Below are 53,423 nucleotides of genomic sequence, written 5' to 3'. Positions count from 1 at the left end.
GCGGCCGGTCCAGATGTAGTTCACGGTGAGCGCCGAGCCGTCGCCCGTGTCCGCCGCGGTCAGCGGCACGTTGCGGGGGTTCTGCACGCGCGCGCGTTCGTACTGCACGTACCAGTTCCGGTCGATGCGGTCGCCGTTGCGAAAGCGCCCGGCGCGCAGCCGCTGCGAGTGCGTCACCAGCCGGTCGTCGTCCAGTTTCTCGGCGCGTCCCAGCACGGACCAGCGCCAGCCGTCCTCGTCGGGAATGGCGGTCCACTCCGACTGCGCGAACGGGTTCTTCTGCTCGGCCTGCAGCTTGGTCACGGCGCGCCAGCCGAGGCCGGGCACGCGGTTGTGCGTATGTTCGACCGTGGCGCGCGGGCCGCCGTCGGTGGTGAAGCCTATGCCCAGCACCACCTTCTGCAGCGGCGCCTCGCGCACGGTGACCTGCACCGGTGCCGCATCGGGATCGGCTGCGGGGTCGACGTAGATAAAGGCCGAATCGAAGTAGCCGCTGCCCGTCAGGCGCAGCTGCGCCTGCACGATGCGCTCCTGGTCGTACACGGTGCCGGCCGGCAGGCGTGCCAGCCGCGGCACCAGGACCGGGTCGTAGCGCTGCACGCCCGTGACGTGCAGCGGGCCGAGGTGGAAGAGGCGGCCGGAATCCAGCCGCAGGCCCAGGCGCGCCGAGGCGGTGGCCGCGTCGACGTCGGCCAGGCTGTAGCTGATGCGGCCCGCGGGATAGCGGCGCGCCAGCAGCGCGCGCGTGGCGACCGCCTTGGCGCGGTCCCACGACGTCTGCGTGAAAGGCTGGCCGGGCGGGAGCGCCCACCCGCTGCGAATGCCATCGCGCTGGGCGACCGCTTCCGGGTCCGTGCTCGCGGCGATGTCGCCCTCGAAGTCGACGCTGACGGCACCGACCGTCGTGCGCCGGCCCGGTTCCACCGTCACGACCAGCGTGGTGCGCGCGCCGGGCTCGCGCTCGATGCGCACCTGCGGGTCGAAGTAGCCTTGCGTGGCCAGCAGCTCGCGCGCGTCCTTCTCGCCCAGCACCACCAGGCGCGCGATCTCCGCGTCGTCCAGGTCGCTCACCTCGCGGTAGCGCCTGAGCTCGAGGTTTTTCTCCAGCAAGGCCTTGAGCGGGTCGGGCGCGCGCACGACGAGGTCGAAGGCCGGCTGCGCCTTGGCCGCCGGTTCGGCGGGGAGGCCGGGAGGGACCGGGCCGTTGGCAACATCGCCGGCTTGCGCGAGGACGGCCGTTGCCGGCCACGCCAGCACCGCCGCCACCAGGAGGGTGCGGATCATGAAGCCCGCAACTATCGCCGGGCCGCGCATGGTGCGTCGTAGGCGCAAGCCGACGACGACATGCGGCGCATGGTCGAGCTGGGGCCGGTGGCTATCATGGACACATGCGAATTCTCCACACCATGCTGCGCGTCGGGGACCTCCAGAGGTCCATCGCTTTCTACACCCAGGTCCTGGGCATGAAGCTGCTGCGCACGACCGAGCGGCCGGAACAGAAATACTCGCTGGCGTTCGTGGGCTACGGCAAGAATCCCGAACACGCCGAACTGGAACTGACCTACAACCACGGCGTCGAAAAGTACGAGATGGGATCGGCCTACGGCCACATCGCCATCGGCGTGGCCGACGCCTACGCTGCCTGCGACCGCATCCGCGCGGCCGGGGGCAACGTCACCCGCGAGCCGGGCCCGGTCCAGGGTGGCACCACGGTCATCGCCTTCGTCACCGACCCGGACGGCTACAAGATCGAGCTGATCCAGCGCGACGCGGACTGAGCCGGCCGCTAGCCGGCGGCGCACACCTTCTTCACGGTCTCCCAGGTGCGCGTGGTCACGTCCTTGCCGAAGGTCTTCTCGATCAGGCGCATGAAGGCCGGATCGTTTTGCAGCGGCACGTAGGCGCTCAAGGCGATGCCGTCGGCGACGGCGAGGATCCTGGCCTGCTGCATCTCCGGCGGCAGCTTCGCTGGCGCGCCGACGCCGTCGGCCAGGAAGGTGACGACCCTCTTCGCTTGCGCCGGCAGCCTGAAGCGGCGGAAGGGATCTTCGTCGACCAGCTCCTGCAAGTCCTGCACGCGGCGCACGAAAGGCGCGAAGGACTTGCCCAGGTGCTGCTCCATCGCCGCGCCGGCCTTCTTCTCGAGCGCCTGGCGCGTGCCGCTGCCGCCGAAGACCACGTTGCCGCTGGCCAGCACCGTCTTCACGTCGGTGAAGCCGGCCGCTTCGAAGGCGAGCCTGAGCGCGGCCATCTGGCAGTTCATGGGGCTGACCCCGCGCAGGAAAGCGGCCTGGCGCGGCATGCTCGGCTAGCGCGGCCAGTGGGCGCGTCCGGCGCCGCGCCGGCTGCATCGCCCCGGCATCATGGGCGTCGCAGCGCCACCGCTTCGCTGGCCAGGCGGGTGATGCGGGCCCAGTCCTGGGTCTCCATCGCATCGGCCGGCGTGAGCCAGGAACCGCCGACGCAGGCCACGTTGGGCAGCGCCAGGAACTCGCGCGCGTTGCCTGCGGTGATGCCGCCGGTGGGGCAGAACTTCACGTCGTTGAAGGGGCCGTGCCAGGCCTTGAGCATGCCGGCGCCGCCGGAAGGCACGGCGGGGAAGAACTTCAGCGCCGTGTAGCCGTCCTCCTGCGCCATCATGATCTCGCTGCCCGTGGCCACCCCCGGCAGCAGCGCGATGCCCAGGTCGTGGCACGCCTTTCCCACCGCGTGCGTGTAGCCCGGGCTCACCGCGAAGCGCGCCCCGGCGAGGGCCGAGGCCTGGGCATCGGCGGCGCTGCGCACGGTGCCCGCGCCGACCACGGCGTCCGGGACCTCCTTGGCGATCGCCTCGATGCAGCGCAGCGCCACGGGCGTGCGCAGGGTCACCTCCAGCATGCGGATGCCGCCGGCGACCAGCGCGCGCGCCAGCGGCACGGCATGCGCCGGGTCCTGCAGCACGATGACGGGGATGACCGCCGCGTCCTGCATCACTTCCAGCGGCGTCGGCCGCCGGTCCGTCGAATTCAAAGCCATGTGCAGGCGCCCTCCTCGGCGGCCTTCGCGTTGCGCCGCATGCCGGCGAACAGTTCCCGGCCGACGCCGTGCGCATTCTGCGCGAGCTGCGCTTCGGTGATCTCGGCGGGCCGGCGCAGCGACCACTCCTTCGCGTCGACCAGCGCCTGCAGCGTCCCCGCCGGCGCGTCGAGGCGCACCAGGTCGCCGTCGAGCAGCAAGGCCAGCGGGCCGCCGGCGGCCGCCTCGGGCGAGACGTGGATGGCCGCCGGCACCTTGCCCGACGCGCCGCTCATGCGCCCGTCGGTCACCAGCGCGACGCGAAAGCCCTTGCCCTGCAGCACCGCCAGAGGCGGCGTCAGCTTGTGCAGCTCCGGCATGCCGTTGGCCTGCGGCCCTTGCCAGCGCACGACGCAGACCAAGTCGCGTTCCAGCTCGCCGGCCTTGAAGGCCGCGAGCAGCGCCTCCTGGCTGTCGAAGATGCGCGCGGGCGCCTCGATCACGTGCCGGTCCTCGGGGACCGCGGACACCTTGATGACGCTGCGCCCCAGGTTGCCCGTGAGCAGCTTGAGGCCGCCGGTGGGGCTGAAGGGCGCACGGGCCGGACGCAGGATCGCTTCGTCGCCGCTGGCGCCCGTGTCGTTCCAGGTGAGTTCGGCGTCCACCTCCGCCCGGCCGGGCGTGCGCGTGTATTCGCGCAGGCCGCCTGCGCGCACGGTGAGCACGTCCTCGTGCATGAGGCCGGCATCGAGCAGTTCGCGGATCACGTAGCCGGGGCCGCCGGCGTCCTGGAAGGCATTCACGTCCGCCGAGCCGTTGGGATAGACGCGCGCCAGCAGCGGCACCACCGAGGACAGCCGGTCGAAGTCGTCCCAGTCGATGACGATGCCCGCCGAGCGGGCCACGGCGACCCAGTGGATCAGGTGGTTGGTCGACCCGCCGGTGGCCAGCAGCGCCGCCATCGCGTTGACGATGCAGCGCTCGTCCACGATGCGGCCGATGGGGGCGTACCGGCGGCCCTTGAGGATGGCCAGCGCGGTGCGCACCGCCTCGCGCGTGAGCTCCTCGCGCAGCGTGTCCTGCGGCTGCACGAAGGCGGCGCCGGGCACGTGCAGGCCCATGGCTTCCATGAGCATCTGATTGCTGTTGGCCGTGCCGTAGAAGGTGCAGGTGCCTTGCGTGTGGTAGGCCTTCTCTTCGGCTTCCAGCAGTTCCTTGCGGCCCACCAGGCCCTGCGCCGCCTGCTCGCGCACCCTGGCCTTCTCGCTGTTGGACAGGCCGCTTGGCATCGGTCCGCCCGGCACGAACACGGTGGGCAGGTGGCCGAAGTGCAGCGCGCCGATCAGCAGGCCGGGCACGATCTTGTCGCAGATGCCCAGCATCAGCGTGGCGTCGAACACGTCGTGGCTCAGGCCCACCGCGGTCGCCATCGCGATCGTGTCGCGCGAGAACAGGCTCAGCTCCATGCCGGCCGTGCCCTGCGTCACGCCGTCGCACATGGCCGGCACGCCGGCGGCGACCTGCGCGGTGGCACCGTGCTTGCGCGCCTCGTCCTTGATCAGCGGCGGGTAGCTGCCATAAGGCGCATGCGCCGACAACATGTCGTTGTAGGCGTTCACGATCGCGATGTTGGGCGCGTGTTCGGCAACGACGCGGAACTTGTCGCTCGGCGGGATGCCGGCAAAGGCGTGCGCGACGTTGGCGCAGCCCATGCGGTCGGTGCCGCGGTCGCGGGCGGCGGCGGCATCGATGCGGCTCAGATAAGCGGACCGCGTGGGTCCGCTGCGTTGGCGGATGCGCTGCGTCACCGCTTCCAGCACGGGATGGAGTTTCATGGGTTGCAGGAATGCTACCCCGCCGCGCTGTTCTTGGGGTCGCCACGGGGTACGAACCGGTTACCAACTTCCGGTCGCGCGGCGGCTCCGCTAGAGTTGGCCCGTGCGCGACGCGTTGAAGCCGGTGCGGGACCCCACCGCCATGCTGGAGAAGGCCTTGTCCGAGTGGGGCGGGAACGAGGATCTGTGGGTCTTCGGCTATGGCTCGCTCATCTGGCGGCCGGAGTTCGACTTCGCGGAGCGGCGCGCCGCCCGCGTGCACGGCTGGCACCGCGCCCTGAAGATGTGGAGCCGCATCAACCGCGGCACGCCGGAGCGCCCGGGGCTGGTGTTCGGCCTGCTCACGGGCGGCTGCTGCCGGGGCGTCGTGTTCCGCATCCCGCGCGAACGCGGACCCGAGGTGCTCGCGCGCCTGTGGAAGCGCGAGATGACGCTGGCCGTCTACGACCCGCGCTGGCTCACGGCCGAAACCGAGCAGGGCCCGGTGCGGGCGCTGGCCTTCACGCTCTCCCGCAAGAGCCCCAGCCACACAGGCGAACTCAGCGCCGAGGAGTACCGCGCCATCTTCGCGTTCGCCTCCGGCATCTACGGCACCACGCTCGACTACGCGCACCGCACGCTGGAAGAACTGCAGCGGCACGACATCCGGGACCGCAACCTGGAGCGGCTGCTGCGGCTGATCGAGCGCGGTCCGTCCTGAAGGCGCCGGCTAGGAGGCCCTGCGCCCCAGCAGCGCCTCGGCCCGCGCGAGATCGTCGACGGTGTCGACATCCATGACGATGCCGGCGTCGTCCAGTTCCAGCTGCAGCGGCTGCGCCGCCCGCACGATGGATGCCGCGCCCTGCGCACCGGCCAGGGCCTGCAGCGCCGGGCCGTGCACGCCGGCGAAGCCCACAGGATGGCCGCGCACCCCGCGGTAGGACGGCAGCACCACGCTCGCCTGCGCCAGCGCCGCCGCGACTGCCCGCAGCGACGCCGGTGCGATCAGCGGGAGGTCCCCGGGCAGCACCAGCCAGCCACTGGCGCCCGCGGTGGCGCGCACGCCCGCTGCGATGGAGTCGCCCATGCCCGGGTGGCCCGCATCCTCCACATGGAAAGGCAGGCCGCTGGCGCGCACGGCGGCCAGGGTGTGCTCGATCACGGGCCGGCCCGCGAGCAGCGCCTGCAGCTTGGAGCCCCGCCCGCCCGAGGCGACGAAGCGCTCCCCGCGGCCGGAGGCGAGCACGAGCACGACGGGCAGTCCCATGCGGCGATTGTGGGCGAGAATCGCGCCATGAGCAGCAGCACCGCCGAGGGCATCGCCGCCCTGCGCAAAAGCTACGAGCGCGCCGAACTGGGAGAGGACGCGTCGCACGCCGACCCGCTTCGGCAATTCGACCAGTGGCTCAGCGAAGCCATCGCCTCCCAGGTGCCGGAGCCGAACGCAATGACGCTGGCCACCGTCGGCAGCGACCTGCGTCCCAGCACGCGCGTCGTGCTGGTCAAGGGCTACGACGCCCGCGGCATCGTCTGGTACACCAACTACGACAGCCGCAAGGGCCAGGAACTGGCCGGCAACCCCTGGGCCGCGCTGCAGTTCCACTGGGTGGAGCTGGAGCGGGTGGTCCGCATCGAAGGCCGCGTGGAAAAGACCAGCGGCGAGGAAAGCGACGCCTATTTCGCGAGCCGCCCGCTGGACTCGCGCATCGGCGCCTGGGCCAGCCCGCAAAGCCAGGTGATCACGGGGCGCAGCGTGCTGGTGGCCAATGCGGCCAAGTACGGCGCGCAGTACCTGCTGAACCCGCCGCGGCCGCCGCACTGGGGAGGCTACCGGCTGGTGCCGGACACCTGGCAATTCTGGCAGGGGCGCAAGAGCCGGCTGCACGACCGGCTCAGGTACCGGCTGGAACAGGGCAGCTGGGTGCGGGAGCGGCTCGCGCCGTAGGGGCTTCGGTGGGAACCCCACCGTTCCCGCCGCCTATTTCCTGGTCAGCTCGGCGAACGTCTTGCGGAACTTCGCCACCTTCGGCGCCGCCACCGCAAGGCAATAGCCTTGCGTGGGGTTCTTCTCGAAGAAGTCCTGGTGGTAGTCCTCCGCCGGGTGGTAGTTCTTCAGCGGCTGCACCTCGGTGACGATGGGCCGGCCGAACAGCTTGTCCTGGCTCATCTCGCGGATCAGGTCGTCCGCCGCCCGCTTCTGTTCGTCGTTGGTGTAGTAGATGCCGCTGCGGTACTGCGTGCCCACGTCGTTGCCCTGGCGGTTCATCTGCGTCGGGTCGTGCACGACGAAGAAGATCTGCAGCAACTGGTTGGTGCTGACCTGCTGGGGGTCGTAGGTGAGCTTCACGACCTCGACGTGCCCGGTGCGGCCCGTGCACACCTCCTCGTAGCTCGGGGCCGGCGTGTCGCCGTTGCTATAGCCCGATTCGACGTCGGTGACGCCGCGCACTTCCTTGTACACCGCCTCGGTGCACCAGAAGCAGCCGCCGCCCAGGACGATTTGCTGCAAGTCGCTCATGTGATTCTCCTGACACGCCACTTTAGCCGCAAGCGCCCCTGGCTTAGGATGCGCGCCCATGCACGTCATCGTTCGCGTCAGGGGATCCGTCCATGCTGCCGAGTGAGCTCAAGCCGGTGCTGGCCGCGCTCGTGCTGCCTCCTGCCGGGCCCTTGCTCCTGCTGCTCCTGGGGCTGCTGCTGGCCCTGTGGAAGCGCGCGGCCGGCCTGCTGCTGGCCTTCATCGGGCTGGTGCTCGCCTGGGCCTTGAGCACGAACGTCATCGCGCTCGCGCTGGCGCAGCGCCTGCTGCCCGCCGTGCAGGCCGTGCAGCCGCAGCAGCTCGCGCCCGTGCAGGCCATCATCATCCTCGGCGGCGGCGTGCTGCCATCGGCCAGCGAATACGGTGCAGCACAGCCCGGGCCGCACACGCTGGCGCGCCTGCGCTACGGTGCCTGGCTGGCCCGGCGCACCGGCAAGCCCCTGGGCTTTGCGGGCGGCATCGGCTGGGCTGCCGCCGGCACCGCGACCGAGGCGGAAGGCACGGTGGCGCGGCGCGTGCTGCAGGAGGAGTACGGGCTCACGCTGCGCTGGATGGACGACCGATCGCGCGACACGGCGGAGAACGCCGCGCGCATGGGCGAGCTGCTGCGCCGCGACCGCATCCGCCAGATCGCCTTGGTCACGGACGCCACCCACATGCAGCGCGCGGCCGCGGTCTTCCGCCAGGCCGGGCTCCAGGTCCTGCCGGCGCCAACGAATTTCCCCACCCCGCTCGAGCGGCCCCTGCTGCAGTGGTTTCCCTCCATCCACGGCGCCGACACCTGCCGCCAGTTGCTGCGGGAGTGGCTGGCGCGCGGCGCCGGCGCCGCCTGATCCGCCTGACGGATGGGCTGCCTTGACGCATCCGGCGTGGCGCCTCTACATTACTAACCGGTCAGTCATTAAAGCCGGTCATCCGCCAGCCCAACCATGCCCCCCACCCGCCTTGCCGAACGCGGCGACGACATCCAGGCCAAGCGCGAGCGCCGCAAGGAGGCGCGCCCCGGCGAGCTGCTCGACGCCGCCCTCGACCTGTTCGTGGAAAAGGGCTTTGCCGCGACCCGCTCGGAAGAAGTGGCCGCCCGCGCCGGCGTTTCCAAGGGCACGCTGTTCCTGTACTTTCCCAGCAAGGAAGAACTGTTCAAGGCGGTGGTGCGCGAGAACATGTCCGGGCGTTTCGCGGAGTGGCGCGACGAATTCGAGAGCTTCGAGGGCTCCACCGCCGACATGGTGCGCTACTGCATGCGCGTCTGGTGGGAGCGCATAGGCGCGACCCGCGCCTCGGGCATCACCAAGCTGATGATCAGCGAGGCGCGCAACTTCCCGGAGCTCGCCGCCTTCTACCAGCAGGAAGTGATCCGCCCCGGCACCGACCTCGTGCGGCGCATCCTGCAGCGCGGCATCGACCGCGGCGAGTTCCGTCCCATGGACGTCGAATACGCGGTGTTCGGCATCGTCGCGCCCATGATCTTCCTGATCATGATGAAGCACTCGCTGGGCGCGTGCGCCCCGCAGGAATACCCGCTGGATGCGCAACGCTACGTGGAGACGCAGCTCGAGCTGCTGCTCCATGGCCTGTGCGTGCGGCCAGGAGAGCAGGCATGAAGCGCTGGCACGGGGTGGCGGCCGCGGCCGTCGTGCTGCTCGTCGCCGCGGCGGGCTGGCGCGCCATGGGCGCGCGCCAGGCGCAGCAGGCCGCCCAGGCCCAGCTCGCGGCGCAGAAGGCGCAACCCATCGTCGAACTCGCCGCCACCGACGTCGTGCGCGTCGAGCAGCGCGAGCTGCGCCGCGGGCTGCCGGTGTCCGGCTCGATCAAGGCCGTGCATTCCGCGATCGTGAAGGCGCGCGTCCCCGGCGAACTGCAGGCGCTGGTGCTGCGCGAGGGCGATCCGGTCAAGGCGGGCCAGGTGGTCGCGCGCATCGACCGCATCGAGGGGCAGGCGCGCCTGAACCAGGCGCAGCAGCAGGCGGATGCGGCCAAGGCGCAGATCGACATCGCGGAGCGCCAGTTCAACAACAACAAGGCGCTGGTCGACCAGGGCTTCATCTCCAAGTCCGCGCTGGACACCTCGCAGAACAGCCTGACCGGCGCGCGGGCCACGCACCAGGCCGCCCTCGCCGCCGTGGATCTCGCGCGCAAGGGGCTGGAAGACACGGTGCTGCGCGCGCCCATCACGGGCGTGGTGGCGCAGCGCCTCGCGCAACCGGGCGAGCGCGTCGCCATCGACGGCCGCATCCTCGAGATCGTCGACCTGTCCAGCCTGGAGATGGAAGCCACCCTGAGCGCCGCCGATTCCGTGGAGCTGCGGGTCGGCCAGGAGGCGACGCTGCAGGTCGAAGGCAGCCCGCGCGCCATCGCCGCGCGCGTGGCGCGCATCAATCCGAGCGCGATGGCGGGAAGCCGCAGCGTGCTGGCCTACCTCGCGATCGCGGACACGACGGGGCTGCGCCAGGGCCTCTTCGCGCAAGGCACCGTGCGCCTGGGACAGGCCTCGGCGCTGGCGGTGCCGCTGTCCGCCCTGCGCACCGACAAGCCCTCGCCCTACGTGCAGGTGGTGGAGGACGGCAAGGTGGCGCACCGCGGCGTGCAGGCGGGCGAGCGCGGCGATGCGAACAAGGAGCAGTGGGTGGCGGTGCAGGGAGTCGCGCCCGGGGCGACGGTGATCCTCGGGCATGTCGGGCCGCTGCGCGAGGGGACCCTGGTGAAGTTCACGGCGCCCCCACCCCAGCCTTCCCCCAAGGGGGGAGCGAGCAAGTCACCCAGCCCCTAGGCGGGTCCTGCCATGTGGTTCACCCGCGTCAGCCTGAAGAATCCCGTGTTCGCCACGATGGTGATGCTCGCCATCGTGGTGCTGGGCCTGTTCTCCTACCAGCGCCTGAACATCGACCAGTTCCCCAACATCGAGTTCCCGGTGGTGGTGGTGCAGACGGAGTACCCGGGCGCCTCGCCCGAGATCGTGGAGAGCGAGGTCAGCAAGCGGGTGGAGGAGGCGGTGAACTCCGTCGCCGGCATCAACGCCCTCACCTCGCGCAGCTTCGAAGGCCAGTCGCTCGTCATCATCGAGTTCCAGCTGCACGTGGACGGCCGCAAGGCCGCCGATGACGTGCGCGAGAAGGTCGCGTCCGTGCGGCCCAGCTTCCGCACCGAGGTCAAGGAGCCGCGCGTGCTGCGCTTCGACCCGGCCAATCGCCCGATCTGGTCGCTGGCGGTGCTGCCCGACACCCGCGGCGGTGCGCGCGCCATGACGCCGGTGGAGCTGACCAACTGGGCCGACCAGGTGCTCAAGAAGCGGCTGGAGAACGTGCGCGGCGTCGGCTCGGTGGCGCTGGTGGGCGGCAGCAAGCGCGAGCTCAACATCTACCTGGACCCGCCCGCCATGGAGGCGCTGGGCATCACGGCCGACCAGGTCGTCTCGGCGGTGCGCAGCGAGAACCAGGACCTGCCCGTGGGCGCGGTCCGCTCGCTGACCCAGGAGCGGGTGGTGCAGATCGACGCGCGCATGCAGCGGCCGGAAGACTTCGGCCAGATCATCGTCGTGCGCAAGAACGGAGCGCCGGTGCGGGTGAACCAGGTCGCCCGCGTCGCCGACGGCGGCCAGGAAGTGGAGAACCTGGCCCTCTACAACGGCCAGCGCACCCTTCTGCTGCAGGTGCTCAAGGCACAGGACGAGAACACCATCGCCGTGATCGACGGCCTGCGCAAGACGCTGGAGGAGATGCAGGCGCAGCTGCCCGGCGGCGTGAAGCTGGAGCAGGTCACCGACTCCTCGCGGCCCATCCGCGTGGGCGTGGAGAACGTCCGCCACACGCTGCTCGAAGGCGCGCTGCTGACCGTGCTGATCGTCTTCCTGTTCCTGAACTCCTGGCGCTCCACGGTCATCACGGGGCTCACGCTGCCCATCGCGCTGATCGGCACCTTCCTGTTCATGTACGCCTTCGGCTTCTCCATCAACATGGTGACGCTCATGGCGCTGTCGCTGTGCGTGGGGCTGCTGATCGACGACGCGATCGTGGTGCGCGAGAACATCGTTCGGCACGTGCAGATGGGCAAGCCGCCTTACCAGGCTGCGCTCGACGGCACGCAGGAGATCGGCCTGGCCGTCCTGGCGACCACCTTCTCCATCGTCGCGGTGTTCCTGCCCATCGGCTTCATGGGCGGCATCATCGGCAAGTTCTTCCACGAGTTCGGCGTCACCATCGTGGCGGCCGTGCTGATCTCCATGTTCGTGAGCTTCACGCTGGACCCCATGCTGTCCTCGGTGTGGCACGACCCGGACGCCGAAGGGCACGGCAAGCCCAAGGCGAAGCCCACCACCTACGACCGCACCGTGGGCCGCGTCACCGGCTGGTTCGACCGCGCCACCGAGCGCCTGGCGGACACCTACCAGGCGATCCTGCGCTGGTCGCTCGCGCACAAGCTCGCGACGGTGCTGGGAGCCGTCGCGATCTTCCTCACCAGCGTCCTCATGGTGCCCCTGCTGGGCACCGAGTTCGTCCCCAAGGCCGATTTCTCGGAGACGACGGTCAGCTTCTACACGCCCGTGGGCTCCTCGCTGGAGCTCACCGAGGCCAAGGCGCGGCAGGTGGAGTCCATCATCCGGGAGTTCCCCGAGGTGCGCTACACGGTGGCCACCATCAACACCGCCGCCACGGGCAAGATCTACGCGAGCGTCTACGTGCGCATGGTGGACCGCAAGAACCGCGAGCGCAGCGTGCACCAGATGGCGGGCGTCCTGCGCGAGCGCCTGAAGCAGGTGCCCGGCATCACCGTCACGCACGCGGGCCTGCTCGACGCCGTGGGCGGCAACAAGCAGATCGAGTTCTCCCTGCAAGGCCCGGACCTCAAGGAGCTGGAGCGCCTGTCGCGGCTGGCGAGCGAGCGCATCCGCGACGTCCCGGGCCTGGTCGACCTGGATTCGAGCGTCAAGCCCGACAAGCCCACCGTCGCCATCCAGGTGCGGCGCGACGTTGCCTCGGACCTGGGCCTGTCGGTGGCGCAGATCGCAGGCGCGCTGCGCACGCTGGTGGCCGGCCAGACGGTGGGCAACTGGCGCGCTCCCGACGACGAGACCTACGACGTCAACGTGCGGCTGGCGCCCGAGGCGCGCAACGCGCCGCAGGACCTGGAGCGCCTGCCCTTCGCCGTCGGCGCGAACGCGGACGGCAGCCCGCGCATCGTGCGCCTGAACCAGGTGGCGACCGTGCGCGAGGCGACCGGCCCGAACCAGATCAACCGGCGCGACCTCATGCGCGAAGTGGCGCTCAGCGCCAACACCTATGCGCGTTCGGCGGGCGACGTCTCGGGCGACATCCGCCAGCGCCTGGACGCCATCCAGCTGCCGCCCGGCTACCGTTACCAGTTCAGCGGCTCGACCAAGAACATGACCGAGTCCTTCGGCTACGCCGTCTCGGCGCTCGCCATGGCCGTCATCTTCATCTACATGATCCTGGCCAGCCAGTTCAAGAGCTTCCTGCAGCCGCTGGCGCTCATGACCTCGCTGCCGCTGACGCTGATCGGCGTGGTGCTGGCCCTGCTGGCCTTCCGCTCCACGCTGTCGATGTTTTCCGTGATCGGCATCGTCCTGCTCATGGGCCTGGTGACCAAGAACGCCATCCTGCTGGTGGATTTCGCCATCCGCATGCGCGAGCAAGGCATGGAGCGCTCGCAGGCCTTGCTGCACGCCGCGCGGGTGCGCTTGCGGCCCATCCTGATGACGACCCTGGCCATGGTCTTCGGCATGGTGCCGCTCGCCTTCGCCCTCAGCGAGGGGTCCGAGCAGCGCGCGCCCATGGGGCAGGCCGTGATCGGCGGGGTGATCACCTCCTCCCTCCTCACCCTGGTGGTGGTGCCGGTCGTGTACTGCTACCTCGACGACCTGGCGGCCTGGCTGAAGGGCGGGCGCCGGGCTGCCCGCAAGTCGAAGGACGCCGCCGGCTCCGGCGGCGGCGGGGCAGACCCCGTGCCGGCTTCTAGAATGGACGGTTTGTCCTGACTGCCACGAGAATCCTGCCATGAACGCCGTCCCCGACCTCGAACGCGCCCGCTTCAACATGATCGAGCAACAGATCCGCCCCTGGGACGTGCTGGACCTCGACGTGCTGGCGCTGCTGTCGCAGGTCAAGCGCGAGGACTTCGTCCCCGCCGCGCACAAGGCCCTGGCCTTCACCGACATGATGATCCCCCTGGCGACGCCCACCGACGAGGCCCTGCGCCACGGCTGGTGCATGCTCGAGCCCAAGCAGGAAGCCCGCCTGCTCCAGGACGTGGCGCCGCGGGCGCAAGAGAAGGTGCTGGAGATCGGCACCGGTTCCGGCTACATGGCCGCCCTGCTGGCCAGCCGGGCGCAGCGGGTCATCAGCCTGGAACTCTCGCCGGAACTGGCCCGCCTGGCCCGCGACAACCTGCAGCGCGCGGGCATCCGCAACGTGGAGGTGCGCGAGGCGGACGGCGCCAAGGGCCTTGCTGCCGAAGGCCCGTTCGACGTGATCGTGCTTTCGGGCTCCGTGGCCGAGGTGCCGCAGGCCCTGGTGGCGCAACTGAAGGTCGGCGGCCGCCTGGCCGCCATCGTCGGCGACGACACGGTGATGCGCGCCACCTTCATCACCCGCACGGGCGACAGCGGCACCACCACCACGCAGCCCTGGGACACGGCCGCCCCGCGGCTGGCGCACTTCCCCGAGCCGTCGCGCTTCCGTTTCTGAAGGTCCGCCCCATGACGATTTCCCAGGTCCGCCCCGCCGACTGGCCCGAATGGCTGCAGAGCCAGGCCGGGCGCCCCGTGCTGCTGGATGTGCGCGAACCCTGGGAGGTGCAGACGGCCAGCGTGCCGCCCGGCGACTTCGACGTGGTCGCCATCCCCATGAACGAGATCCCGGCGCGCCTGGCCGAACTCCCCCAGGACCGGCCCGTGGCCTGCCTGTGCCACCATGGTGCGCGCAGCCTGCGGGTGGCGATGTTCCTGGCACAGCAAGGCTACGCCGATGTGGCGAATGTCGCAGGCGGCATCGACGCCTGGTCGCGCGAGCGTGATCCGGGAATTCCTCGGTACTGATGGCGCCCAGAATCGTCAAAGTAGGACTCCAGAAAAAGCAAGACGTAAAAGGACGGACCATGACGAAGTTGCGCCTGCTGCCCCTCGTGGCGGCCATCGGGCTGGCCGGCGCCGGCCCCGTCCGCGCGGAAAGCCTGCTGGAGATGTACGAGGAGGCGCGCGCGTACGACGCCACCTGGCAGTCGGCCAAGGCGCAATACGACGCCAACCTGTACCGGGCGGAACAGGCCAAGGCGGGCATCCTGCCGCAGGCGGCCCTGAGCGCGGGCGTCAGCCGCAGCAAGCTCAACGTCGACAACCCGCCGCAGGAGCGGGCCTTCGGCACCCAGAACGCCACGCTCAGCGCCTCGCAGCCCTTGTACCGCCCTGCCAACCTGGCCACCTACCGCCAGGGGCAGCGGCAGATGCAGCAGGCCGAATACCAGCTGACCGCCGCGAGCCAGGACCTGATCGTGCGCGTGAGCCAGGCGTACTTCGACGTGCTGGCGGCGCAGGACACCCTCGCCTTCGTCCGCGCGCTCAAGGAAGCCACGGCCGAACAGCTGGCCTCGGCCAAGCGCAACTTCGAGGTCGGCACGACCACGATCACCGACACCCGCGAGGCGCAGGCGCGCTTCGACCTGGTGCTGGCCCAGGAGATCCAGGCCGAGAACGACCTGCGCATCAAGCGCCTGGCCCTGGACACGCTGGTGGGCAAGCCGGCATCGCAGCCGAACACCCTGCGCTCGCTGGACAACGTGCCGCCGCCGCAGCCCGCCGACCCCGAGGCCTGGGTCGCCGCATCCGAGGACGCCAGCCCGCAGATCCTCGCGGCGAAGTCCAACGTGGAAATCGCGGAACTGGAAACGGACAAGGCGCGCGCCGGCCACAAGCCGACCGTGGACCTCACCGCCAGCTACGGCTGGCTCAACAACCGCAACGGCAGCGCCAGTTCCATCCTGGACAACACGCCCAAGCAGGGCACGGCCGGCATCGCCATGAACCTGCCGCTGTTCTCCGGCTTCGCGGTGCAGAACCGCGTGCGCGAGACCCTGGCCCTGGAGGACAAGGCCCGCACGGACCTGGAGGCCACCCGCCGCCAGGTGGCGCAAGCCGTGCGCACCGCCTACTTCGGCGTGGTGTCGGGGCAAGGCCAGGTGCGCGCGCTGGAAGCCGCGGAGGCGTCGAGCCAGAGCTCCCTGGACGCGAACCGGCTGGGCTACCAGGTCGGCGTGCGCATCAACATCGACGTGCTGAACGCGCAGACGCAGCTGTTCCAGACCAAGCGCGACCTTTCGCAGGCGCGCTACAACGTGCTGCTGGGCCACCTGCGCCTGCGGCAGGCGAACGGGACGCTGACGCCGGAAGACCTGGTCCGGCTCAATACGCTGCTGGCGCGCTGATTCGGCGGACGACGTCGGCGCACGCGCAGGGTGGCGCCGGCTCTGCCGGCGAACGGTGCGCGCCGGCGAACCCCACCGGCCCCACCGGCCCTCACCTTCCCCGCACCAACCCCAGCACCGCCTTGGCCGTGCGCGCCGCCGCCCCGCGGTGCGCCGCGGCGAAGCGCTCGCTGGCCTCCACCGCCGCCGCGCGCGCCTGCGCATCACGCACCAGGTCCACCGCTTCTCGCACACCCTGCTCCATGTCCGCGACACGCCGCGCCGCCCCGGCCTGCAGGGCCAGTTCCGCCGCCTCGCTGAAATTGAAGGTGTGCGGGCCCATCACCACCGGGCAGCCGCAGGCGGCGGCCTCGATCAGGTTCTGGCCGCCCAGGCGCGCGAAACTGCCGCCCAGGAGCGCCGCGTCGGCCATCGCGTAGTACAGCGCCATCTCACCCAGGGAGTCGCCGATCCAGACATCCGCGGGCGCGGGCGCCTGCCCGTTCCACGCGCTGCGGCGCGACACCGACAGCCCCGCTTGCGCCACCATGGACGCGACTTCGTCGAAGCGCTGCGGATGGCGCGGCACCAGCAGCCACTGCACGTCGCGGTGGGCGGCGATCGCGCGCAGGAAGTCGCCCTCCTCGCCTTCGCGCGAGCTGGCGAACATGACGACGGGACGCGGCGAGCTGCCGCGCCATTCGCGCCCCTGCTGCAACTGCGCTGGGTCCGGGTTCGCATCGAACTTCAGGTTGCCGAACACACCTTCGACGCGCGCGCCCAGTTCCGAGAGGCGTCGCGCGTCGTCCTCCGTCTGTGCCCACACGGCGCGCAAGGCGCCGTACGCAGGGCGCGCCAGCCGCGCGAGCCGGCGCGCCTGCGCCAGCGACTTGGGCGACAGGCGCGCATTGGCCAGCGCCAGCGGCACGCCGCGCGCATGGCAGATCGCGGCGATATTGGGCCACACCTCGGTTTCCATCAGCAGGCCGGCGCTGGGACGGAAGTGGTCGAGGAAGCGCCCCACCGCCTGCGGCGTGTCCCAGGGCAGCCAGGCCTGCGCATCGCCTTCGCGCAGCAGGCGCACGCCTTCGGCGCGACCCGTGGCGGTGCCGTGCGTTAGCAGCACGCGCAGCTCCGGGTCCGCGCGGCGCAGCGCGTCCAGCAGGATCGCCGCGGCGCGCGTTTCACCGAGGGAAACCGCATGGATCCACAGCCGTCCCGGCGCGGTCGCGCCGTGGTAGCGGCCGAAGCGTTCCTCCACGTGCTCCAGGTAGCCGGGCTCCGCCACGCCGCGCCGCCGCAGCTTGCGGCGCAGCAGCGGCTGGGCGCCGATGAGCACCAGGGAGTAGAGCGGCCGGATCATCCTGCGATTGTGACGGCCTGCCAGGCGCGCCAGACCGCGTCCACCGAGGGCGTAGGCTGGGCATACACGGCCTGCTGGCGCGGGTTGCCTTGCGGCCCGGTGCGCCACGCGGTGTCGAAGTTGTAGACCTGCACGTGCGGCAGGTCGAGCGCCACCGCGATGTGGCTCAGGCCGCTGTCGACGCCGACGGCGCCGGCACAGCGCCCCATGCGCTGCGTCAGCGCATCCAGCGACAGGCGCGGCCAGACCTCGGCACGCGGACCGAGCGCCGCGGCAATCCGCAGGCTGCGCGCCTGCTCTTCCTCGTTGCCGTGCGGCAAGGCCAGGCCGTGGCCCTGCGCGAGCAGGCGCCGTCCGAATTCCAGCCAGTGCGCTTCGGGCCAGCACTTGTCCTCGCGCGACGTGCCGTGCACCAGCACCACGGTGTTCTCCCGCGCATCGGCAGCACGGGCGATGCCGTAGCGCGGCGCTCCCGACAGTGCGTAGCCGAAGGCGCGCGCGCACACCTCGCGCGCGCGCTGCACCGCGTGCATTTGCGGCTCCAGCGGGATCGCGACGTCGGCCAGCCAGCGGGTGGGCCGTTCGTAGCTGGAACCCGCCGTGCGGTTGGCCATGGCATAGCGCTTGCCACCGGCAGCCAGCGTCGCCATGTGGGCGATGAGCGCGGACTTGGTGAGGCCCTGCAGGTCGACGACGGCGTCGTAGGCCACCGCATGCAGGTCCCGGCGAAACGCGCGCCACTCGGCGCGGGTGCCGCTCGCCAGCGGCGCCTTGCGCCAGCGGCGCAGGTCGCAGGGGATCACGCGGGACACGCCTTCGCAACGCCGCACCAGCGGGGCGAAGCCGCGCTCGACCACCCAGTCGACCCGCGCGCCGGTCAGGGCCGCGCCCAGGTCGTGCACGACCGGCAAGGTGTGCACGACGTCGCCGAGCGACGAGAGTTTGACGAGGAGGATGTTCAAGGGAGCAGGCCGGCGCCGGGCGCGCGGCCATTGTCCCTCAATGGGCCGCCTCGCCGATCTGCGCGTCCGGCTTCACGGTGCGCAGCAGGGCGAGCATCTCGCCTTCGATGCGGTGCATCGCCTCCTGCGTGTGGCCTTCGAAGCGCAGCACCAGCACCGGCGTCGTGTTGGACGCGCGCACCAGCCCGAAGCCGTCGCTCCAGTCGACGCGCAGCCCGTCGATCGTCGAAACCTTCGCGCTGGGGAAGCTGGCCTTCTTCACCAGCTCGTCGACGACGCGGTGCGGCTCGCCCTCCTGGCACTTCACGTTCAGTTCCGGCGTGGAGTAGCTCGTGGGCAGTTCGTTCAGCACCTTGCTCGGGTCCGCCGAGCGCGACAGGATCTCCAGCAGGCGGCAGCCGGCATAGGTGCCGTCGTCGAAGCCGTACCAGCGTTCCTTGAAGAAGATGTGGCCGCTCATCTCGCCGCCCAGGGGCGCGTTGAGTTCCTTCATCTTCGCCTTGATCAGCGAGTGGCCCGTCTTGTACATCACGGGCTGGCCGCCGGCCGCCGCGATGGCCGGGCCCAGCCGCTGCGTGCACTTGACGTCGAAGAGGATGGGCGCGCCCGGCACGCGCGAGAGCACGTCGCGGGCGAACAGCATCATCTGGCGGTCCGGATAGATGTTGTTGCCTTCCCGCGTGATGATGCCCAGGCGGTCGCCGTCGCCGTCGAAGGCCAGGCCCAGGTCGGCGCCGGTCTCCTTGAGCTTCGCGATCAGGTCGCGCAGGTTCTCCGGCTTGCTGGGGTCGGGGTGGTGGTTGGGGAAATTGCCGTCCACCTCGCTGAACATCTCGATCACCTCGCAGCCGATGGCGCGGAAGATGTCGGGCGCGGAGGCCCCCGCGACGCCGTTGCCGCAGTCCACGACGACCTTCAGCGGGCGGGCGAGCTTGATCTCGCCCTTGATGCGATCCCGGTACGGGCCGAGCACGTTGACGTTGCGCACCTTGCCCGGGGCGGGCGGCTGGTCCCAGCCGGAGGTCTCCATCATGCGGCGCAGGGACTGGATTTCCTCGCCGTAGATGGCGCGGCCGCCCAGCACCATCTTGAAGCCGTTGTAGTCCTTCGGGTTGTGGCTGCCGGTGACCTGGATCCCGCTGTTGGCGAGCGTGTTGGCGGCGAAGTACAGCATGGGCGTGGTGACCATGCCGACGTCGATCACGTCGACGCCGCTGGCCACGAGGCCGCGCACGAGGGCGGCGGACAAGGAAGGGCCGCTGAGCCGGCCATCGCGGCCGACGGCCACGGATTGCTCCCCTTCGCGCCGGGCCAGGGTGCCGAAGGCGCGGCCTAGGGCCTCGGCGACCTCTTCCGTCAGGGTGGACGGGACGATGCCGCGGACGTCGTAGGCCTTGAAGATGCTGGGGCTGAGCTGCATGGGAAGAGGAGGCTGGAAGGATTGTGGGGACGGTCGGGGCGATTCTAGGCTCCGGGCCGCCAGGAACATGTCCGAAAACGGCCAGTGCGGCCGGCCGCCCTGCGTATCATCGTTTGCATGAGTCCCCTCGAGCCGCCCCTGAGCCCCGATGCCTGCTACCTCGCGCTGAAGGCGCGCGACGCGCGCTTCGACGGCAGCTTCTTCACGGGCGTGACCAGCACCGGCATCTACTGCCGCCCGGTGTGCCGCGTGCGCACGCCGCGGCGCGAGAACTGCCGCTTCTTCGCCCATGCGGCGCAGGCCGAAGGCGCCGGCTTCCGCCCCTGCCTGCGCTGCCGCCCCGAACTGGCGCCGCAGGCCTTGCGCTGGTCGCTGCAGGACGCCAGTGCGGTGCTGGCGCAGCAGGCGGCACGCCTGCTCGACGAGCCGGAAGCGTGGCCCGCCGAAGGCCCCTCCGTGGACGCGCTGGCGCAGCGGCTGGGCGTCAGCGACCGGCACCTGCGCCGCATCTTCGAGGCGCACCTGGGCGTGTCGCCGCTGCAATACCTGCAGACGCGTCGGCTGCTGAGCGCCAAGCAACTGCTGGCCGACACGCTGCTGCCCATCACGCAGATCGCCCTCGTCAGCGGTTTCGGCAGCGTGCGCCGCTTCAATGCCGCGTTCACGGGGCACTACGGCCTGAGCCCGAGCGCGCTGCGGCGCGAAGGGGCGGCGCGCGAATCGAGCTGCGAAGTGCGCCTGGGCTACCGGCCGCCGTACGACGTGGACGCGATGCTGGGTTTCTTTCGCACCCGCGCGATCGCGGGCCTGGAAGACATCGGCGAGCGCAGCCTGTCGCGCACCCTCGCCCTCGATGCCGGCGGCCGCCGCAGCGAAGGCTGGATCACGGCCACCTTCGACGAGGCGCACTGCCAGGTCCTGCTGCGCGTGAGCGAGTCCCTGCACGGCGTGCTGCCGCTGGTGATCCGGCGCGTGCGCGCCGCCTTCGACCTGGACGCGGACCCGCATGCGATCAACGCCCGGCTGCACGGCAGCTTCCCGCTGGGCGACGGCCTGCGGGTGCCGGGCGCGCTGAGTGGCTACGAGCTGGCGGTCCGCGCGGTGCTGGGCCAGCAGATCACGGTCGCCGCGGCGCGCACGCTGGCGCAGCGGCTGGTGCAGCGCTTCGGCACGCCGTTTGCGACGCCGCATCCGGCCCTGCATCACCTCTTTCCCGCGCCGCAAGTGCTCGCGGCAGCCGACGGCGACGCGCTGGGGCAGCTGGGCATCGTGCGCCAGCGCCAGGCGGCGATCGTCGCCATCGCCCGTGCCGTGGCCGAGGGACGGGTCGCCCTGCATGCGGGAGCCGACGTCGCGGCAACGTGCACGGCCCTGAAGGAGTTGCCCGGCATCGGTGACTGGACCGCGCAGTACATCGCGATGCGCGCCCTGCGCTGGCCCGATGCCTTCCCCGCCGGCGACGTCGCGCTGCACAAGGCACTGGGCGTGCAGCAGGCCAGGCAACCGGCGCGCGAGGCCGAAGCCGCATCGCAGGCCTGGAAGCCCTGGCGCAGTTACGCGGTGGTGCGCGCGTGGAGCGCGCTACAAGGAGCATGAAATGAACGAGCCCATCGAACGCGTCTGCACGCACTACGAAAGCCCGCTGGGCACGATGTTGATCGCGGCCACGGACCTGGGGGTCGCCGGGGTCTGGTTCGTCGGCCAGCGGCACGGGCCGGACAGCCGCGGCTGGCGGGAGGATGCGCAGCATCCGGTGCTGCGCGCCGCCGTCGCCCAGCTCGCCGCCTACTTTGCCGGGGAGCGCACGAGCTTCGACCTGCCGCTGGACCTGCGTGCGGGCACCGCGTTCCAGCAAAGCGTGTGGGACGCGCTGCGGGCGATCCCGCGCGGCGACACCACCAGCTACGCCGAACTCGCGCGGCGCCTGGGCAAGCCGCAGGCCGCGCGTGCGATCGGCGCCGCCGTGGGCCGCAACCCGGTGAGCATCGTCGTGCCCTGCCACCGCGTGCTCGGCACCAACGGGACGCTGACCGGCTATGCGGGCGGCCTTCAGCGCAAGACGGCCTTGCTGCAGCTCGAAGGCGCATTGATGTGAGCGGCGAATCAATGCGCAGCGCAAATAGCATCACTGCCGGCGCGAACGACCGACGAATCGCCCGACACTAGGCCTCTTCATGTCCCTTGCTTCCGTCATCGACTTCGTCGTCCTCGCGGCGATCTGGGGTGCGTCCTTCCTGTTCACGCGCATGGCCGTGGGCGACTTCGGCGTCGTTGGCACCGCCGCCGTGCGCGTCGCCGTGGCGACCGCCTTCCTGGTGCCGCTGATGCTGGCCAAGGGCCATGGGGCGATCTTCCGCCGGCACTGGTGGAAGGTCTGCCTGGTCGGCGTGCTCAATTCCGCCCTGCCCTTCATGCTGTTCGCCTTCTCGCTGCTGTCGATCACCACGGGCCTGTCCGCCATCCTCAATGCGACCGTGCCGCTGTTCGGCGCGCTGGTCGCATGGCTGTGGCTCAAGGACCGGCCGACCGGCTCGCGCCTGCTCGGACTGCTCGTAGGTTTCTCCGGCGTTGCGGCGCTGGCCTGGGACAAGGCGAGCTTCCGCCCCGACGCGGTCAGCGGCATCGCCCCGGCCTGGGCCGTGCTGGCCTGCCTGCTGGCGACGGTGTGCTACGCGATTGCCGCAAGCGCGACCAAGAAGTACCTCAGCGGACTGCCGCCGCTCATGACGGCCACCGGCAGCCAGCTCGGGGCCACCCTCGTCCTGGTGCTGCCTGCCTTGTGGCTGCGCCCCGCGCACGCGCCAGGGGTGCAGGCCTGGATGGCCGTGTTCGTGCTGGGCGTGCTGTGCACCGGCATCGCGTACGTGCTGTACTTCCGCCTGATCGAGCAGACCGGCCCGTCCCGCGCGCTGGCGGTGACCTTCGCCATCCCGGTGTTCGCGATCCTTTATGGCGCCTTGTTCCTGCACGAGCCGGTGACCGCGTGGATGCTGATGTGCGGCACCGTGGTCGTCCTGGGGACCGCGCTGTCGACGGGCCTGCTCAAGCTGCCCTCCTCGCGGGCGCCGGCATGAGTTCGGCGCGCAAGATGAAGCTGCGCCTCACGGCGCCCAAGCCCCGCAATCCCCTCGTGGCAGCCGCGGCGCAACGCAAGGCCGGCGCCCACCGCAAGTCGCGCTCGGCGCAGCGCCAGGCGCAAGAAGCGCAGCTCAAGAAGGACCTGAAGAATTTGTAGGTGGACGCGGGAACCGCGGCAGGGAGCTGCGAGGCGCCGACCCCCCGCCGATGCGGGCGTTTGCCGGGCCTAGTACCGCGGCAGATCCGTCAGGCGCCGCCCCGGCCTGTCTTCCGCCGCCGCCAGCGTCTCGGTGCCTTCGGCCATCACGTCGACCTTCACCTGCGGCCCCATCTGCAGGGTGCCGCGCTCGGTGGGGAACAGGGTGACGATGGTGTCGCCTTCGACGAGGCGGTCCACCACCTCCACCAGGCGCGTCGGCGCTGGCCGCAGGTCCCAGTGTTCGAGGCTGGGGTCGATCATCCCCATCATCACCTCGCAAACCTGCGTGCCTTCGAGGCGCACGGCGGTGATGCCGTAAAGCACGGTGGACACCGGGCCGCCGATGAAGGCGGGGTGACTCGCGGCCGTGCGCGGGAACGAAAACGATTTCTCGACCATGCGGCACATTGTGGGCACCCACCTCCGCGGCTCGATAAGCGGGGCGCGCGTGCAGGCGTGGGAGAGTGCCTACCGTCGACCGTACACTGTACTCCTCGCCATGTCGTCCGCCGCCCCTGTGTCCTCGTCCGTGCTCTCGCGCGCCCATGCGCGGCGCCTGCGGGACATCTATCGCTCGGCCGGATGGCCGAGCCAGGACGCGCTGGAGATCGACCTGCTCGCCGCGGGCATGCTGGAGCGGCTGCGCGCCGCGGGCGGGCACGAAACGCTGCGCGTCACGGACGCCGGCGTGCAGTGGCTGGCCACGGCGCTGGCGCGCAACCGCGCTGCCTTGTCGGCGCACGAGGCCCTGGTGCAGAAGGTGGCGCAGGAAATGGCGCGCGCCGGCCGCCTGGCCTGGACCGGGCTGAGCCTGCGCGCGCAGGTCGCCACCGGGGAAGAGGCCAAGCCCATGCGCTGGTGCGTGGCGCGCCCGGACGTGTTCTCGATCCGGCACACCTCGGTGGAGAGCTATGTCGAACCGATCGTGCACGAGATCAAGGTGCGCCGCTCCGACCTGCTCGCCGACCTGCGGCAGGACGGCAAGCGGGCCGCCTACCAGGACCTGGGCGAATGCTGGTATGTGCTCGGTTGCGATGCACGCGGGCGCGCCATCGGCGGGCCGGAGGACGTGCCCGCCGAGTGCGGGGTCATGGTGCTGGAGGGCGAGCGGCTCACGGTGGCGCGCGCGGCGCAGCGGCCGGCGCGGGCGGCACTGCCCTTCGGCGTGTGGATGGCGCTGGCCAAGGCCACGCCGCTGGCGAGCGCGGACGATGACGCCCAAGGGATGCTGGACGACGCGCTGAACTGAGCCGAGGACGGCTTCGCGTCCTGGCTCACGGGGAATGCGCGGTCAGCTACTGCTTCGGATGCTCCGAATGGCCCTGCTCCGGCCCGCTCTTGACGCCCTTCTCGGGATCCACGGGTGCCGTGGTCGGCTCCGGGTTGGCCGGCTTGGGCGCGTCCGCCGGCACCGGGGCCGGCGTCGGGGCGTTGGACGTCATTCCCGCTCGGGCTTGCGCGCCGGGCGCTCTTCGCGGCCGGTGCTGCGCTCGCTGCGCGCGGTGCCGCGGCTGTCACTCGCGGGGATGTCGTCCTCGGGCACGAAGGCCGGTTCCTCGCGCTCGAGGCCGGGGGCGGGCGGCGTGATGCCGCGGGGGGTGCGGATGGTGGGCATGGAAGGACTCCCTGGGTTTCAGATGGTGGGTTTGGCCACGCCCGGGTCCTCGGGCTCCGCCAGCGGCAATGCCTGCCCGAATTCGGGCTCGACCGGCAACTGCGTCGGGTTGGCGGGGACCTCCGTCCCGGGCGAATAGGGCTCGGGCTCGACCGGGTGCGTGGGGGGCGTGGTGTGGGTCATGGTTCAGAACGGGCTCTTGGACGAGAGCGCGGGCTCGGCCGCTTCCTTCTCGTCAGGATCACGGGCCGCTGTCGCACCCGCATCCGTCGGCGGCGAGAAACCGTCGGCCAGGCTTTCCTGCGCCGGTTCGGCAGCGCGCAGGCTGGCGTCGATGTCTTGGTGGTTCATGGCGGCCTCCTGCGCGGATGGTGAGCCGCGCCGCGGGAGCGCGACTACGGAGACGGGGAGGAACCGTTGTAGTCGGGCGCGCCTGGCCGCGTCAGTGCTTTTCGTCGGGCTGCTGCGCCTCGCGCCGCATCACGGTGCTCGGCTCGTGCGTGAAGGGCAGCCGCGGCAGGCCGATCAGGGCCTGCAGCCGGGCGTGCGCGCGGTCCATGTCGGCACCAATCATCGCCAGCGCCACTTCGTGGGTCGGCTCGTTCTGGACCGTGTCCAGGTAGGCGTTGCGCAGGCGCTGGTAGTCGGCGTCGGCACGGGCAACCTCTTCCTGGAGGGCCACCACCTTCGCGTACTCCGCGCGGCTGTAGCGCGCGGCGTTCTTGCTGTTGTTGCCGCTGCCACCCGGACGGTCTTCCGTCGAATGGGCGCGGGCGTGCGGGCCGTTCCTCGTGCTCATGCTCTGCACTCTAGGAAAACCTTCACGGAATTGCTGTAGGACAGCGCGCAACGCGCCCGCAGGCACGCGGCCCGACGTGCAGCTTTACACAACGGGCCCCGGTGGCATCATTCGAACTTGACGTTGTTCTCGCGGACGGTGGCGACGAAGCCGTCGTACTGCTTGCGGAAGAACGCGCTGAATTCAGCCGGCGTCATGCCGTAGCTGGCGAAGCCCTGGCCGACGAGCTGGTCGCGCACGTCGGGCCGGGCCAGCGCCGCCCGCAAGCCGGCGCTGAGCTTTTCCGTCACGTCGTGCGGCAGCCCGGCCGGGCCGAAGAAGCCGGCCCAGGGCGTGATCGACAGCTTGCCGATCCCCAGCTCGGCCGCGGTCGGCACGTCCGGCAGCAGCGGGCTGCGCTTGGGCAGCAAGGTCACCAGCGCCTTGGCCTTGCCCTCCTTGACGAAGGTGGGCATCAGCGTGCCGGTGGAGAAGATCATGTGGATCTGGCCGCTGGCCAGGTCCGTGAGCGCCGGGGCATCGCCCTTGTAGCGCGCGTTCACCACCTTGACGTTGCGCGTGGACAGCAGCTGCAGCATCGCCAGCTCCGATGCGCTGTTGCTCGACGCCGAGTTGTACTTGCCCGGGTTCGCCGCGACGAGGTCGAGGAACTCGGCCAGGTTCTTCACCGGCAGCTGCGGCGCCACGGCGAGGAACATGGAGAATTCGCCGGCCGAGCTGATCGGCGTGAAGGACTTGAAGGGGTCGTAGGGCGGATTCGGCCGCAAGGAAGGCACGGCGACCATCGCGGTGTTCGTGCCCATGAGGATGGTCGAGCCGTCCGCCGGCGCCTTCATGACCTCCTGCGCCGAGATGATGCCGTCCGCGCCCGGCTTGTTGTCGACGATCACCTGCGTGCCGAGTTCGGTCGCGAGCCCCTTGGCGATGATGCGGGTCATGACGTCCGCAGCGCCGCCGGGCGCGAAGCCCACCACGATGCGCACCGGCTTGCCACCTTGCGCGAAGGCCGCGGGCAGCGCGCACGTGGCGGCTGCCGCCGCGATCGCCTGCAACACCCGACGCCGCGTCATGTACTTGTCCATCGTCTTGTCTCCTGGGTCGCTCACTTTGCTTGCCTGCGGGTGACCGTCACGGTGCCGGCATCGGCATCCACGCGCACCCAGTCGCCGGTGCGGATCACGGTCAGCGGATCGATGTCGAAGTCGGTCATCGCCGGTGCGTGGCTGACCACGGTGCCGAGCGCGACCTTCGCCGTCATCTGGTTGAACAGCCATGCGGCCGGCGCCGTTCCCATCACGCGCGCCAGGTGGAACTGGGCCGACCAGCCGGAGGACCCCTTGGCACCGGGGAACACCAGCACCTTGCCGGCAAAGCTCTGGCCGCGCAGCTCGTGGCGCGTCTCGACGACCGTGCCGGTGCGCGGATCGACCCCGCCCCAGCCGGAGATCTGGTCGTTGGTGACGAGCGCCTCGCCCTCGGCGACACCGGGCACGACCTTGCGGCCGCGGATCACGATGGTTTCGCCGGCGGCGAGCGCCTTGCTCTCTGCCTGCGTGCTGGTGTTCATTGCGTGCTCCAGCGGCCGGTGCAGGCCGCGTCGATGCATTGGGCGGTGGTGCCGAACCAGGCCTGCACGCCCAGGATCGCGGGCAGGTAATGCGCCTGCTTGGCCGAATCGAGCGCCACCACCTTGGTGCCCGGCGGCACGGCGCGGCTCATGGCGGAGCAGCTGTCGGTCATGATCTTGCCGCCCGCGTCCTCGATGATCTTCGTGTAGCCGTTGCGCGTCGCGACCTCCTTGATCGCGCGCGGCGTCCAGATCCACAAGGCGCTGTCCGCGTGCACCTTGCGGCCTTCGATCAGCTGCGCCGCTTCCCAGATCTGCTCGATCGTGTAGTGCGGGCAGCCCAGCATCACGTAATCGACCTTGCGGTCCTGCCCGGTGGCGTTGATGCGCTCCAGCGTGGCGGCGCGCTCGCGCGCGCCGTAGCGGCGCTTTTCGGTCGGCGTGTTGCCGCCGTAGGCCTGTTCCTCGGTGTTCGCCTCCGGCGTGATGCCCACCAGGTGGAACATCTCCACGCCGCCGGACGAAGACGCCGCGGCGCCGAAGTGCTTGAGCTTGGGCAGGTTGGGCACCTGGCCCGCGCCGGTGATCACCGCCACCCGCTCCTGCACCCAGTCGCCCATCCAGTAGCCGAACAGGCCCCAGTCCTCCACCGTCTCCACCGGGATGTCCAGGTGGATGCCCAGCGTGCCGCGGCGGTATGCGTCGCGGTGGAAGCCCCAGTCGGGGATGCGGCAGGTCAGCATGGCGGCGCCGACGCTCTCGCGGCCCTCGGTGTTGGTGCGCCCGCCCAGCACGGAGTTGCAGTAGACGACCGCGGACGACTCCATCCAGGCGCAGTGCTCGCCGCGCGTGGGCACGTTGCCCACCTGGTAAGGCGTGCAGGTGTTGAGGATCTGCACGCCCAGGCGCGCCGTTTCCGCTTCGCTCTTCTTGTAGAAGCGCACCATCTCCTCCGACAGGCCCATCTCCTTGGGATGGTGCGGGTCGAAGCCGAGCTGCAGGTGCGAAGTGAAGGCCTTGACCTTCGGGATGCTCACGACCTTCTCGCTGTCCAGGCTGAACTCGCTGAAGACCGCGTCCATGCCGCCCTTGGCCAGCGCGAAGTCGCGCATGAAAGGCGTGGTGGCGGTGACGGTGCCCGTGACGTTGTGCGTCTCCACCAGGTTCTCGGCGCCGAGCGCCTCGCCGTAGCGGATCAGCAGGTCCATGGCGGCCGCGATGGCCTCGCCGCCGGCGCCGTCGCGCATGCCCTTTTCGACGTCGCTCAGGCGCATGCCTGCTCCTTGGCCGCTACGGCGGCGGTCTCCTGCCGCGGGCGCAGGTAAACGCCTTGCGCCAGCAGCGCCTGCTGCAGCTCGTCGATGTTCACGGCGCGCGGCTCGATGCCGTGCTTCACCGCGATGGCAGCGGCGACGCCGGCGGCCTGGCCGGTCTGCCAGCACTGCGGGATCTCGCGCATGAAGCCATGCGAATTGCGGTCGCACGAGACGTGGCGGCCCACGGCCAGCAGCCCGTCGAGCTTTTCCGGAACCAGCGCACCGTAGGGGATGGAGATGTTCGGAAACTTGGGCGAGACGGCCGGCGTCACCGCCACCTCGTCGGGCAAGGGCGTGCCTTGCGGCCAGCGCGCGCGCAGCACGGCGTCCACGCCCGTCAGGCGCCGTGCGTGGCGCACGCCGATCTGCGGCGCCGACAGCAGCATGTACGCGTCCTCGAAGCCCGGCGCGTGCGCGCGGAAATAGTCCAGGTGCTGCGCCATCGCACGGTGCGAGCGCACTTCCACGGCCGTGAGGTCGTCCACGTCGAGCGCCGAATAGCCGGACTGGCGCGGGCCCATGAACAGTGCGATGTCGTCGCGCCAGGACACGAAGGGCCGCTCGAACAGGCCGCAAGCCTCGCGCCCGCCCGCCATGAACGCGTTGTACGCCTCGGGCTGGCCGGAGCGGAAGGCGATCCACTTCTTCATGTCGACCCCGCCGAACAGCCAGGACGTGTTCATGCAGTGGTGGACGTCGGCCTCCTCGATGTCGTTGACGTAGGCGGCACCGGCGCGGGCGAAGATGTCGCCGTCGCCGGTGGCGTCGATCACCACCTTGGCGCGGATGGCCATGCGGCCTTCCTTGCTCTCGAAGGTGGCGCCGGCGACCTTGCCGTTTTCCATCAGCGGCATCGCGGCCCAGGAGTGGTAGACCAGCTTGACGCCACGCTCGATCACCAGTTCCTGCGACAGCAGCTTCAGCCGCTCCGGGTCGATGGTGGGCGACCAGGTGACGATGCCGTGGTAGGCCGCGGTGCGGAAGGACCAGTGGTGGGCCTTGTCCTTGTCCTGCGAACCCCAGTCCGCCGGATCGGGTCCGGCGACGGCATCGGCGGGCAGCCGGTCGAACAGCTCCTCGGCGAAACCGCGGATCACCAGCTTGCCTTCCCAGTCGGTCATGCGGTCGATCCAGATCACCAGGCCACCCGTGGACAGGCCGCCGAGATGGTTGTAGCGCTCCAGCAGGACGACGTCGGCGCCCGCGCGTGCGGCCGAGGCCGCGGCAGCGGTGCCCGACGGCCCGCCGCCGACCACCAGCACGTCGCACTCGCGGTACACGCTGATGTCGCGGCCCGGCTCGTGCACGGTGCCCAGTTCCGCGCGCGGCGGCTTGGCGTCGCGCTCGAAGATGTCGGACTGCAGGATGCGCTCGTCGGTGCGCGTGAGGCTCTTCATCGCGGGGAGAGTCTTGTCTGTCATTGCGCGTTCTCGCGGGTCAGGACGGCGCCTTGCGCCAGGGGGCCGACGTTGCGGCGGTAGATCTGCAGCCAGCCGCGGTCGAACAGCTTCTTGGGCGGCTGCCATTGCGCGCGGCGCTGCTCCAGCACGGCGGGGTCGACCTCCAGGTCGACACGGCGCTGGTCCAGGTCGATGGCGATGCTGTCGCCGTCCTGCACGAGCGCCAGCGGGCCGCCCAGCGCGGACTCGGGCGCGACTTCGGCCACCACGAGGCCCTTGCACACCAGCCCGGACAGGTGGCCGTCGGTGAGCATGGCGACGTGGTCGCCCATGCCGGCGCCGTCGATCGCGAAGACGACGCGGGAAGCGCCACCGCCCATGGCGGGGCCGCCGCAGGCGCCGGCGCCGCGCATCACGATCACCGAACCCTTGGCAATGGACTTTTCCTTGAGCGCGCGAACGGCATCGTCGGAGGTCTCGAAGCACACGGCCGGGCCGACGAAGCGGCGCACCTTGCGCTCGACGATGCCGGGCTTGATCAGCGCGCCTTCCGGCGCGAGCGAGCCGCGCAGCAGGATGATGGCGGGATGCGCGGCGACCGGACGGTCGATCGAACGGATCACTTCCGGATCCGTCACGTGCACGGCGCGCAGGTTGTCGGCCACGCTGGCGCCGCTGACGGTCAGCGCTCCGGGGTCCAGCAGCGGCAGCAGCTGGCGCATCAAGGTGCGGCAGCCGCCGGCCGCCTCGAATTCCTCGATGAGGTGCTCGCCGATCGGCCGGATGCCGGCCAGCACCGGCGTCTGCGGGCCGAGCTTCTCGAACAGCCCGTAGACGTCGACGCCGTTCCCGGCCTCGGTGGCGACCGCCTGCAGGTGCTTGACGGCATTGAGCGAGCCGCCGATGGCCAGCACGGCGCGCACGGCGTTGGAGAAGGCGCCGGCCTTGAGCACGTCGCGCGGCTTGAGGTCGTCCCACACCATCTGCACGATGCGGGCCGCCGCGGCCCTGGCGTCGGCGAACATCTTGTCCGACAGCGCCGCCACCGGCGCGCTGCCAGGCAGCGCCATGCCCAGCGCTTCGCAGACGATGTGCATGGTGTTGGCGGTGCCCAGGCCCGAGCACACGCCGGGCGAGCGGATCGCGCAGCGGCTCATGCCGACCACGTCCTCGACCGAGGTGCCGCCGCCGATCTGCGCGTGCATCGAGTGGATGAAGACCTCCTCGATGTCGACGTGCTGGCCCTTGTACTCGCCGCTGGCCTGGTAGCCGCAAGGCACCATGATCGTCGGCACGTTCAGGCGGGCGGCGGCCATCAGCTGGCCGGGCACGGTCTTGTCGCAGGAGGTGAGGCACACCATGCCATCGAGCTGCGCGCCTTCGACGGCCACCTCGATGTCGTTGGTGACCAGGTCGCGCGCGGCCAGCATGTAGGCGCCGCGGGCACCCGCGCCGGTCACGAAGTCGCTGGGCGCCGCGGTGCGGATCTCGAAAGGCACGCCGCCGGCGGCGCGGATCGCTTCCTTCACCACCTTGGCCACCTGGTCCAGGTGGCTGTAGCAGGCGGCGAGCTCCGAGCTGCTGTTGACGACGGCGATCTTGGGCTTCTCGCAATCCTCTTCCGGGATGCCCATCGCCTGCCATTGCGCGTTGCGCACGGCCCAGAGGTAGGAGCCGCGGGGGAAATTGCTGCGCAATTTGCGCGCGGGTGCTGTCATGTCGTGGGTCTCCTCGTGTCCTTGGATTCAGCGCGGCGCGGGCACGTGCCCGCCGATGTCGGCGGCCAGGGCCTCGCCCATCTTCAGCAGCCGCGGCGCGATCTCCTTGCGCAGGTGCTCCTCGGTGTAGACGAAGGCCGCCGTGCCGCAGTTGAGCGCCATGATTTCGCCGTTCGGTCCCACCAGCGGAACCGACACGGAATTGATCTCGCGGTGGAACTCGCCCGCGGAGATGCAGTAGCCCAGCTTGTCGCCCTCTTCGAGCGCCCGCTTCATCGGCGCCTCCAGCGCCGCCCAGTCGCTGCCGCGCGCCAGGCGCAAGCTGTCGACCAGCCGCGCGCGCTCCTCGGCGGGCAAGGCCCAGAGGTAGGCACGACCCAGCGCGGAGTTGGCGATCGGGGCGCGGGAGCCGACGTCCACGCGCGGCGCCAGCATCGTGCTGCGCGGCCGGCAGGCCTCGACGATCACCATGTCCAGCCCATCGGGAACGGCCAGGTAGACCGAGCCGCCGGCCTCCTCGGCCAGCGCCTGCATGTGGGGCCGCGCGATGGCACGCACGTCCAGGCCGGCCAGGAAGACGCGGGCCAGGGACACGACACCCGGCCCGAGCATGAAACGGTCCCCCTCGGGCTCCTGCTTGAGCAGGCCCAGCGTCGCGAGCGTGGACGCCAGGCGCGTGACCGTCGGCCGCGGCACCCCCGTCAGGCGCGACAGCTCGGTGGAGGTGAGCGAACGCCGGTTCTCGTCGAAGCAGCGCAGCACGGCGATGCCGCGCTCCAGCGCGCTCACCGTGTCCGGTTTCTGCGCGGCGCTGCCGTTGTCCTCGTTCGCTTGCATCTTGCGTATTTTGGACGACGCGTTCAAAATCTGCAATGCCCGACGCGATAAATCGCACTTCAAGCACATCAGGAGACAAGAAAATGGCTGACTCGCGCATTTCCCGGCGCCGCTTTGGCGCCTGGGTCGCCGGCGCCTCGCTCGCTTCGCCGCTGGCCGCGTATGCGCAGGGCGGCTTTCCGCAGGCCGGCCGCCCCATCCGCATCCTCGTGGGCCTCGCCGCCGGTGGCTCGCTCGACGCGCAGGCGCGAGCCGTCGCGCGCCGCCTCACCGAAATCGCCGGCACGCAGGTGATCATCGACAACAAGCCGGGCGCCAGCATGATGCTGTCGGCCAGCGAAGTGGTGCGCGCGCAGCCCGATGGCTACACGCTGCTGTACGCGCCCTCCTCGCTGTTCGCGCAGAACCCGCACACGCTCTCCAGCGTGCCGTACGACCCGTTCAAGGACTTCACGCCGATCACGGTGGCGGCCCGGGGTCCCCTGGTGCTCACGGTGCACCAGTCGCTGAACGTCAAGGATGCGAAGGAACTGGTGGCGTGGGCCAAGGCGCACCCCGGCCAGCTGAACTTCGCTTCCTTCGGCACGGGCACCTCGTCGCACATCTACGCCATGGCCTTCGCCAAGGCCGCGGGCATCGAGGTGACGCACGTGCCGTACAAGGGCACGGCGGAAGCGGCGCGCGACCTGCTCGAAGGCCGCGTCCAGGCCTACTTCGACGCCGCGCCGACCGCCATCCAGAACGCGGCCACGGGTCGCATCCGCATGGTCGGTGTCGCCGCGCCCAAGCGCATGCCGGCGGCGCCGGACGTGCCCACCTTCACCGAACAAGGCATCGCCGGCATGGACCTCACCAGCTGGATCGCCTTCGTCGGCCCGCCGAAGATGCCGCCGGAGCTCGTCGCACGGCTGAACACGCTGCTGGTGCAGGCCTTGAATGCACCGGACGTGAAGGACTTCTACTACCGCGGTGCCTGGGAGGCCTCGCCCTCCACGCCCGCCGAACTGACCCAGGAGATCCACGTCGCCTACGACCGCTGGGGCCAGATGATCAAGCAGATCGGCTTCGAGAAACAGTGATCGCAAGGACAGCCCGCAGATGAACATCCTCAAGACCCTCCTGGCCGCGGCCGCCTGCGCCGTGCTGCCGTTGACCGCGTCCGCGCAGGCGCCCTTCCCTGCCAAGCCGGTGACGCTCATCGTGCCGAACGCGCCGGGCGGCGCCATCGACATCCTGGCGCGCCTGCTGGAGAAGAACCTGAGCGAGACCTGGAAGCAACCGGTGATCGTGCAGTACAAGCCGGGCGCCGGCACGGTGATGGGCACGGACTTCGTCGCCAAGTCGGCGCCGGACGGGTACACGATCGGCATGGTGATCACCGGCCACATGATCAATCCCAGCCTGCGCAGGAACATGCCCTTCGACACGCTGAAGGACCTGTCCGGCGTATCGCTGCTGGCCACCTCCCCTATCGTGCTCACGGCCTCGCCCAAGCTGCCCGCGAACGACATGAAGGAACTGATCGCGCTGGCCAGGAAAGACAAGCTGAGCTATGCGTCGCCCGGCAGCGGCAGTTCCATGCACCTGGGTGCGGAGCTGCTCAAGACCACCGCCGGCATCGACCTGCTGCACACGCCGTACAAGGGTGCGGGCGGGGCCTATCCCGACGTCATGTCCGGGCGCGTGGACCTGCTGGTCGACCCGCTGTTCTCCTCGCTGCCGCACATCAAGTCCGGCGGCCTGAAGCCGATCGCGATCATGAGTGCGAAGCGTTCGCCGATCGCGCCCACCATCCCCACCATCTCCGAGACCCTGCCCGGCTTCGTCGTGGAAAGCGTGTTCGGCGCCGTCGTGCCGTCCGGCACGCCCAGGGCCGTCGTGCAAAAGATCAGCGCCGACATCCACCACGTGCTGGAGACCGCCGAGGTGAAGCAACGCATGGCCGACATCGGGCTCACGCCCGTGGGCAACACGCCGGAGCAGTTCGACGCCTACATCCGCAGCGAGATCCCGCGCTGGGCACAGGTCGTGAAGGCCTCCGGTGCCACGGCCGATTGAGGACAGACCCATGACATCCCGCCACTTCACCCGCCGCGCCCTCGTGGCCGCACTCGCCGCCGCGCCGCTGCTGGCGCTGGCCCAGGTTCCCGCCGGCTGGCCCGACAAGCCGGTCAAGCTGATCGTCCCCTTCACCGCCGGCGGGCCGACCGACACCGTCGCGCGCATGGTCGCGACGCAGCTCGAGGCCGCGTGGAAGCAGCCCATCGTCGTCGACTACAAGCCGGGCGCGGGCACGGTGCTGGGCACGTCTGCCGTGGCAAAGTCGCCCGCCGACGGCTACACGCTGGGCATGGCGATCTCGGCGCTGACGATCAACCCCAGCCTGCAGGCCAACCTGCCTTACGACACGAAGAAGGACATCGTCGGCGTCGCACAGGTGGCGCAGGCGCACTTCGGGCTGTTCGCGCATCCTTCGCTGCCGGTCAACACGGTGCCGGAGCTGATCGCCTACGCGAAGAAGAACCCCGATGCGCTCAGCTTCGCCACCCCGGGCGCCGGCACGGGCACGCACCTGGCCGGCGAGATGCTCGCGCACATGGCGGGGATCAAGATGGTCCACGTGCCCTACAAGGGCAGCGCCCCCGCGCAGCAGGACGTGATCGGCGGGCGCGTGCCGCTGCTGTTCGACATCCTGTATTCCTCCATGCCCTTCGTGAAGGACAAGCGCCTGAAGGTGATCGCCCTGTCGAGCCCGAAGCACGCGCTGTCCAATCCCGAGATCCCGCTGATCGCCGACACGCTGCCCGGCTTCAGCGCCATGAGTTCCATCGGCATCATCGCCCCGGCCGGCCTGCCGCCCGCGCTGTTGCACAAGATCAGCGCGGACGTGGCCCAGGCGGTGCGCAGCCCCGAACTCACGGCGCGCATGGCGACGCTGGGCCTGGAGCCGGTAGGCTCCACGCCCGAGCAGTACAACGCGCAGATCCGCGCCGAGATCGACAAGTGGGCGGGCATCGTCAAGGCCGCGAACATCAAGATCGAGTGACCGGGAGACCACCATGCCCTTGCAACTGAAACCCCTGCAGCCCTTCGCCGCCGAAGCCAGCGGCATCGACCTGCGCCAGCCCCTCACGCCGCAGCAGGTCAAGGAGATCGAGCACGCGATGGACACGCACGCGGTCCTCGTCTGGCGCAACCAGCCGCTGACGCAGCACGAGCAGATCGCGTTCGCCAAGTCGCTCGGCCCGCTGGACCTGGGCCTGCGCAAGCTCAAGGGCGGTCCGCACCGCTTCGAGTACGCGGAGCTGGCCGACATCTCCAACGTCAAGGTCGATGGCGAGGTCGCCAGCCGCGAGCACGCCAAGATCGTGGGCAACGTCGCCAACCAGCTCTGGCACAGCGACAGCTCCTTCCAGAAGCCGCGCGCCAAGTACTCCATGCTCTCCGCGGTCACGTTGCCCGGCTTCGGCGGCGAGACCGAGTTCGCCGACCTGCGCATGGCCTATGACGCGCTGCCGGACTGGCGCAAGAAGCAGGTCGAAGGCCTGCAGGCCCTGCACTACGCGCTGCATTCGCGCTTCATGCTCGGCGACACGAACTACACGGAGGAGCAACGCAACAGCATCGCACCGGCGAACTGGCCGATCGTGCAGACCGACCCGCGCTCCGGCCGCAAGATCCTGTTCGTGGGCGTGCACGCCTGCCAGGTCGAAGGCATGACGCTCGCGGAAGGCCGCATGCTGCTGATGGACCTGCTGGAACATGCGACGCAGCGCGAGTTCGTCTACCGCCACCACTGGCAGGTGGGCGACCTGGTGATGTGGGACAACACGGCAACCGTGCACCGCGGCCGCTGGTTCGACCTGGCCGAGCGGCGGGAGCTGCGGCGTGCCACGACGGAAGAAGTGCCCGCCGCGTGACCCTCGGCTAGGATGACGCGATGAGCCCACCGCGCATCGCCCTCATCCACGCCACGCCGCTGGCCGTCGAACCGATCCGCGCCGCGTTCGAGCGGCACTGGCCGGCGGCGCGGCGCATGAACCTGCTGGACGACAGCCTGTCCGTGGACCGCGCCGAGGCGGGCAAGCTCACCGACGCGCTGGTGCAGCGCTTCACCGACCTGGCGTCTTATGCGCAGCGCGCCGGCTGCGGCGGCATCCTCTTCACCTGTTCGGCCTTCGGGCCGGCGATCGAGGCGGCAGGTCGCGCGACCGGCCTGCCGACGCTCAAGCCGAACGAGGCCATGTTCGAGCAGGCACTGGCCAGCCGCCCGCGCGGGGAGACGCTCAAGCTCGGGCTGCTGGCGACCTTCCAGGCTTCGCTGGGGTCCATGGCGCATGAACTCGAGGCGATGGCCCGCACGCGCGGTACCGCCATCACGCTGCGCACCGCCTTCGTTCCCGAGGCGATGGACGACCTCGCGGCGGGCCGCCCCGCCGACCACGACCGCAAGATCGCAGCCGCGGCACGAGAACTTTCGGATTGCGATGCCGTCATGCTGGCGCAGTTTTCCATGGCCGCGGCGGCGCCTGCGGCGCAGGCGCAACTCGCCTGCCCTGTCCTGAGCAGCCCCGATTGCGCGGTGCTCGCCCTCCTGCGGACAATGCGCGATGCCTGAACCCCGCGTTCCCGCGGCGCAAGTGCGCCGCTTCCTCGCCACCGCCTTCGAAGGCCTGGGCCTGCCCCCCACCGATGCCGCCACCGTCGCCGGCCTCATGACGGAGGCGGAGGTCCAGGGCTCCGACGGCCACGGCGTGATCCGCCTGGTGCCTTACGCGCGCCGCATCCGCGCGGGCGGCCTGAACCTGAAGCCGGACATCCGCATCGTCAAGGAGAAGGCCGCCATGGCCCTCCTGGACGGCGACAACGGCATGGGCCACCTGGTGATGAAAAAGGCCGCGGAGATCGCCATCGCCAAGGCGAAGCAGTGCGGCGTCGCCTGGGTGGGCTCGCGCGTGTCCAACCACGCCGGCCCCGCCTCGCTGTACGCGCGCATGTGCCTCGAACACGACATGGTGGGCATGTACTTCGCGGTGGGCAACGCCAACCACCTGCCGCCCTGGGGCGGCCTGGACATGCTCCTGTCCACCAACCCCATCGCGGTCGCGGTCCCCGCCGGTGAAGAGCCGCCCGTGGTGCTGGACATGGCGACCACCGTGGCGGCCTACGGCAAGGTGAAGGCCAAGGCCCAGCGCGGCGAGCAGATGCCCGTGGGCTGGATGATCGACCGCGCAGGCCAGCCGCTCACCGACCCCAAGCGCGCCGAAGAGGGCTTCCTCATGCCCATCGGCGGCTACAAGGGCTACGGCCTCGCGATGGTCGTGGGTCTGCTGGCGGGCACGCTGAACGGGGCCGCGATGGGCAGCGAGGTGATCGACTTCAACAAGGACGACACCACGATCACCAACACCGGGCAAGCGATCGTCGCGATCGACCCCGACGCCTTCGGCGAGCTCGATGCCTTCAAGGCGCGCGTGGACAAGCTGGTGCGCGAGTTGCGCGCCAGCGAGCGCATGCCCGGCGTGGACCGCATCTGGATGCCGGGCGAACAGAGCCATGCGAAAAAGCTGGTGAACGAGCGCGAGGGCCTGGCCTTGCCGCTGGCCCTGCGCGAGCAGCTGGACAAGTTCGCGCGCGAGATGGGCATCCCCTTGCTGCAGGACAGCTGAACACAACACAGGAGACACGACATGCACACCCGCCGCTTCGTCCTGGCGCTCGCCGCCGGCACCCTGGCCTTGTCCGCGCACGCGCAGTCGGGCTGGCCCAACAAGCCGATCCGCCTCATCGTGCCCCTGGCCGCGGGCAGCGCGGTGGACGCCGCCGCGCGCATCGTCACGGAAAAGATGGGCCGCAACCTGGGCACCTCCATCGTGGTGGAGAACCAGCCGGGTGCGGCAGGACTGATCGGCGCCGGCAACGTGGCCAAGGCGGCGCCGGACGGCTACACCTTCGGCGGCTTCAACGACAGCATCATGACCATGGTGCCCAACATGAATCCGAAGATGCCCTGGGACATCCTCAAGGACTTCGAGCCGGTGTCGCTGGTGGCCACTGTCGAATGGGGCCTGGTGGTGCCCACGGACGCGCCCGAGAAGACGGCGGCCGACCTGATCGCCGCGGCGAAGCGCAAGCCCGGCGAGATCAACTACGGCTCGGGCGGCAACGGCAGCCCGCAGCACATCGCCATGGCGCTGTTCGCCTCGCAGGCCGGCCTGCAGATGAAGCACGTGCCCTACAAGGGCGCGACGCAGGCGGCGATGGGCGTGGCGGGCAAGGAGGTGGACGCCGCCTTCCAGGGCATCGCCACCATCACCTCGCTGGTCAAGGCCGGCAAGGTGCGCCTGATCGGCGTGACCACGCCCAGGCGCATGGCGCAGTATCCCGACGTGCCGACCGTCTCCGAATCGGGCCTGGCCGGCTTCGAGTTCAACTCCTGGTTCACCATCATGGCGCCCGCGGGCACGCCCAGGGACATCACCCACCGCATGGCGACCGAGGTCCAGAAGGCGCTGGCCGATCCGGAGGTGCGCGAGAAACTCGCGGCGCAAGGCCTCACGCCGCGAGGCAGCACGCCCGAGGAACTGGGGACGGCGACGCGCGCCCAGCTCGCCAGGTATGGCGCGCTGATCAAGGCCAACAACATCACGGCCGAATAGCGGCGGCACGCCGCAGCGCCGCGCGCGCCAGCAGGCGCGTCGAATCGAGCGTGGGCAACGGCGAGTTGCCGTCGTGCAGGATGAGGGGCAGCTCGGTGCACCCGAGCACCACGGCGTCGCAGCCTTGCGCCTGCAGGCCTGCGATCACGCCGGCGAGGTAGGCGACCTGCCCCGGTGACTGGATGCCGCAGACCAGCTCCTCCATGATCAGGCGACCCACTTCGATGCTCTCGGCCTCGGTGGGCCGCGCATGGTCCAGGCCTTGCGCGCGCAGCCGCTGCGGGTACACCTCGCTGCGCACCAGCCAGTGCGTGCCAAGGATGCCGATCTTGCGCAAGCCCCGCTCCTTGGCCGCGCGCGCGACCTCGTCGGCGATATGCAGCCAGGGCAGCGGCGAGCGCGGCTGCACCAGGTCGAACGCCTGGTGGATGGTGTTGTCCGGGCAGACGAGGAAATCGGCCCCCGCATGCGCCAGCTTCTCGGCCGAGGCCAGCATCAGGTCCGCGACGCCCTGCAGGTCGCCGGCGTCCAGCCGCTCCACGTACCGGTGCAGCGAGGGCGTGTGCACGCTCACCTCGGGATGGCGGTGCGCGCCGCCCAGGAGCTGCGCGCCCTCGATGCAGATGGTGCGGTAGCAAAGCGCCGCACCCTCCGCGGAACAGCCGACGATGCCGATGTGGCCGGCCACGGCAGCCTCAGGCCGGCAGGCCCTTCACCTCGCCCAGCACTTCGCGTTCGTAGGCATGCAGTGAAGGCAGCCCCCCGGTGTGGAGGAAGAGCAGGTTCTCGTCCGGCTTGAAGGCGCCTTCGCGCGCCAGGCCGATCAGGCCCGCCATGATCTTGCCGGTGTAGACCGGGTCCAGCGGAATGCCTTCGGTGCGCGCCAGCATCTGCACGGCTTCCACCATGCGCGCGTTCGGCACCGAATACTTCGGCTGCCAGAAGCCGCCGACGCACTGCACGTCCTCGGGCTTCACCTTCAGGGCCACCCCGAGCAGGTCGAGGACCGCCTGCGCTTCCTTGAGCACCAGCGGCTGCTGGTCGGCCGTGTCGCGACTCACGCCAATGCCGGTGATGGGGATGCGGATGTTGTTCCCCAGGAAGCCGGCGACGAGGCCGCCGTGGGTGCCGGAGCTGCCGGAGCCCACCACGATGCGGTCGATGCGCACGTCCTGCTCGAACAGCTGCTGCTGCAGTTCCTGCGCGCAGGCGACGTAGCCCAGCCCGCCGATCGCATTGGAACCGCCACCGGGAATGATGTAGCCCTTGCGGCCTTCGCGCGCGAGCTGCTCCGCCACCTTCTGCATCTCGGCGGCCATGTTGCTGCCGCCGGGCACGACGGTGATCGCCTCCACGCCCAGGAGACGGAACATGAAGTTGTTGCCGCTGGCCTGCGGGTCGTAGCTGTCGGCCACGCGCTCCTCGATCACGAAGCGGCACTTCAGGCCTTCCTTCACCGCCGCCGCCAAGGTGATGCGGCAATGGTTGGACTGCGGGGCGCCGCAGGTGACCAGGGTGTCGGCACCTTGCGCGAGCGCGTCGGCAACCAGGAATTCGAGCTTGCGCGTCTTGTTGCCGCCCGGAAAGAGACCCAGCATGTCGTCGCGCTTGATCCACACGCGCGGGCCCTTGCCGCCGGGGCAGCTGGCCGCCAGGGCCTGGGTGAAGTTGGGGAGGAATTCGAGCGGCGTCGCGAAGGGCGTGTAGCGCCGGCGGGGGAAGCGGGAGAGGTCCATGGCGGCGATGGTAGTGCAAGGGCACCGCGCCCCGGGGCAGTGCTTTCGCTTGCTACCTTGGCATCCATAACCGGCCCACTTGGGCCTGGCGCTCGCCCCATCGCTGGCCGGCGGGCTGTCCGCACCGCGCCCAGCGCCGACTGGCCCGGGAGCTACTGCGCGTTCGACGCCAGGGCGAGCGGCTCGCCGGCTTGCGTGCCTTCGACCTTGCGCAGGTTGGTGATCATCTCGTCGAGGGCGGCCACGGCACCGTCGGCGTCGCGCGCGCGCAGGCATTGCACGACCTTGCGCCGCAGCGGGAACACGTCGGGCCGGCGGCGCACCGGAAGCACGTGGGCCATGCGCTCGCGAAGGACGGCCGTCATCGTCTGCGCCATCAGGCGCAGGGCCTCGTTGTGGCCGGCCAGGGAGATCGAGGAGAAGAAGCGCGCGGTCGCCTCGATGCGCTGGGGCAGCGCCTCGGCCTCCTGGTACTGCTCGATCTCGGCGGCGGCCGCTTCGATCGCGTCCAGTTCCGCTTCGGTCGCCCGCTCGCAGGCCAGCCGCAGCAGCGTCCCGTACAGGGTGCGGTAGGCCTCGTCGATGTCGGCGGTGTCGAGCTTGCCGTCGAGCACCAGCTTGCGCAGCGACTCGGCCAGCATCATGTAGGCGCCCTTGTAGAACACCAGCGCGTGGTCGGCCGAGCCGTCGGCCATGTGCTTGACCTCGCCGATGAAGATGACGTGGTCGCCTGCCTCGTGCCGTGCATGCACCTGGCACTCGAAACTGGCCAGGCAGTCGTCGATCAGCGGCGTGCCGAGCGGGCCGGAGCGCCAGGCCACGCCCTCGAACTTGTCCACGATCTTGCTCGACGCAAAGCGGCCGGACAGCGCGTCCTGGCTCTGCGACAGGATGTTGATGGCGAAGCTCGGCGCTTCGCTGAAGGTGCCCAGCAGGCTGCTGGCCGTGCGCAGGCTGAACAGCACCAGCGGCGGCTCCAGCGAAACGGAACTGAAGGAGTTGCAGGTCAGGCCCACGGGCTGGCCCTGCGCGTTGCGCGTCGTGACGACGGCCACGCCGGTCGGGAAGCAGCCGAGCAACTGGCGGAACAGCTTGGCCTCGATGGGATCGAGCTGGGGGGTGGATGTGTTCACGATGTCGGCGTCCCCTGGCGCTTGAAAAGTTGGACGATGTTGCCTTCGGGGTCGCGCAGCGACAGCACGGCGCCATGGGAACCCATGTCGCGGGTGCCGAGCACCTCGCCTCCCGCGGCCGCGACCCGCTCGGCGGCCCCGGTGAAGTCGCCGACCTCGAACACCATCACGACGCCGGAGGTGGCGGGCACGGCTTCCTCGCGGCAGGCCAGTGCGACGCTGGTATTGCCCACGCCGTACTGGATCCAGCGGTCCTTGTCGCGGAACTTCAGCTGCAGGCCCAGGGCCGATTCATAGAAGGCATGGAGTTCGCCCGGCCGCTCGGCCACCACGAACACGTTTTGCAAGCGCTTGGGAGATTCCATGGAGCCTCACTCACTGGCCTGGTCGGCCTCGTTGTACAGGTTGGAAAGGGCTGCCTTGAGGAAACCGCCGTCCACCACGACGTCCTGGCCGTTGATGTACGCGGACGCATCGCTGGCCAGGAAGGAGACGGCCGATGCGATGTCCTCCGGACGGCCGAGGCGGCGCGCGGGGATCCGCGCGTTGCGCGTGTGCAGGACGCGCTCGTTGCGGTAATGCACTTCCGACAGGGGCGTGCGGATCATGCCGGGGCTGACCGAGTTCGCGCGGATGCCGCGGGGCCCCCATTCGACGGCCATCTGCCGCGTCAACGCGCCCAGGGCGGCCTTGGCCGGTCCGTAGGCGCCCACGCGGGTGGGCACCTGGGCGGCGATGGAGGCCACGTTGATGATGCTGCCGGCCTCGCGCTGGAACATCATGGGCACGAGGGCCTGCGCGCACAGCAGGGCGCCGCGCAGGTTCACGCTGAAGATGCGGTCCCACAGTTCGATCGGCAAGGCCTCCAGGGCGACCGGCTTGGCCGAGATGGCGGCGTTGTTCACCAGCACATCGCAGGCACCGAAGCGCTCACGCGTCAGCATGGCCAGGGCAGTGACCGACGCGGGGTCGGCAATGTCGCAGTGCACGGCCAGCATCCCATCGGTCTTGCCCGGGGTGGCCGCGTAGCTGATGTCGGCCTGCACCACGGACGCGCCGAGCAAGCGCAGGTGCTGGCTGATGGCCAGGCCCAGGCCGCCGCCGGCACCGGTGACCACGGCCACCTTGCCCTGCAGGGCCTTGCTGTCGAAAGGGGAGGAACCAGGCATGCGCTTGCCTCAGGCGGCAACGGCGTCCATGGCTTCGACTTCCTTGCGGATCGCCGGGATGATCCTCTCGCCCCACAGCTCGATCTGGCGCAGCATGGTCTTCTGGTCGCAGTCCCCCAGCTGCGTCTGCAGCGCGATGTGCTTGGGCCGCAGGATGCTGATTTCCTCCAGCATCTTGTCGATCACCTGGTTGACCGAACCCACGGGCAGGTTCTTGCGCAGTTCCTCCATGGTCGGGTCGGTGGCCGAGGGCACTTCCTTGACCATGTAGCCGTCGTCGCTCTGCGCGCGGCGGTACTTGAGGCTTTCGGAGATGCGGCGCTGGAAGCGCGCGTTGTCCAGGTAGGCGTCGATCTCGGAGGACTTGTCGGAGGCGAACGCGCAGCGCAGGAAGCCGAACTTCACGTCCTCGTCGAGGTCGGCGCCGTTGTCCTGCGCCACCTTCTCCAGGCGGCCGCGCAAGCCGGCGACGGCCTCTGTTCCGTTGAGCAGCGCCGTCACGAAGAGGTTGTGGCCTTCCCGCACGCCACGGCCCAGGGTGGTGGCGTTGCCCGAGGTGATCCACAGCGGAGGCATGGGGTCCTGCACGCAGCGCACGGCGATGGAGCTGGGCGGCAACTTCAGGTGCTGGCCGTCGTATTGCACGATCTTCTGGGTCAGGCCCTTGGGGATGATGTCCAGGAACTCGTTGAAGATGGCGAACGAGTCCTCGATCTTGACACCGAAGCGCTCGAACTCGAACTCCTGGTAGCCCGAGCCGACGCCCAGGTCCAGCCGGCCGTTGGAGACGGTGTCGACGAAGCCGACTTCGGCCAGGAAACGGGCAGGGTGGTACAGCGGCAGGATGCACACCGCCGACCCGAGGCGGATGCGCCGCGTCCTGGCCGCCGCGTGCGCGATCATCATCAGCGGCGAGGGCGACAGCGAGTAGTTGTTGAAGTGGTGCTCCGCGTACCAGGCGGTGTTGAATCCGGCCTGCTCGGCCACCACCGTCTGCTCGATGGAGTTGTGGATCACCTGCTGCGAAGTCTGGTGGTAGCCGCGCTGCTGTGCCAGGATGAAGACGCCGAATTCCATGTTTCTCTCCGCTTGGAAGTGATGTGCGATGGGGAATTCTGTGGCTGCAGCCGCAGATGGGGAATATGGAAGGAGCGCGATTCAGTTCTGCAAAAAATCGCGGAAAGGAACGCGCAGGCCGCAAAAGAAAACCGGGGCGCCTGGCCCCGGTTGTCATTCCCCGCAAGAGGGGTTCACTTGTCCTTCAGGTTGGTGTTCTTCGCCAGCCCTTGCCAGATGGCCGCGTCCTTCTTGATCGAGGCGGCGAACTGGCGGGCGTTGCGCGCCGGCGGCACCACCATGTTCTGGGCCTCGATCTTCTGGCGCACTGCATCGCTCGCCTGCAGGCGGTTGATCTCCTCGTTGAGCCGGTCGATGATGGGCTGCGGCGTTCCTGCCGGGGCGAACACGCCGTACCAGCCGTCGGCCTCGAACTTGTAGCCCTGCTCCGCCAGCGTGGGCAGGTCCTGCGTGGCAGGCCAACGCTGCGAGCCGGTCTGGCCCAGCCCCACCAGGCGGCCACTGCGCATGTGCTGCAGGGGCGACTGGATGTCGGTGAAGCCCACGCTGATGTTGTTGGCGATCAGGTCCGTGACTTCGCTCACCAGCGTCTTGTAGGCCGCATGGGGCATGTCCAGCCCGTAGTGCGCCTTGATGCCTTCCATCGCCAGGTGGCCCGACGAGCCGGTGCCCCAAGAGCCATAGCTCAGCTTGCCGGGATTGGCCTTGGCATAAGCCACCATGTCGGCCAGGTTCTTGAAGCCCGTGGCCGGGTTGGCCACCAGCAGGATGCCCGCGGCCCCGACCTGCGCGATGGGGACCAGGTCCTTTTCGGCGTCGTAGGGCATCTTGGGGTGGATCACCGGGTTGATCAGGATCGCCGACGAGGGCGCGAACAGCAGCGTGTAGCCGTCGCCCGGCGACTTGGCCACCGCGTCGCACGCGATCAGGCCATTGGCGCCTGCCTTGGGGTCCACCAGGACGGGCTGCTTGAGGACCTTGGACAGCGGCTCGGCGATGAGGCGCGCAAAGATGTCGCCGCCCGCACCAGGCGAGCCGGCGACGATGAGCTTGATCGGCCGCTCGGGCCAGGGACCGGTGTTGGCCCATGCGCTGACGCCAGCGCCCAGCATCACGCCGCCGAGCAGGACCTTGCGCCTGTTGATGGTTGTTTGGTTCATCGATGTCTCCTGTTGGATTTCGTGGCAATGAGGACCTGGCTGGATGGACACAGGCTCAAGGGTTGCGGGCCAGTTCCTTGCGGATGGCGGGAATGATTCGCTCTCCCCACAGCTCGATCTGCCTGACCATGGTCTTCTGGTCGAAGTCGCCCAGCTGGGTCTGCAGTGCGATGTGCTTGGGGCGCAGGATGCTGATCTCCTCCAGCATCTTGTCGATGACCTGGTTGACCGAGCCCACGGGCAGGTTCTTGCGCAGTTGTTCGAAGGTGGGGTCCGTGTCGGTCGGCTCTTCCCTGACCATGTAGCCGTCCTCGGAGTGCGCGCGGCGGAACTTCAGGCTCTCGGAGATGCGGCGCTGGTAGCGCGCGCAATCGAGGTAGGCGTCGATCTCGGCCTGGTTGTCCGAGGCGAAGGCGCAGCGCAGGAAACCGAACTTCACGTCACGGTCCAGGTCCTTGCCGTTGTCCGCGGCCACCTTCTCCAGGCGTTGGCGCAGTTCCCGGATGCCATCGTTGCCCTTGAGCAGCGCGGTCACGAACAGGTTGTGGTGCTCGCGCACGCCGCGGCCGAGCGCCACCGGATTGCCCGAGGTGATCCACAAGGGGGGCGCCGGCTCCTGCACGCAGCGCACGGCGATGGAACTGGGGGGAATGTCGTAGAAGCGGCCGTGGTGCTCGAAGATCTGCTGGGTCAAGCCCTTGGGCAGGATGTCCAGGAATTCGTTGTACATCGCGGCAGCCTCGGCGATGTTCACGCCGAACCGCTCGAACTCGAATTCCTGGTAGCCCGAGCCCACGCCCAGGTCCAGGCGGCCGTTGGACACCGTGTCGGCAAAACCGACCTCGGCCAGGAAACGCGCCGGCTGGTACAGCGGCAGGATGCAGACCGCCGTCCCCAGGCGGATGCGCTGCGTCTTGCCCGCCATGTGCGCCACCATCATCAGCGGCGACGGCGACAGCGAGTAGTTGTTGAAGTGGTGCTCCGCGTACCAGGCATTGTGGAATCCGGCCTGTTCCGCAACGACGGTCTGCTCGACGGAATTGCCGATCACCTGCTGCGAAGTCTGGTGGTAGCCCCGTTGCTGGGCCAGGATGAATACGCCGAACTCCATGTACAGTCTCCGCTAGATAGGCAGCCAAATTCTAGGCAGGCAGCCCGGATCGGCTATAGCCAAAACTGCAGATCTGAACCCCGAAAACCGGAGGAGTCATGGACAGGTTGCGCGCCATGGAGCTGTTCCTCTCGATCTCCCAGACCAAGAACTTCTCGGAGACGGCGCGCCGCTTCGGCATCTCGGCGACGGGGGTGTCGCGCATGATCACGCAGATCGAGGACGAGATGAAGGTCAAGCTCCTGCTGCGCTCCACGCGCCAGGTCGCGCTGACCGAGTCGGGCGAGGAGTACGCGCGCCAGCTCGAGGGCATCCTGCTGCGCATCAACGAGCTGCAGGGCAACATCACCGCCATCAGCACGGCGCCGCAGGGCCTGCTGCGCGTGCATTCGCGCATGATGTTCGGCCTGGGTGTCCTGCCGGCGCTGATCGCCGAATTCCGCAGCCGCCACCCCGCCATCCACATCGAGCTGACGCTGTCGGAAGCCCCCGTGGACCTGCGGCGCAAGCAGTTCGACATCGACTTCCGCATCTCGCCGCCGGTGGAGGCCGGCGTGAAGCGCCGCATCCTGTTCCAGAGCGACCGCCACCTGGTCGCGTCGCCCTCCTACCTCGCCCGGCGCCCGTCCTTGACGACGCCCGAAAGCATCCTCGAGCACGAGTGCCTGGCCTACCAGCGGCCCGGCGATGAATACACCTGGATGTTCAAGCAGCAGGACCAGCTGCGCGAGATCCGGTTCAAGCCCCGGCATGTGAGCAACAACGGCGTCGCCCTGCTGGAACTCGCCCGGCTGGGGGAAGGCCTGGCGCTGCTGGAGGACTACACCGTCCACAACGACATCCGTCAGGGCCGGCTGGTGCGGCTGCTCGGCGACTACCGCATCAGCAACGCGAGCTTCGACGCGGGCATGTACGCCACCATCCTGGACACGCCGATGATCCCGGCCAAGATCCGCTTGTTCCTGGACTTCGTGACGGAGCAGGTGGCGGGACCCGAATTGCGGTTTGCGGCCCATGGCAAGGCGGCGCGCAAGGGCTCGACCGCCACGGCGTAGGGGCTGGCTACAGGGGCATGCGGCACACGGGCCGAGCGCTGCCGCGAAAGCCCAGGCCCGTCACCTCGAGAATGCCGCCGTCCCACGGTCCGGACGCGCTCAGGCGGCCGCTGTCACTGATGCTGGTCACGAACAGGTCGTCCATGCCGGGCCCGCCAAAGCACAGTGCGCTGGGGTGGACCACGGGCAGGTCGATCTTGTGCGTGAGCCGTCCGGCCATGTCGAAGCGCGCGAGCGCCCCCTGGCGGACCAGCGCGGTCCATAGTCCGCCTTCCGTGTCGAAGGTGCAGCCATCCGGGCCGGAGTCGTGGACATCGGTGCGGACGAACACTCGCTTGTCGTCCAGCGCGCCGTCGGCTGCGAAGGCATACGAGTAGATCACCCTGGCTTCGCTGTCGGCCACGTGCAGGCGCCCGTCGACGGGGTTCACGCAGGGGCCGTTGGTGACGCCGTAGCCGGTGTCGAGCTTGCCCAGCTTCAGTTGCGTGTCCAGGCGGTACAGGCCGCCCAGCGGCGCCTCACCGGGCGCGCGCAACACGTGCATGGTGCCCACCAGGAAGCTGCCGTCGGCCAGGGAGATGCCATCGTTGAGCCGCAGGTGCGGGCTGCTGACCTCGATGCGGCCCAGCGTGCGCAGCTGTCCGCTGCGAAGGTCCAGCGCGGCGATCTCTTCCTTCAGTGCCAGCACGATCGCGTCGCCGCCGTCGCCGTTGAAGGCAAAGGAACCCAGGGGCGCAGGCGCTGCGTGGCGCGCCCTCACCTCTCCCGAGTCCGGGTCGAGCGCCAGGATCAGGCCGGCTCGGCAATCCATGAGCCACAGCTGCCCAGCGTGCCACTGCGGGCATTCGCCCAGGGCGGTCTTCACGTCACCGAGGCGGCGAATCTCCATGTCGGCATCGTAGCAACCGGGCTGCGCCGAACGAGCAGCCGAATGCTGCGTTTTCCGCAGAACACTCCCTCGAATCCACCAGAGATCGATCGGTGCCCGCGTCCTATGATTTCGGCGAGCCAGTCCTGGCGCTTTTTCGAGGTGCAATATGAGTGAGCAATGGGTTCGTCTTGAAGTCTCCGACGGCGTCGGTCTGGTCACCATGGACCGCAAGCCGGTCAATGCCCTGAGCCGGGACATGCGGCGCCAGCTGGTGGCCACGTTCGACGCCATCTCCGAGCGCGAGGACATCCGCTGCGCCGTGCTGACCGGCAGCGGGAACGTGTTCTGTGCGGGCGCCGACCTGAAGGATCGCCCCAGCAGCGAGATCGCCGGCGACTTCCTGGACCACAACCGCATCACCCGCGAAACCGGCAACTCCATTCGCGAGTGCGCCAAGCCGGTGATCGCCGCCATCAACGGCGCGGCGCTGGGCGCCGGCTTCGGGCTGGCGGCGGCCTGCGACATCCTCTATGCGTCGGAGAACGCCACCGTGGGCATGCCCGAGATCAACGTCGGCCTGGCCGGCGGCGCTTCCATGCTCAAGACCCTGTTCGGCCGCTCCACCCTGCGCCGCATGTTCTTCACGGGGCAGCGCCTGAGCGCGCACGACCTGCTCAAGCGCAACGTGATCGAGGACGTCGTGTCCGAGCAGGACCTGCTGCCGGTGACCATGGCCCTGGCGCGCGAGATCGCCTCCAAGGCGCCCCTGGCCATCGCCTATGCCAAGCGGGCAGCCAACATGGTCGATGTCATGCCGCAGCGCGACGCCTACCGCTTCGAGCAGGAGTTCACCGTGACCCTGTCGAAGACCGAGGACGCCCGCGAAGCGCGCATGGCCTTCCTCGAAAAGCGTGCCCCCGTGTTCAAGGGACGTTGATCCCATGCTGACCTCCGTTCAGGAAACCCCGGGCACCGGGCTGGATGCTCTCTTCGAGGCCAAGGCCGTGGCGGTGATCGGCGCCTCCGACGACATCACCAAGATCGGCGGCCGCCCGATCCAGCTGCTGCGCAAGTACGGCTACGGCGGCGCCATCTATCCCATCAACCCCAAGGGCGGCACCCTCCAGGGGCTGCAGGCCTATGCCTCGATCCTGGACACGCCCACGCCCCCGGACATGGCCATCCTGGCGGTGCCCGCGCCCGCCACGCTGCAGGCCGTTCGCGACTGCGCCACCCGCGGCGTGCGCGGCGTGGTCGTGCTGTCCTCCGGCTTTGCCGAGGCCGGCCCCGAAGGCGTGGCACTGCAGGCCGAGCTCGTGCGCGTGGTGCGGCACCACGGCATGCGTCTGCTGGGTCCGAACTGCCTGGGTGTGGTCAACGTGGCGGACAACCTGGTGGGCTCGTTCTCCATCGCGCTGGAACAGAGCATGCCGCCCGCCGGCCAGGTGGGCATCGTCTCGCAGTCGGGCAACATCGGCAGCTTCACCATGCGCAACATGGCCGACCGCGGCCTGGGCGTGAGCCGCTTCATCGCCACCGGCAACGAGGCCGACGTCGACGTGGCCGACGGCATCGCCGCGCTGGCGAACGATCCGGCGACCCACATCATCCTGTGCTGCATGGAGACCTGCCGCCATGCCGGCCGGCTCATCGAGGCGCTGAACATGGCGCGCCGGCAGCACAAGCCGGTGATCGTCCTCAAGATCGGTTCCACCGAGCAGGGCCAGGCCGCCGCCGCCTCGCACACCGGCGCGCTGACGGGTTCCGACGCGGTGTTCGATGCGGTGTTGCGCCGTTACGGCGCGCTGCGCGTGCGATCGTTCGAAGAGCTGCTGGACGTGGGCCACGCCGCGGCCCTGCTGGGTGCGCAGCACCTGCCCGGCACTGACGCCGTGACCCTCGTGGCTGCGTCGGGCGGCTTCGGGATCATGATGGCCGACGCGATGGTCGAAGCCGGCATGACGCTGCCGCAACTGGCCGACACGACCAAGGCGCAGATCCGCGAGGCCGTGCCCACCGCGGGCACCAACAACCCGGTGGATGCATCGGCCCAGATGTCGGCGCGGCCGGACATCCTGCTGAAGATGCTCACGGCGCTGCAGGGCGATGCCAACGGCAGCACGCTGGTGCTGATGCTGGCACTGTCGCTGTACAACCCGCGCCTGCGCGGCGTGTACCTCGAGGCGCTGTCCAAGGTCCGCGCCAGCCACCCGGACCGCCTGCTGATCATCATCAGCCAGGGGCCGCCCGACGCCCTGGCGGAGATCAACGCGCTGGGCGTGCCGGTGTTTCGCAGCATTCCGGCGGCCGCCACCGGCCTGGCGGGCCTGGTCAAGCTCGGCAGGCTGACCACGCTGCCTCTTGCACCGTCTTACGCGGGCCCGGTCGACAAGGTCGATGCCGCCGTGTTCCGCAACGAGTTCCACGCCAAGCAGGCCCTGGCGGCCGCGGGCATCAGCGTGCCGCGCGAAGAGGTGGTGAGCTCCGCCGACGATGCGGTGCGCAGCGCCCGCGCGACCGGTTACCCCGTGGTGCTGAAGATCGCATCCGAGGACATCGCCCACAAGACCGAGATCGGTGGCGTCGCGCTGGACCTGAAGGACGACGAGGCCGTGCGCGAGGCCTTTGCGCGCCTGATGGCCAATGCCCGCCAGCACGCGCCCCAGGCGCGCCTGGACGGCGTGCTGGTGGCGCCCATGGTGCGCGGCGGCGTCGAACTGATCGCCGGCGTCTCGCGCGACCCCGTGTTCGGTCCCGTGGTGATGGTGGGCTTCGGCGGCATCTATGCCGAGGTCCTCAAGGACGTCGCCGTCCAGGTGGCGCCCGTCTCCGAGGAAGAGGCCACGCGCATGATCCGCGGCCTGAAGATGTTCCCGCTGCTGGACGGCGCCCGTGGCAGGGCCAAGGGCGACGTGGCGGCTGCCGCGCGCACCGTGGCACGCCTGTCCGAGTTCGCCTGCCGCCATGCCGCCGACGTGGCCGAGATCGACATGAACCCCATCCTGGTCCGGCCCGAGGGCGAGGGTGTGCTCGTCCTCGATGCCCTGATAGTTGCGGCCGCCCGAGTGAACCAGTGAGACCCCTCATGCACATGGAAAAGAATCCGGCCATCCCCGATGCCGCCGCCGGCCCGGCCGCCTACCGCAGCTACGCGCGCCAGTGGCTGCGCTCCAACCTGCCGGAGCACATGCGCGCGGACAGCCTCGCGTACCGCACGCCCACGCTGGACGAATGCCGTGACTGGGAAGCGTCCATGTACGACGCCGGGCTGGCGGGCATGACCTGGCCCAAGGCCTACGGCGGCCTGGGCCTGACGCTGCGCGAGCACCTGGTCGTCAACAAGGAAGTGGGCGCCCTGGCCATGCCCGAGAGCGTGAGCTCGATCGGCAAGGAACTGGCCGGCCCCATCATCCAGACCGTGGGCACCGAGGAACAGAAACAGCTCTTCCTGCCCCGCATCCTTTCGATGCGCAACTTCTGGTGCCAGGGCTTTTCCGAGCCCGACGCCGGCTCCGACCTGGCGCGCCTGCGGACCAAGGCGGTGCAGGAGGGCGACACGTGGCGCATCAACGGCCAGAAGATCTGGACCAGCGGCGCGGCCAAGGCCCACTACTGCCTGCTGCTCACGCGCACCGGCACCGTGGCCGACAAGCACCGCGGCCTGCTGATGTTCGCCGTGCCCATGGACACGCCCGGCATCCGGGTGGTGCCCATCAAGTCCATCGACGGCAAGGACTCGTTCGCCGAGGTCTTCTTCGACAACGTGGTCGTGCCCGACAGCGCGCGCCTGGGCGCACCGGACGACGGCTGGAACGCGGCCATCCGCGTGCTGTCCATCGAACGCGCGACCAACCGCATGTACCGCGCATGGCGCTTCGAATGCGAACTGCGCCAGCTCGTCGCCGCCTGCAAGTCCGATCCCGAGCTCTCGAAGTTGCTGGAGGACGGGTACTACCAGCGCCGCATCGGCGACGTGGTCGGCGAGATCGACGCGCTCAAGGGCCTGGTCGAGCGCACCGTGAACCAGATGATGGCGGGCGACAAGATCGGTGCCCGTGGCTCGCTGACCAAGCTGTACTGGTCCGAATGCCACCAGGCCTTCATGGGGCTGGCCCTGTCGCTGGTGTCGCATGTGAATCCGCGCTCCAGTGCGCTGGCACAGCGTGCCCGCAAGCACTTCAGCACCGCCTACCTGTACGCCCGCGCCGAGACGATCTATGCCGGCACCAGCGAAGTGCAGATGGACATCATCGCCCAGCGCATCATGAACCTGCCCACGGAATGAACTGAGATGTCCGACACCGATCTCCAACCCGAAGAGTTCGCCCAGGCTGCGGCCGAAGCGATTGCCGATGCGCAGGCCCGCGACTTCCGCGCCGCCGGCCAGGTGCTGGCCGCCGCCGGCCTGTGCGGCGTGTGCGCGCAGGAAGATGCCGGCGGCCTGGCCCTGGGCATCGAGTTCGCCCTGCCCATCGTGGCCGAGGCGGGCAAGCTGCACCTGCAATGGCCGCTGCTGGAAACCATCCTGATTGCCAAGGCGCTGGGCGACTCGCCGCTCGCGGCGGAACTGGCCAGCGGCGCCCGGGTCGCCACCTGGGCGCTGCAAGGCAGCCTCCAGGAGCGCCTGGCCGGGCAGGCACGCCACGCGAAGGACAGCGACTGGGTGCTGGTGGCCGACGGCGGCGGTGCCGCGCTGCTGGACCTGGCCGGCGTGGACATCCAGGAAGACGGCGCCCTGGACCCCGAACATCCGCAGTCCTGGCTGCTGCTGGACACCGTCAAGGTGCTGGCGGAACTGGATGCCCCCACCTTTGCCGCCCTGCAGCGCGACGCGCAGGTCCTGGTGGCCGGCTGGGTCAACGGCGCTGCCGAAGCCGCCATCGCGACGACGGCCGCCTACATGTCCACCCGCGTGCAGTTCGGCCGTCCCCTTTCGGCCAAGCAGGCGGTGCGGCACCTGCTGGCGCGCATGCGCCTGTTGCAGGAAGCGTCCAACGCGGGCATCGCGCGCGTGCTCGGCCCCGACGAATTCGACCGCGTGCGCGATGCCCGGCCGGTGCTTGCCAATGCCCTGGCCAATGCGGCCTTCGTGCTGGAGAAGTCCATCCACCTGCACGGCGGCATGGGCTTCACCTGGGAAGTCGACCTGCACTACGCACTGCGCGAGGTGCGCAAGTTCGATGCCGCCTTCGGCTCGGGCGCGCTGGCGAAGCAAGTGGGCCAGGACTTCATCCGGTCGGTTTGAACCAGGGGACATCCATGAATCAGGATCTGCTGGGCCGCGTGGCCCTCATCACCGGCGCGGGCGCCGGCATCGGCCGCGAAACCGCCTTCCAGATGGCTGCGCGCGGCGCCCTCGTCTGCGTGAACGACCTCAAGGAAGACCTCGTCACGCCCGTGGTGGAGGCCATCCGGTCCA

General features: G+C 69.8%; 58 protein-coding genes (2 of these 58 running past the window's edge). 28 read left to right on the top strand and 30 right to left on the bottom strand.

Annotated elements, in window-relative coordinates; translation table 11 throughout:
- On the bottom strand, positions 1–1,284 hold the 5' portion of the coding sequence (locus AC3EGR_RS17495) for an autotransporter assembly complex protein TamA (RefSeq protein ID WP_488547783.1). The gene continues 552 nt to the left of window position 1, outside the view; 1,284 of the gene's 1,836 nt are visible here — the first part of the coding sequence; the start codon lies at positions 1,282–1,284; its stop codon lies beyond the left edge, outside the window.
- 104 nt (positions 1,285–1,388) lie between these two features.
- Between AC3EGR_RS17495 and gloA the strand changes: the two genes are divergently transcribed.
- The gene (gloA, locus tag AC3EGR_RS17490) at positions 1,389–1,778 is read left to right on the top strand and encodes a lactoylglutathione lyase (RefSeq protein WP_488547782.1); all 390 of its coding nucleotides are present in this window, start codon (positions 1,389–1,391) and stop codon (positions 1,776–1,778) included.
- Positions 1,779–1,786: 8 nt separating this feature from the next.
- Here the strand turns inward: gloA and AC3EGR_RS17485 are convergent, their stop codons facing one another.
- From AC3EGR_RS17485 to edd, 3 genes are read right to left on the bottom strand one after another with little or no spacing between them, the layout of a single operon-like run.
- Positions 1,787–2,302: a DUF1697 domain-containing protein gene (locus AC3EGR_RS17485; RefSeq protein WP_488547781.1), complete on the bottom strand. Its 516-nt coding sequence runs from the start codon at positions 2,300–2,302 to the stop codon at positions 1,787–1,789.
- A gap of 59 nt (positions 2,303–2,361) precedes the next feature.
- The gene (gene eda / locus AC3EGR_RS17480; protein WP_488547780.1) at positions 2,362–3,015 is read right to left on the bottom strand and encodes a bifunctional 4-hydroxy-2-oxoglutarate aldolase/2-dehydro-3-deoxy-phosphogluconate aldolase; all 654 of its coding nucleotides are present in this window, start codon (positions 3,013–3,015) and stop codon (positions 2,362–2,364) included.
- Positions 3,006–4,829, bottom strand: a complete 1,824-nt coding sequence (gene edd / locus AC3EGR_RS17475; RefSeq protein ID WP_488547779.1) for a phosphogluconate dehydratase — start codon at positions 4,827–4,829, stop codon at positions 3,006–3,008. The genes eda and edd overlap by 10 nt, the downstream gene beginning before the upstream one ends.
- Before the next feature lie 142 nt (positions 4,830–4,971).
- Here edd and AC3EGR_RS17470 point away from each other — a divergent pair, with 142 nt between their 5' ends.
- Positions 4,972–5,529, top strand: a complete 558-nt coding sequence (locus AC3EGR_RS17470) for a gamma-glutamylcyclotransferase (protein WP_488547846.1) — start codon at positions 4,972–4,974, stop codon at positions 5,527–5,529.
- Positions 5,530–5,538: 9 nt separating this feature from the next.
- On the opposite strand, the gene AC3EGR_RS17465 is transcribed toward AC3EGR_RS17470, so the two are convergent.
- The gene (locus AC3EGR_RS17465; protein ID WP_488547778.1) at positions 5,539–6,075 is read right to left on the bottom strand and encodes a nucleotidyltransferase family protein; all 537 of its coding nucleotides are present in this window, start codon (positions 6,073–6,075) and stop codon (positions 5,539–5,541) included.
- 27 nt (positions 6,076–6,102) lie between these two features.
- On the opposite strand from AC3EGR_RS17465, the gene pdxH reads away from it, so the two are divergent.
- Entirely contained in the window at positions 6,103–6,753 is a 651-nt protein-coding gene (gene pdxH / locus AC3EGR_RS17460) for a pyridoxamine 5'-phosphate oxidase (RefSeq protein ID WP_488547777.1), read from the top strand.
- Positions 6,754–6,786: 33 nt separating this feature from the next.
- On the opposite strand, the gene msrA is transcribed toward pdxH, so the two are convergent.
- Positions 6,787–7,326 carry a peptide-methionine (S)-S-oxide reductase MsrA gene (gene msrA / locus AC3EGR_RS17455; RefSeq protein WP_488547776.1) on the bottom strand — a complete coding sequence of 180 codons (540 nt, stop codon included), beginning with the start codon at positions 7,324–7,326 and terminating at the stop codon, positions 6,787–6,789.
- Positions 7,327–7,418: 92 nt separating this feature from the next.
- On the opposite strand from msrA, the gene AC3EGR_RS17450 reads away from it, so the two are divergent.
- From AC3EGR_RS17450 to AC3EGR_RS17420, 7 genes are all read left to right on the top strand, one after another.
- Positions 7,419–8,180 (top strand): YdcF family protein, encoded by a 762-nt coding sequence (locus AC3EGR_RS17450; RefSeq protein ID WP_488547775.1) that lies wholly within the window; start codon positions 7,419–7,421, stop codon positions 8,178–8,180.
- Positions 8,181–8,276: 96 nt separating this feature from the next.
- Entirely contained in the window at positions 8,277–8,951 is a 675-nt protein-coding gene (locus tag AC3EGR_RS17445; protein ID WP_488547774.1) for a TetR/AcrR family transcriptional regulator, read from the top strand.
- A complete protein-coding gene (locus tag AC3EGR_RS17440) occupies positions 8,948–10,117 on the top strand; it encodes an efflux RND transporter periplasmic adaptor subunit (RefSeq protein WP_488547773.1) in 1,170 nt (389 codons plus the stop codon). The genes AC3EGR_RS17445 and AC3EGR_RS17440 overlap by 4 nt, the downstream gene beginning before the upstream one ends.
- 12 nt (positions 10,118–10,129) lie before the next feature.
- A complete protein-coding gene (locus AC3EGR_RS17435; protein ID WP_488547772.1) occupies positions 10,130–13,339 on the top strand; it encodes an efflux RND transporter permease subunit in 3,210 nt (1,069 codons plus the stop codon).
- 19 nt (positions 13,340–13,358) lie between these two features.
- Positions 13,359–14,048, top strand: a complete 690-nt coding sequence (locus AC3EGR_RS17430) for a protein-L-isoaspartate O-methyltransferase family protein (RefSeq protein ID WP_488547771.1) — start codon at positions 13,359–13,361, stop codon at positions 14,046–14,048.
- Positions 14,049–14,059: 11 nt separating this feature from the next.
- Positions 14,060–14,398: a rhodanese-like domain-containing protein gene (locus AC3EGR_RS17425; protein ID WP_488547770.1), complete on the top strand. Its 339-nt coding sequence runs from the start codon at positions 14,060–14,062 to the stop codon at positions 14,396–14,398.
- Between the two features lie 59 nt (positions 14,399–14,457).
- Entirely contained in the window at positions 14,458–15,780 is a 1,323-nt protein-coding gene (locus AC3EGR_RS17420) for a TolC family outer membrane protein (RefSeq protein ID WP_488547769.1), read from the top strand.
- A gap of 91 nt (positions 15,781–15,871) precedes the next feature.
- On the opposite strand, the gene AC3EGR_RS17415 is transcribed toward AC3EGR_RS17420, so the two are convergent.
- From AC3EGR_RS17415 to AC3EGR_RS17405, 3 genes are read right to left on the bottom strand one after another with little or no spacing between them, the layout of a single operon-like run.
- The gene (locus AC3EGR_RS17415) at positions 15,872–17,122 is read right to left on the bottom strand and encodes a 3-deoxy-D-manno-octulosonic acid transferase (RefSeq protein WP_488547768.1); all 1,251 of its coding nucleotides are present in this window, start codon (positions 17,120–17,122) and stop codon (positions 15,872–15,874) included.
- Positions 17,119–18,084: a lipopolysaccharide heptosyltransferase I gene (waaC, locus tag AC3EGR_RS17410; RefSeq protein WP_488547767.1), complete on the bottom strand. Its 966-nt coding sequence runs from the start codon at positions 18,082–18,084 to the stop codon at positions 17,119–17,121. The genes AC3EGR_RS17415 and waaC overlap by 4 nt, the downstream gene beginning before the upstream one ends.
- Positions 18,085–18,121: 37 nt before the next feature.
- On the bottom strand, positions 18,122–19,504 hold the full coding sequence (locus AC3EGR_RS17405) for a phosphomannomutase/phosphoglucomutase (RefSeq protein WP_488547766.1): 1,383 nt from the start codon (positions 19,502–19,504) through the stop codon (positions 18,122–18,124).
- A 117-nt stretch (positions 19,505–19,621) separates the two neighbouring features.
- Here AC3EGR_RS17405 and AC3EGR_RS17400 point away from each other — a divergent pair, with 117 nt between their 5' ends.
- The 4 genes from AC3EGR_RS17400 to AC3EGR_RS17385 all read left to right on the top strand — a co-directional run bounded on the left by AC3EGR_RS17400 (position 19,622) and on the right by AC3EGR_RS17385 (position 22,739).
- On the top strand, positions 19,622–21,100 hold the full coding sequence (locus tag AC3EGR_RS17400; RefSeq protein ID WP_488547765.1) for a DNA-3-methyladenine glycosylase 2 family protein: 1,479 nt from the start codon (positions 19,622–19,624) through the stop codon (positions 21,098–21,100).
- Position 21,101: 1 nt separating this feature from the next.
- Complete coding sequence (locus AC3EGR_RS17395) at positions 21,102–21,599, top strand: methylated-DNA--[protein]-cysteine S-methyltransferase (protein WP_488547764.1); 498 nt, start codon at positions 21,102–21,104, stop codon at positions 21,597–21,599.
- 79 nt (positions 21,600–21,678) lie between these two features.
- The gene (locus AC3EGR_RS17390) at positions 21,679–22,578 is read left to right on the top strand and encodes a DMT family transporter (RefSeq protein WP_488547763.1); all 900 of its coding nucleotides are present in this window, start codon (positions 21,679–21,681) and stop codon (positions 22,576–22,578) included.
- The gene (locus AC3EGR_RS17385; protein ID WP_488547762.1) at positions 22,575–22,739 is read left to right on the top strand and encodes a hypothetical protein; all 165 of its coding nucleotides are present in this window, start codon (positions 22,575–22,577) and stop codon (positions 22,737–22,739) included. Before AC3EGR_RS17390 ends, AC3EGR_RS17385 begins: the two co-directional genes overlap by 4 nt.
- 69 nt (positions 22,740–22,808) lie before the next feature.
- Here the strand turns inward: AC3EGR_RS17385 and AC3EGR_RS17380 are convergent, their stop codons facing one another.
- The gene (locus tag AC3EGR_RS17380) at positions 22,809–23,180 is read right to left on the bottom strand and encodes a hypothetical protein (RefSeq protein ID WP_488547761.1); all 372 of its coding nucleotides are present in this window, start codon (positions 23,178–23,180) and stop codon (positions 22,809–22,811) included.
- A 100-nt stretch (positions 23,181–23,280) separates the two neighbouring features.
- Between AC3EGR_RS17380 and AC3EGR_RS17375 the strand changes: the two genes are divergently transcribed.
- Positions 23,281–24,030, top strand: coding sequence for a hypothetical protein (locus AC3EGR_RS17375; protein WP_488547760.1), 750 nt, complete (start codon positions 23,281–23,283; stop codon positions 24,028–24,030).
- A 46-nt stretch (positions 24,031–24,076) separates the two neighbouring features.
- Here the strand turns inward: AC3EGR_RS17375 and AC3EGR_RS17370 are convergent, their stop codons facing one another.
- The 11 genes from AC3EGR_RS17370 to AC3EGR_RS17320 all read right to left on the bottom strand — a co-directional run bounded on the left by AC3EGR_RS17370 (position 24,077) and on the right by AC3EGR_RS17320 (position 32,033).
- Positions 24,077–24,223 (bottom strand): hypothetical protein, encoded by a 147-nt coding sequence (locus tag AC3EGR_RS17370; RefSeq protein ID WP_488547759.1) that lies wholly within the window; start codon positions 24,221–24,223, stop codon positions 24,077–24,079.
- Complete coding sequence (locus tag AC3EGR_RS17365) at positions 24,220–24,396, bottom strand: hypothetical protein (protein WP_488547758.1); 177 nt, start codon at positions 24,394–24,396, stop codon at positions 24,220–24,222. Before AC3EGR_RS17365 ends, AC3EGR_RS17370 begins: the two co-directional genes overlap by 4 nt.
- Positions 24,397–24,414: 18 nt before the next feature.
- The gene (locus tag AC3EGR_RS17360) at positions 24,415–24,579 is read right to left on the bottom strand and encodes a hypothetical protein (protein ID WP_488547757.1); all 165 of its coding nucleotides are present in this window, start codon (positions 24,577–24,579) and stop codon (positions 24,415–24,417) included.
- 3 nt (positions 24,580–24,582) lie between these two features.
- On the bottom strand, positions 24,583–24,747 hold the full coding sequence (locus AC3EGR_RS17355; RefSeq protein WP_488547756.1) for a hypothetical protein: 165 nt from the start codon (positions 24,745–24,747) through the stop codon (positions 24,583–24,585).
- 91 nt (positions 24,748–24,838) lie between these two features.
- On the bottom strand, positions 24,839–25,195 hold the full coding sequence (locus AC3EGR_RS17350; RefSeq protein WP_488547755.1) for a hypothetical protein: 357 nt from the start codon (positions 25,193–25,195) through the stop codon (positions 24,839–24,841).
- A gap of 107 nt (positions 25,196–25,302) precedes the next feature.
- Positions 25,303–26,277, bottom strand: a complete 975-nt coding sequence (locus tag AC3EGR_RS17345; protein WP_488547754.1) for a Bug family tripartite tricarboxylate transporter substrate binding protein — start codon at positions 26,275–26,277, stop codon at positions 25,303–25,305.
- 20 nt (positions 26,278–26,297) lie between these two features.
- Positions 26,298–26,762: an aconitase X swivel domain-containing protein gene (locus tag AC3EGR_RS17340; RefSeq protein ID WP_488547753.1), complete on the bottom strand. Its 465-nt coding sequence runs from the start codon at positions 26,760–26,762 to the stop codon at positions 26,298–26,300.
- Positions 26,759–28,036, bottom strand: coding sequence for an aconitase X (locus AC3EGR_RS17335; protein WP_488547752.1), 1,278 nt, complete (start codon positions 28,034–28,036; stop codon positions 26,759–26,761). The genes AC3EGR_RS17340 and AC3EGR_RS17335 overlap by 4 nt, the downstream gene beginning before the upstream one ends.
- Positions 28,027–29,499, bottom strand: a complete 1,473-nt coding sequence (locus tag AC3EGR_RS17330; protein WP_488547751.1) for an FAD-dependent oxidoreductase — start codon at positions 29,497–29,499, stop codon at positions 28,027–28,029. Before AC3EGR_RS17330 ends, AC3EGR_RS17335 begins: the two co-directional genes overlap by 10 nt.
- Positions 29,496–31,196 (bottom strand): dihydroxy-acid dehydratase, encoded by a 1,701-nt coding sequence (gene ilvD / locus AC3EGR_RS17325; RefSeq protein ID WP_488547750.1) that lies wholly within the window; start codon positions 31,194–31,196, stop codon positions 29,496–29,498. The genes AC3EGR_RS17330 and ilvD overlap by 4 nt, the downstream gene beginning before the upstream one ends.
- Before the next feature lie 27 nt (positions 31,197–31,223).
- Complete coding sequence (locus AC3EGR_RS17320) at positions 31,224–32,033, bottom strand: IclR family transcriptional regulator (RefSeq protein ID WP_488547749.1); 810 nt, start codon at positions 32,031–32,033, stop codon at positions 31,224–31,226.
- Positions 32,034–32,116: 83 nt separating this feature from the next.
- Here AC3EGR_RS17320 and AC3EGR_RS17315 point away from each other — a divergent pair, with 83 nt between their 5' ends.
- From AC3EGR_RS17315 to AC3EGR_RS17285, 7 genes are read left to right on the top strand one after another with little or no spacing between them, the layout of a single operon-like run.
- Positions 32,117–33,112, top strand: coding sequence for a Bug family tripartite tricarboxylate transporter substrate binding protein (locus tag AC3EGR_RS17315; protein ID WP_488547748.1), 996 nt, complete (start codon positions 32,117–32,119; stop codon positions 33,110–33,112).
- A 19-nt stretch (positions 33,113–33,131) separates the two neighbouring features.
- The gene (locus tag AC3EGR_RS17310) at positions 33,132–34,091 is read left to right on the top strand and encodes a tripartite tricarboxylate transporter substrate binding protein (protein ID WP_488547747.1); all 960 of its coding nucleotides are present in this window, start codon (positions 33,132–33,134) and stop codon (positions 34,089–34,091) included.
- A gap of 10 nt (positions 34,092–34,101) precedes the next feature.
- On the top strand, positions 34,102–35,079 hold the full coding sequence (locus AC3EGR_RS17305) for a tripartite tricarboxylate transporter substrate binding protein (RefSeq protein ID WP_488547746.1): 978 nt from the start codon (positions 34,102–34,104) through the stop codon (positions 35,077–35,079).
- A 13-nt stretch (positions 35,080–35,092) separates the two neighbouring features.
- Entirely contained in the window at positions 35,093–35,953 is an 861-nt protein-coding gene (locus tag AC3EGR_RS17300) for a TauD/TfdA dioxygenase family protein (protein ID WP_488547745.1), read from the top strand.
- Between the two features lie 20 nt (positions 35,954–35,973).
- Positions 35,974–36,651 (top strand): hypothetical protein, encoded by a 678-nt coding sequence (locus AC3EGR_RS17295; protein ID WP_488547744.1) that lies wholly within the window; start codon positions 35,974–35,976, stop codon positions 36,649–36,651.
- Positions 36,644–37,702: an Ldh family oxidoreductase gene (locus tag AC3EGR_RS17290; RefSeq protein WP_488547743.1), complete on the top strand. Its 1,059-nt coding sequence runs from the start codon at positions 36,644–36,646 to the stop codon at positions 37,700–37,702. Before AC3EGR_RS17295 ends, AC3EGR_RS17290 begins: the two co-directional genes overlap by 8 nt.
- 21 nt (positions 37,703–37,723) lie before the next feature.
- Positions 37,724–38,692 (top strand): Bug family tripartite tricarboxylate transporter substrate binding protein, encoded by a 969-nt coding sequence (locus AC3EGR_RS17285; protein ID WP_488547742.1) that lies wholly within the window; start codon positions 37,724–37,726, stop codon positions 38,690–38,692.
- Here the strand turns inward: AC3EGR_RS17285 and AC3EGR_RS17280 are convergent.
- From AC3EGR_RS17280 to AC3EGR_RS17245, 8 genes are all read right to left on the bottom strand, one after another.
- Positions 38,679–39,380, bottom strand: coding sequence for an aspartate/glutamate racemase family protein (locus tag AC3EGR_RS17280; RefSeq protein ID WP_488547741.1), 702 nt, complete (start codon positions 39,378–39,380; stop codon positions 38,679–38,681). The genes AC3EGR_RS17285 and AC3EGR_RS17280 overlap by 14 nt on opposite strands.
- A 7-nt stretch (positions 39,381–39,387) precedes the next feature.
- Positions 39,388–40,428: a D-cysteate sulfo-lyase gene (gene cuyA, locus AC3EGR_RS17275; RefSeq protein ID WP_488547740.1), complete on the bottom strand. Its 1,041-nt coding sequence runs from the start codon at positions 40,426–40,428 to the stop codon at positions 39,388–39,390.
- 152 nt (positions 40,429–40,580) lie between these two features.
- Positions 40,581–41,561 carry a flavin reductase gene (locus AC3EGR_RS17270; RefSeq protein WP_488547739.1) on the bottom strand — a complete coding sequence of 327 codons (981 nt, stop codon included), beginning with the start codon at positions 41,559–41,561 and terminating at the stop codon, positions 40,581–40,583.
- Positions 41,558–41,926, bottom strand: a complete 369-nt coding sequence (locus AC3EGR_RS17265) for a VOC family protein (RefSeq protein WP_488547738.1) — start codon at positions 41,924–41,926, stop codon at positions 41,558–41,560. The genes AC3EGR_RS17270 and AC3EGR_RS17265 overlap by 4 nt, the downstream gene beginning before the upstream one ends.
- Before the next feature lie 6 nt (positions 41,927–41,932).
- Positions 41,933–42,730, bottom strand: coding sequence for an SDR family NAD(P)-dependent oxidoreductase (locus AC3EGR_RS17260; RefSeq protein ID WP_488547737.1), 798 nt, complete (start codon positions 42,728–42,730; stop codon positions 41,933–41,935).
- A 9-nt stretch (positions 42,731–42,739) separates the two neighbouring features.
- Positions 42,740–43,807 carry an LLM class flavin-dependent oxidoreductase gene (locus tag AC3EGR_RS17255; RefSeq protein ID WP_488547736.1) on the bottom strand — a complete coding sequence of 356 codons (1,068 nt, stop codon included), beginning with the start codon at positions 43,805–43,807 and terminating at the stop codon, positions 42,740–42,742.
- A 173-nt stretch (positions 43,808–43,980) separates the two neighbouring features.
- Entirely contained in the window at positions 43,981–44,967 is a 987-nt protein-coding gene (locus AC3EGR_RS17250; RefSeq protein ID WP_488547735.1) for a Bug family tripartite tricarboxylate transporter substrate binding protein, read from the bottom strand.
- 55 nt (positions 44,968–45,022) lie between these two features.
- Positions 45,023–46,078 carry an LLM class flavin-dependent oxidoreductase gene (locus tag AC3EGR_RS17245; protein WP_488547734.1) on the bottom strand — a complete coding sequence of 352 codons (1,056 nt, stop codon included), beginning with the start codon at positions 46,076–46,078 and terminating at the stop codon, positions 45,023–45,025.
- A 98-nt stretch (positions 46,079–46,176) separates the two neighbouring features.
- Between AC3EGR_RS17245 and AC3EGR_RS17240 the strand changes: the two genes are divergently transcribed.
- Positions 46,177–47,133 carry a LysR family transcriptional regulator gene (locus AC3EGR_RS17240; protein WP_488547733.1) on the top strand — a complete coding sequence of 319 codons (957 nt, stop codon included), beginning with the start codon at positions 46,177–46,179 and terminating at the stop codon, positions 47,131–47,133.
- A 7-nt stretch (positions 47,134–47,140) separates the two neighbouring features.
- Here the strand turns inward: AC3EGR_RS17240 and AC3EGR_RS17235 are convergent, their stop codons facing one another.
- The gene (locus tag AC3EGR_RS17235; RefSeq protein WP_488547732.1) at positions 47,141–48,022 is read right to left on the bottom strand and encodes an SMP-30/gluconolactonase/LRE family protein; all 882 of its coding nucleotides are present in this window, start codon (positions 48,020–48,022) and stop codon (positions 47,141–47,143) included.
- A 148-nt stretch (positions 48,023–48,170) separates the two neighbouring features.
- On the opposite strand from AC3EGR_RS17235, the gene AC3EGR_RS17230 reads away from it, so the two are divergent.
- The 5 genes in view from AC3EGR_RS17230 to AC3EGR_RS17210 are tightly spaced (at most 14 nt apart) and all read left to right on the top strand, a layout consistent with a single transcriptional unit that may run on beyond the window.
- A complete protein-coding gene (locus tag AC3EGR_RS17230) occupies positions 48,171–48,941 on the top strand; it encodes an enoyl-CoA hydratase/isomerase family protein (RefSeq protein ID WP_488547731.1) in 771 nt (256 codons plus the stop codon).
- A gap of 4 nt (positions 48,942–48,945) precedes the next feature.
- Entirely contained in the window at positions 48,946–51,081 is a 2,136-nt protein-coding gene (locus tag AC3EGR_RS17225; protein WP_488547730.1) for an acetate--CoA ligase family protein, read from the top strand.
- 8 nt (positions 51,082–51,089) lie between these two features.
- On the top strand, positions 51,090–52,289 hold the full coding sequence (locus AC3EGR_RS17220; RefSeq protein WP_488547729.1) for an acyl-CoA dehydrogenase family protein: 1,200 nt from the start codon (positions 51,090–51,092) through the stop codon (positions 52,287–52,289).
- 6 nt (positions 52,290–52,295) lie between these two features.
- Complete coding sequence (locus tag AC3EGR_RS17215; RefSeq protein WP_488547728.1) at positions 52,296–53,249, top strand: acyl-CoA dehydrogenase family protein; 954 nt, start codon at positions 52,296–52,298, stop codon at positions 53,247–53,249.
- Positions 53,250–53,263: 14 nt separating this feature from the next.
- Positions 53,264–53,423: the beginning of an SDR family NAD(P)-dependent oxidoreductase gene (locus tag AC3EGR_RS17210; RefSeq protein ID WP_488547727.1), read on the top strand. It continues 599 nt past the right edge of the window; 160 of the gene's 759 nt are visible here — the first part of the coding sequence; its start codon is at positions 53,264–53,266; its stop codon lies off the right edge, out of view.

This window comes from Ramlibacter sp. G4-7, from assembly GCF_057784995.1.
The sequence above is the reverse complement of the archived record's forward strand: the minus strand, read 5'-3'. Positions and strand labels throughout refer to the sequence as shown.

What these genes read in the sequence shown, in the direction of transcription:
- gloA (WP_488547782.1), top strand. Translation starts at nt 1,389, where the DNA reads ATGCGAATTCTCCACACCATGCTGCGCGTCGGGGACCTCCAGAGGTCC.
- AC3EGR_RS17485 (WP_488547781.1), bottom strand. Translation starts at nt 2,302, where the DNA reads ATGCCGCGCCAGGCCGCTTTCCTGCGCGGGGTCAGCCCCATGAACTGC.
- eda (WP_488547780.1), bottom strand. Translation starts at nt 3,015, where the DNA reads ATGGCTTTGAATTCGACGGACCGGCGGCCGACGCCGCTGGAAGTGATG.
- edd (WP_488547779.1), bottom strand. Translation starts at nt 4,829, where the DNA reads ATGAAACTCCATCCCGTGCTGGAAGCGGTGACGCAGCGCATCCGCCAA.
- AC3EGR_RS17470 (WP_488547846.1), top strand. Translation starts at nt 4,972, where the DNA reads ATGCTGGAGAAGGCCTTGTCCGAGTGGGGCGGGAACGAGGATCTGTGG.
- AC3EGR_RS17465 (WP_488547778.1), bottom strand. Translation starts at nt 6,075, where the DNA reads ATGGGACTGCCCGTCGTGCTCGTGCTCGCCTCCGGCCGCGGGGAGCGC.
- pdxH (WP_488547777.1), top strand. Translation starts at nt 6,103, where the DNA reads ATGAGCAGCAGCACCGCCGAGGGCATCGCCGCCCTGCGCAAAAGCTAC.
- msrA (WP_488547776.1), bottom strand. Translation starts at nt 7,326, where the DNA reads ATGAGCGACTTGCAGCAAATCGTCCTGGGCGGCGGCTGCTTCTGGTGC.
- AC3EGR_RS17450 (WP_488547775.1), top strand. Translation starts at nt 7,419, where the DNA reads ATGCTGCCGAGTGAGCTCAAGCCGGTGCTGGCCGCGCTCGTGCTGCCT.
- AC3EGR_RS17445 (WP_488547774.1), top strand. Translation starts at nt 8,277, where the DNA reads ATGCCCCCCACCCGCCTTGCCGAACGCGGCGACGACATCCAGGCCAAG.
- AC3EGR_RS17440 (WP_488547773.1), top strand. Translation starts at nt 8,948, where the DNA reads ATGAAGCGCTGGCACGGGGTGGCGGCCGCGGCCGTCGTGCTGCTCGTC.
- AC3EGR_RS17435 (WP_488547772.1), top strand. Translation starts at nt 10,130, where the DNA reads ATGTGGTTCACCCGCGTCAGCCTGAAGAATCCCGTGTTCGCCACGATG.
- AC3EGR_RS17430 (WP_488547771.1), top strand. Translation starts at nt 13,359, where the DNA reads ATGAACGCCGTCCCCGACCTCGAACGCGCCCGCTTCAACATGATCGAG.
- AC3EGR_RS17425 (WP_488547770.1), top strand. Translation starts at nt 14,060, where the DNA reads ATGACGATTTCCCAGGTCCGCCCCGCCGACTGGCCCGAATGGCTGCAG.
- AC3EGR_RS17420 (WP_488547769.1), top strand. Translation starts at nt 14,458, where the DNA reads ATGACGAAGTTGCGCCTGCTGCCCCTCGTGGCGGCCATCGGGCTGGCC.
- AC3EGR_RS17415 (WP_488547768.1), bottom strand. Translation starts at nt 17,122, where the DNA reads ATGATCCGGCCGCTCTACTCCCTGGTGCTCATCGGCGCCCAGCCGCTG.
- AC3EGR_RS17405 (WP_488547766.1), bottom strand. Translation starts at nt 19,504, where the DNA reads ATGCAGCTCAGCCCCAGCATCTTCAAGGCCTACGACGTCCGCGGCATC.
- AC3EGR_RS17400 (WP_488547765.1), top strand. Translation starts at nt 19,622, where the DNA reads ATGAGTCCCCTCGAGCCGCCCCTGAGCCCCGATGCCTGCTACCTCGCG.
- AC3EGR_RS17395 (WP_488547764.1), top strand. Translation starts at nt 21,102, where the DNA reads ATGAACGAGCCCATCGAACGCGTCTGCACGCACTACGAAAGCCCGCTG.
- AC3EGR_RS17390 (WP_488547763.1), top strand. Translation starts at nt 21,679, where the DNA reads ATGTCCCTTGCTTCCGTCATCGACTTCGTCGTCCTCGCGGCGATCTGG.
- AC3EGR_RS17385 (WP_488547762.1), top strand. Translation starts at nt 22,575, where the DNA reads ATGAGTTCGGCGCGCAAGATGAAGCTGCGCCTCACGGCGCCCAAGCCC.
- AC3EGR_RS17380 (WP_488547761.1), bottom strand. Translation starts at nt 23,180, where the DNA reads ATGGTCGAGAAATCGTTTTCGTTCCCGCGCACGGCCGCGAGTCACCCC.
- AC3EGR_RS17375 (WP_488547760.1), top strand. Translation starts at nt 23,281, where the DNA reads ATGTCGTCCGCCGCCCCTGTGTCCTCGTCCGTGCTCTCGCGCGCCCAT.
- AC3EGR_RS17370 (WP_488547759.1), bottom strand. Translation starts at nt 24,223, where the DNA reads ATGACGTCCAACGCCCCGACGCCGGCCCCGGTGCCGGCGGACGCGCCC.
- AC3EGR_RS17365 (WP_488547758.1), bottom strand. Translation starts at nt 24,396, where the DNA reads ATGCCCACCATCCGCACCCCCCGCGGCATCACGCCGCCCGCCCCCGGC.
- AC3EGR_RS17360 (WP_488547757.1), bottom strand. Translation starts at nt 24,579, where the DNA reads ATGACCCACACCACGCCCCCCACGCACCCGGTCGAGCCCGAGCCCTAT.
- AC3EGR_RS17355 (WP_488547756.1), bottom strand. Translation starts at nt 24,747, where the DNA reads ATGAACCACCAAGACATCGACGCCAGCCTGCGCGCTGCCGAACCGGCG.
- AC3EGR_RS17350 (WP_488547755.1), bottom strand. Translation starts at nt 25,195, where the DNA reads ATGAGCACGAGGAACGGCCCGCACGCCCGCGCCCATTCGACGGAAGAC.
- AC3EGR_RS17345 (WP_488547754.1), bottom strand. Translation starts at nt 26,277, where the DNA reads ATGGACAAGTACATGACGCGGCGTCGGGTGTTGCAGGCGATCGCGGCG.
- AC3EGR_RS17340 (WP_488547753.1), bottom strand. Translation starts at nt 26,762, where the DNA reads ATGAACACCAGCACGCAGGCAGAGAGCAAGGCGCTCGCCGCCGGCGAA.
- AC3EGR_RS17335 (WP_488547752.1), bottom strand. Translation starts at nt 28,036, where the DNA reads ATGCGCCTGAGCGACGTCGAAAAGGGCATGCGCGACGGCGCCGGCGGC.
- AC3EGR_RS17330 (WP_488547751.1), bottom strand. Translation starts at nt 29,499, where the DNA reads ATGACAGACAAGACTCTCCCCGCGATGAAGAGCCTCACGCGCACCGAC.
- ilvD (WP_488547750.1), bottom strand. Translation starts at nt 31,196, where the DNA reads ATGACAGCACCCGCGCGCAAATTGCGCAGCAATTTCCCCCGCGGCTCC.
- AC3EGR_RS17320 (WP_488547749.1), bottom strand. Translation starts at nt 32,033, where the DNA reads ATGCAAGCGAACGAGGACAACGGCAGCGCCGCGCAGAAACCGGACACG.
- AC3EGR_RS17315 (WP_488547748.1), top strand. Translation starts at nt 32,117, where the DNA reads ATGGCTGACTCGCGCATTTCCCGGCGCCGCTTTGGCGCCTGGGTCGCC.
- AC3EGR_RS17310 (WP_488547747.1), top strand. Translation starts at nt 33,132, where the DNA reads ATGAACATCCTCAAGACCCTCCTGGCCGCGGCCGCCTGCGCCGTGCTG.
- AC3EGR_RS17305 (WP_488547746.1), top strand. Translation starts at nt 34,102, where the DNA reads ATGACATCCCGCCACTTCACCCGCCGCGCCCTCGTGGCCGCACTCGCC.
- AC3EGR_RS17300 (WP_488547745.1), top strand. Translation starts at nt 35,093, where the DNA reads ATGCCCTTGCAACTGAAACCCCTGCAGCCCTTCGCCGCCGAAGCCAGC.
- AC3EGR_RS17295 (WP_488547744.1), top strand. Translation starts at nt 35,974, where the DNA reads ATGAGCCCACCGCGCATCGCCCTCATCCACGCCACGCCGCTGGCCGTC.
- AC3EGR_RS17290 (WP_488547743.1), top strand. Translation starts at nt 36,644, where the DNA reads ATGCCTGAACCCCGCGTTCCCGCGGCGCAAGTGCGCCGCTTCCTCGCC.
- AC3EGR_RS17285 (WP_488547742.1), top strand. Translation starts at nt 37,724, where the DNA reads ATGCACACCCGCCGCTTCGTCCTGGCGCTCGCCGCCGGCACCCTGGCC.
- cuyA (WP_488547740.1), bottom strand. Translation starts at nt 40,428, where the DNA reads ATGGACCTCTCCCGCTTCCCCCGCCGGCGCTACACGCCCTTCGCGACG.
- AC3EGR_RS17265 (WP_488547738.1), bottom strand. Translation starts at nt 41,926, where the DNA reads ATGGAATCTCCCAAGCGCTTGCAAAACGTGTTCGTGGTGGCCGAGCGG.
- AC3EGR_RS17260 (WP_488547737.1), bottom strand. Translation starts at nt 42,730, where the DNA reads ATGCCTGGTTCCTCCCCTTTCGACAGCAAGGCCCTGCAGGGCAAGGTG.
- AC3EGR_RS17255 (WP_488547736.1), bottom strand. Translation starts at nt 43,807, where the DNA reads ATGGAATTCGGCGTCTTCATCCTGGCACAGCAGCGCGGCTACCACCAG.
- AC3EGR_RS17250 (WP_488547735.1), bottom strand. Translation starts at nt 44,967, where the DNA reads ATGAACCAAACAACCATCAACAGGCGCAAGGTCCTGCTCGGCGGCGTG.
- AC3EGR_RS17245 (WP_488547734.1), bottom strand. Translation starts at nt 46,078, where the DNA reads ATGGAGTTCGGCGTATTCATCCTGGCCCAGCAACGGGGCTACCACCAG.
- AC3EGR_RS17240 (WP_488547733.1), top strand. Translation starts at nt 46,177, where the DNA reads ATGGACAGGTTGCGCGCCATGGAGCTGTTCCTCTCGATCTCCCAGACC.
- AC3EGR_RS17235 (WP_488547732.1), bottom strand. Translation starts at nt 48,022, where the DNA reads ATGGAGATTCGCCGCCTCGGTGACGTGAAGACCGCCCTGGGCGAATGC.
- AC3EGR_RS17230 (WP_488547731.1), top strand. Translation starts at nt 48,171, where the DNA reads ATGAGTGAGCAATGGGTTCGTCTTGAAGTCTCCGACGGCGTCGGTCTG.
- AC3EGR_RS17225 (WP_488547730.1), top strand. Translation starts at nt 48,946, where the DNA reads ATGCTGACCTCCGTTCAGGAAACCCCGGGCACCGGGCTGGATGCTCTC.
- AC3EGR_RS17220 (WP_488547729.1), top strand. Translation starts at nt 51,090, where the DNA reads ATGCACATGGAAAAGAATCCGGCCATCCCCGATGCCGCCGCCGGCCCG.
- AC3EGR_RS17215 (WP_488547728.1), top strand. Translation starts at nt 52,296, where the DNA reads ATGTCCGACACCGATCTCCAACCCGAAGAGTTCGCCCAGGCTGCGGCC.